50 protein-coding genes, 1 tRNA gene and 1 pseudogene (1 of these 52 only partly in view) are annotated in these 57,054 nt (G+C 61.9%); 16 read left to right on the top strand and 36 right to left on the bottom strand.

From position 1 onward, the window contains the following. Window positions 1–209 precede the first annotated feature (209 nt). Window positions 210–1,190: a GlxA family transcriptional regulator gene (locus AOA61_RS20370; RefSeq protein WP_099602554.1), complete on the top strand. Its 981-nt coding sequence runs from the start codon at window positions 210–212 to the stop codon at window positions 1,188–1,190. Window positions 1,191–1,340: 150 nt separating this feature from the next. Continuing rightward, window positions 1,341–3,404, top strand: a complete 2,064-nt coding sequence (gene treS / locus AOA61_RS20365) for a maltose alpha-D-glucosyltransferase (protein WP_099602553.1) — start codon at window positions 1,341–1,343, stop codon at window positions 3,402–3,404. A 192-nt stretch (window positions 3,405–3,596) separates the two neighbouring features. Here treS and AOA61_RS20360 read toward each other — a convergent pair whose 3' ends face one another. Further along, complete coding sequence (locus AOA61_RS20360) at window positions 3,597–4,292, bottom strand: response regulator (RefSeq protein ID WP_099602552.1); 696 nt, start codon at window positions 4,290–4,292, stop codon at window positions 3,597–3,599. Window positions 4,293–4,295: 3 nt separating this feature from the next. Continuing rightward, window positions 4,296–5,681, bottom strand: coding sequence for a sensor histidine kinase efflux regulator BaeS (gene baeS, locus AOA61_RS20355; RefSeq protein WP_099602551.1), 1,386 nt, complete (start codon window positions 5,679–5,681; stop codon window positions 4,296–4,298). A 147-nt stretch (window positions 5,682–5,828) separates the two neighbouring features. On the opposite strand from baeS, the gene AOA61_RS20350 reads away from it, so the two are divergent. From AOA61_RS20350 to AOA61_RS20340, 3 genes are read left to right on the top strand one after another with little or no spacing between them, the layout of a single operon-like run. Next, complete coding sequence (locus tag AOA61_RS20350; protein WP_099602550.1) at window positions 5,829–6,998, top strand: efflux RND transporter periplasmic adaptor subunit; 1,170 nt, start codon at window positions 5,829–5,831, stop codon at window positions 6,996–6,998. Between the two features lie 2 nt (window positions 6,999–7,000). Continuing rightward, window positions 7,001–10,114 (top strand): efflux RND transporter permease subunit, encoded by a 3,114-nt coding sequence (locus AOA61_RS20345; RefSeq protein WP_099602549.1) that lies wholly within the window; start codon window positions 7,001–7,003, stop codon window positions 10,112–10,114. Then, complete coding sequence (locus AOA61_RS20340; protein ID WP_099602548.1) at window positions 10,111–11,496, top strand: efflux transporter outer membrane subunit; 1,386 nt, start codon at window positions 10,111–10,113, stop codon at window positions 11,494–11,496. Before AOA61_RS20345 ends, AOA61_RS20340 begins: the two co-directional genes overlap by 4 nt. Window positions 11,497–11,503: 7 nt before the next feature. On the opposite strand, the gene AOA61_RS20335 is transcribed toward AOA61_RS20340, so the two are convergent. The 9 genes from AOA61_RS20335 to AOA61_RS20295 form a co-directional block, all read right to left on the bottom strand. Further along, window positions 11,504–12,697, bottom strand: coding sequence for a dipeptidase (locus AOA61_RS20335; protein WP_099602547.1), 1,194 nt, complete (start codon window positions 12,695–12,697; stop codon window positions 11,504–11,506). Between the two features lie 2 nt (window positions 12,698–12,699). Next, entirely contained in the window at window positions 12,700–14,988 is a 2,289-nt protein-coding gene (locus AOA61_RS20330; RefSeq protein WP_099602546.1) for a TonB-dependent receptor, read from the bottom strand. A gap of 21 nt (window positions 14,989–15,009) precedes the next feature. Then, window positions 15,010–16,044 (bottom strand): ABC transporter substrate-binding protein, encoded by a 1,035-nt coding sequence (locus AOA61_RS20325; RefSeq protein WP_099602545.1) that lies wholly within the window; start codon window positions 16,042–16,044, stop codon window positions 15,010–15,012. Then, on the bottom strand, window positions 16,041–17,255 hold the full coding sequence (gene metC / locus AOA61_RS20320) for a cystathionine beta-lyase (RefSeq protein WP_241150159.1): 1,215 nt from the start codon (window positions 17,253–17,255) through the stop codon (window positions 16,041–16,043). The genes AOA61_RS20325 and metC overlap by 4 nt, the downstream gene beginning before the upstream one ends. Beyond that, window positions 17,252–17,929, bottom strand: a complete 678-nt coding sequence (locus AOA61_RS20315; protein WP_099602544.1) for an amino acid ABC transporter permease — start codon at window positions 17,927–17,929, stop codon at window positions 17,252–17,254. Before AOA61_RS20315 ends, metC begins: the two co-directional genes overlap by 4 nt. Then, window positions 17,919–18,656, bottom strand: a complete 738-nt coding sequence (locus AOA61_RS20310) for an amino acid ABC transporter permease (RefSeq protein WP_206193890.1) — start codon at window positions 18,654–18,656, stop codon at window positions 17,919–17,921. The genes AOA61_RS20315 and AOA61_RS20310 overlap by 11 nt, the downstream gene beginning before the upstream one ends. Beyond that, window positions 18,649–19,440: a transporter substrate-binding domain-containing protein gene (locus AOA61_RS20305; RefSeq protein ID WP_143521224.1), complete on the bottom strand. Its 792-nt coding sequence runs from the start codon at window positions 19,438–19,440 to the stop codon at window positions 18,649–18,651. Before AOA61_RS20305 ends, AOA61_RS20310 begins: the two co-directional genes overlap by 8 nt. 326 nt (window positions 19,441–19,766) lie before the next feature. Next, window positions 19,767–20,426 carry a class II aldolase/adducin family protein gene (locus AOA61_RS20300; RefSeq protein ID WP_099602542.1) on the bottom strand — a complete coding sequence of 220 codons (660 nt, stop codon included), beginning with the start codon at window positions 20,424–20,426 and terminating at the stop codon, window positions 19,767–19,769. A gap of 19 nt (window positions 20,427–20,445) precedes the next feature. Then, window positions 20,446–23,139 (bottom strand): TonB-dependent receptor, encoded by a 2,694-nt coding sequence (locus AOA61_RS20295; protein WP_099602541.1) that lies wholly within the window; start codon window positions 23,137–23,139, stop codon window positions 20,446–20,448. 277 nt (window positions 23,140–23,416) lie between these two features. On the opposite strand from AOA61_RS20295, the gene AOA61_RS20290 reads away from it, so the two are divergent. The 6 genes from AOA61_RS20290 to AOA61_RS20265 all read left to right on the top strand — a co-directional run bounded on the left by AOA61_RS20290 (window position 23,417) and on the right by AOA61_RS20265 (window position 29,577). Beyond that, window positions 23,417–24,454 (top strand): ScbA/BarX family gamma-butyrolactone biosynthesis protein, encoded by a 1,038-nt coding sequence (locus AOA61_RS20290; RefSeq protein ID WP_158234812.1) that lies wholly within the window; start codon window positions 23,417–23,419, stop codon window positions 24,452–24,454. Then, a complete protein-coding gene (locus tag AOA61_RS20285; protein WP_032885206.1) occupies window positions 24,451–25,128 on the top strand; it encodes an HAD family phosphatase in 678 nt (225 codons plus the stop codon). Before AOA61_RS20290 ends, AOA61_RS20285 begins: the two co-directional genes overlap by 4 nt. Then, window positions 25,128–26,345 carry a cytochrome P450 gene (locus AOA61_RS20280; protein ID WP_095184694.1) on the top strand — a complete coding sequence of 406 codons (1,218 nt, stop codon included), beginning with the start codon at window positions 25,128–25,130 and terminating at the stop codon, window positions 26,343–26,345. Before AOA61_RS20285 ends, AOA61_RS20280 begins: the two co-directional genes overlap by 1 nt. 14 nt (window positions 26,346–26,359) lie before the next feature. Beyond that, window positions 26,360–27,907: an MFS transporter gene (locus tag AOA61_RS20275; protein WP_099602539.1), complete on the top strand. Its 1,548-nt coding sequence runs from the start codon at window positions 26,360–26,362 to the stop codon at window positions 27,905–27,907. Window positions 27,908–28,135: 228 nt separating this feature from the next. Then, entirely contained in the window at window positions 28,136–28,645 is a 510-nt protein-coding gene (locus tag AOA61_RS20270) for a sigma-70 family RNA polymerase sigma factor (RefSeq protein ID WP_032885202.1), read from the top strand. Continuing rightward, complete coding sequence (locus AOA61_RS20265; protein ID WP_099602538.1) at window positions 28,642–29,577, top strand: FecR domain-containing protein; 936 nt, start codon at window positions 28,642–28,644, stop codon at window positions 29,575–29,577. The genes AOA61_RS20270 and AOA61_RS20265 overlap by 4 nt, the downstream gene beginning before the upstream one ends. 111 nt (window positions 29,578–29,688) lie before the next feature. On the opposite strand, the gene AOA61_RS31235 is transcribed toward AOA61_RS20265, so the two are convergent. The 14 genes from AOA61_RS31235 to AOA61_RS20190 form a co-directional block, all read right to left on the bottom strand. Next, window positions 29,689–29,841: a hypothetical protein gene (locus AOA61_RS31235; protein WP_155989950.1), complete on the bottom strand. Its 153-nt coding sequence runs from the start codon at window positions 29,839–29,841 to the stop codon at window positions 29,689–29,691. Further along, window positions 29,838–30,989, bottom strand: coding sequence for an iron-containing alcohol dehydrogenase (locus AOA61_RS20260; protein WP_099602537.1), 1,152 nt, complete (start codon window positions 30,987–30,989; stop codon window positions 29,838–29,840). Before AOA61_RS20260 ends, AOA61_RS31235 begins: the two co-directional genes overlap by 4 nt. A 13-nt stretch (window positions 30,990–31,002) precedes the next feature. Next, on the bottom strand, window positions 31,003–31,605 hold the full coding sequence (locus AOA61_RS20255) for an ANTAR domain-containing response regulator (RefSeq protein ID WP_095184698.1): 603 nt from the start codon (window positions 31,603–31,605) through the stop codon (window positions 31,003–31,005). A 16-nt stretch (window positions 31,606–31,621) separates the two neighbouring features. Beyond that, the gene (locus AOA61_RS20250) at window positions 31,622–32,746 is read right to left on the bottom strand and encodes a transporter substrate-binding domain-containing protein (RefSeq protein ID WP_099602536.1); all 1,125 of its coding nucleotides are present in this window, start codon (window positions 32,744–32,746) and stop codon (window positions 31,622–31,624) included. Continuing rightward, the gene (locus tag AOA61_RS20245; RefSeq protein WP_099602535.1) at window positions 32,743–34,257 is read right to left on the bottom strand and encodes an amidase; all 1,515 of its coding nucleotides are present in this window, start codon (window positions 34,255–34,257) and stop codon (window positions 32,743–32,745) included. Before AOA61_RS20245 ends, AOA61_RS20250 begins: the two co-directional genes overlap by 4 nt. Window positions 34,258–34,267: 10 nt before the next feature. After that, on the bottom strand, window positions 34,268–34,972 hold the full coding sequence (locus AOA61_RS20240; RefSeq protein ID WP_099602534.1) for an ABC transporter ATP-binding protein: 705 nt from the start codon (window positions 34,970–34,972) through the stop codon (window positions 34,268–34,270). Further along, complete coding sequence (locus AOA61_RS20235; protein ID WP_099602533.1) at window positions 34,965–35,687, bottom strand: ATP-binding cassette domain-containing protein; 723 nt, start codon at window positions 35,685–35,687, stop codon at window positions 34,965–34,967. Before AOA61_RS20235 ends, AOA61_RS20240 begins: the two co-directional genes overlap by 8 nt. Further along, complete coding sequence (locus tag AOA61_RS20230; RefSeq protein ID WP_095184703.1) at window positions 35,684–36,709, bottom strand: branched-chain amino acid ABC transporter permease; 1,026 nt, start codon at window positions 36,707–36,709, stop codon at window positions 35,684–35,686. The genes AOA61_RS20235 and AOA61_RS20230 overlap by 4 nt, the downstream gene beginning before the upstream one ends. Further along, window positions 36,709–37,578: a branched-chain amino acid ABC transporter permease gene (locus AOA61_RS20225; protein WP_032885732.1), complete on the bottom strand. Its 870-nt coding sequence runs from the start codon at window positions 37,576–37,578 to the stop codon at window positions 36,709–36,711. Before AOA61_RS20225 ends, AOA61_RS20230 begins: the two co-directional genes overlap by 1 nt. A 10-nt stretch (window positions 37,579–37,588) precedes the next feature. Next, window positions 37,589–38,827, bottom strand: coding sequence for an ABC transporter substrate-binding protein (locus AOA61_RS20220; RefSeq protein WP_099602532.1), 1,239 nt, complete (start codon window positions 38,825–38,827; stop codon window positions 37,589–37,591). 525 nt (window positions 38,828–39,352) lie between these two features. After that, a complete protein-coding gene (locus AOA61_RS20215) occupies window positions 39,353–40,525 on the bottom strand; it encodes an acyltransferase (RefSeq protein WP_158234811.1) in 1,173 nt (390 codons plus the stop codon). 1,214 nt (window positions 40,526–41,739) lie between these two features. Then, a tRNA-Leu gene (locus AOA61_RS20200) sits at window positions 41,740–41,826 on the bottom strand. 254 nt (window positions 41,827–42,080) lie between these two features. Further along, complete coding sequence (locus tag AOA61_RS20195; RefSeq protein WP_099602529.1) at window positions 42,081–42,362, bottom strand: hypothetical protein; 282 nt, start codon at window positions 42,360–42,362, stop codon at window positions 42,081–42,083. Window positions 42,363–42,516: 154 nt separating this feature from the next. Beyond that, window positions 42,517–43,044: a DinB family protein gene (locus AOA61_RS20190; protein ID WP_099602528.1), complete on the bottom strand. Its 528-nt coding sequence runs from the start codon at window positions 43,042–43,044 to the stop codon at window positions 42,517–42,519. A 103-nt stretch (window positions 43,045–43,147) separates the two neighbouring features. Here AOA61_RS20190 and AOA61_RS20185 point away from each other — a divergent pair, with 103 nt between their 5' ends. Beyond that, on the top strand, window positions 43,148–43,846 hold the full coding sequence (locus AOA61_RS20185; protein ID WP_099602634.1) for a tellurite resistance TerB family protein: 699 nt from the start codon (window positions 43,148–43,150) through the stop codon (window positions 43,844–43,846). Here AOA61_RS20185 and AOA61_RS20180 read toward each other — a convergent pair. The 7 genes and pseudogenes from AOA61_RS20180 to AOA61_RS20150 all read right to left on the bottom strand — a co-directional run. Next, window positions 43,843–44,049: pseudogene (locus AOA61_RS20180) on the bottom strand (hypothetical protein); the annotation flags it as partial. The gene AOA61_RS20185 and the pseudogene AOA61_RS20180 sit on opposite strands and share 4 nt — an antisense overlap. Before the next feature lie 18 nt (window positions 44,050–44,067). After that, window positions 44,068–44,415, bottom strand: a complete 348-nt coding sequence (locus AOA61_RS20175) for a DUF2493 domain-containing protein (RefSeq protein ID WP_095184707.1) — start codon at window positions 44,413–44,415, stop codon at window positions 44,068–44,070. A gap of 65 nt (window positions 44,416–44,480) precedes the next feature. Beyond that, window positions 44,481–47,195: a magnesium-translocating P-type ATPase gene (gene mgtA / locus AOA61_RS20170; RefSeq protein ID WP_099602527.1), complete on the bottom strand. Its 2,715-nt coding sequence runs from the start codon at window positions 47,193–47,195 to the stop codon at window positions 44,481–44,483. 235 nt (window positions 47,196–47,430) lie between these two features. Then, a complete protein-coding gene (locus AOA61_RS20165) occupies window positions 47,431–47,724 on the bottom strand; it encodes a hypothetical protein (RefSeq protein ID WP_081797647.1) in 294 nt (97 codons plus the stop codon). Window positions 47,725–48,041: 317 nt separating this feature from the next. Continuing rightward, complete coding sequence (locus AOA61_RS20160) at window positions 48,042–48,653, bottom strand: LysE family transporter (protein WP_099602526.1); 612 nt, start codon at window positions 48,651–48,653, stop codon at window positions 48,042–48,044. 73 nt (window positions 48,654–48,726) lie between these two features. After that, on the bottom strand, window positions 48,727–49,518 hold the full coding sequence (locus AOA61_RS20155) for an AraC family transcriptional regulator (RefSeq protein ID WP_099602525.1): 792 nt from the start codon (window positions 49,516–49,518) through the stop codon (window positions 48,727–48,729). A 12-nt stretch (window positions 49,519–49,530) separates the two neighbouring features. Further along, window positions 49,531–50,814, bottom strand: coding sequence for an arsenic transporter (locus AOA61_RS20150; protein WP_099602524.1), 1,284 nt, complete (start codon window positions 50,812–50,814; stop codon window positions 49,531–49,533). 230 nt (window positions 50,815–51,044) lie between these two features. Here AOA61_RS20150 and AOA61_RS20145 point away from each other — a divergent pair, with 230 nt between their 5' ends. From AOA61_RS20145 to AOA61_RS20130, 4 genes are all read left to right on the top strand, one after another. Further along, window positions 51,045–51,260: a hypothetical protein gene (locus AOA61_RS20145; protein ID WP_003191339.1), complete on the top strand. Its 216-nt coding sequence runs from the start codon at window positions 51,045–51,047 to the stop codon at window positions 51,258–51,260. Window positions 51,261–51,331: 71 nt separating this feature from the next. Further along, window positions 51,332–52,027 (top strand): AzlC family ABC transporter permease, encoded by a 696-nt coding sequence (locus tag AOA61_RS20140; RefSeq protein ID WP_032885718.1) that lies wholly within the window; start codon window positions 51,332–51,334, stop codon window positions 52,025–52,027. Next, window positions 52,024–52,335: an AzlD domain-containing protein gene (locus tag AOA61_RS20135; RefSeq protein ID WP_032885717.1), complete on the top strand. Its 312-nt coding sequence runs from the start codon at window positions 52,024–52,026 to the stop codon at window positions 52,333–52,335. Before AOA61_RS20140 ends, AOA61_RS20135 begins: the two co-directional genes overlap by 4 nt. Window positions 52,336–52,507: 172 nt before the next feature. After that, entirely contained in the window at window positions 52,508–52,861 is a 354-nt protein-coding gene (locus tag AOA61_RS20130) for a hypothetical protein (protein ID WP_095184714.1), read from the top strand. A gap of 144 nt (window positions 52,862–53,005) precedes the next feature. On the opposite strand, the gene AOA61_RS20125 is transcribed toward AOA61_RS20130, so the two are convergent. From AOA61_RS20125 to modC, 4 genes are all read right to left on the bottom strand, one after another. After that, complete coding sequence (locus AOA61_RS20125; RefSeq protein ID WP_032885715.1) at window positions 53,006–53,710, bottom strand: YoaK family protein; 705 nt, start codon at window positions 53,708–53,710, stop codon at window positions 53,006–53,008. Window positions 53,711–53,779: 69 nt separating this feature from the next. Further along, window positions 53,780–55,402 (bottom strand): ABC-F family ATP-binding cassette domain-containing protein, encoded by a 1,623-nt coding sequence (locus AOA61_RS20120; RefSeq protein ID WP_099602633.1) that lies wholly within the window; start codon window positions 55,400–55,402, stop codon window positions 53,780–53,782. Window positions 55,403–55,526: 124 nt separating this feature from the next. After that, window positions 55,527–56,555 carry a DNA topoisomerase IB gene (locus tag AOA61_RS20115; protein WP_032885714.1) on the bottom strand — a complete coding sequence of 343 codons (1,029 nt, stop codon included), beginning with the start codon at window positions 56,553–56,555 and terminating at the stop codon, window positions 55,527–55,529. 72 nt (window positions 56,556–56,627) lie between these two features. Then, on the bottom strand, window positions 56,628–57,054 hold the 3' end of the coding sequence (gene modC / locus AOA61_RS20110; RefSeq protein ID WP_032885752.1) for a molybdenum ABC transporter ATP-binding protein. The gene runs 653 nt beyond the window's last position; the window shows 427 of its 1,080 coding nt (coding positions 654–1,080); its start codon lies beyond the right edge, outside the window — the gene reads right to left on this strand; its stop codon occupies window positions 56,628–56,630.

The raw sequence follows: 57,054 nt of genomic DNA, 5'->3' as shown, positions 1-57,054 counted from the left end.
TTGAGCGCATTTCAATACAGGCGCAGATAACAAAGAAAAAACCGTATCAGATGGGCCTTGTACTGTTCTGCCACGGGCTTCCGGGGGCTGTGCTTTTTACAAGATCAGCGCCTGAGACAGCCAACGCATTTCCCCCTAAGATGGCGCCCACGGCATCAACAATAACAGTGGGCCAACCCTCGATGGAAAGACGTCAATTCAGCGGTGGCATGAAAGGCAAGAACCTGCGCTACCTCAATGAAACCCCGCAACCGGCATCGGTCACCCGTGTCGGCTTCCTGTTGCTCGAACACTTCTCCCTGCCGGCATTCACTCAGACCCTCGACACCTTCGTCACCGCTAACCTGCTGCGTCCCGATCTGTTCGCTTCGCGCACGTTTGGTTGGGGCGACGGCGAAGTGATCAGCGACCTGGGTCTGGTCATCCGCCCCGATGAGTGCCTTGATGCTGCTGCGCTGCATGATTTGGACTTGCTGGTGATCTGCGGCGGTTTTCGCACCGAACTCAAGGCCGGCGAGGATTTCATCCAACTGCTGCGCAGCGCTGGCGAGCGCGGCGTGCACCTCGCGGGGTTGTGGAACGGCGCTTGGTTTCTTGGCCGCGCAGGGCTGTTGCAGGGCTACCGTTGCGCCATCCACCCCGAACACCGCCCGGCGCTGGCGGAAGTGTCCAAAGCCACCGACGTCACCAGTGAACCCTACGTGATCGACCGCGACCGCCTGACCGCCTCCAGCCCTTCAGGCGCGTTCCATATGGCCCTGGACTGGATCAAGAGCCTGCATGGCAAAGCACTGGTCGAAGGTATCGAGGACATCCTGGCGTTTGAGGAGTCCCGCTACCGGCGTATCAAACCCACTGAAAACGTCAGCGTCAGCGCGCCGTTGCGTGAAGTGGTGAAGCTGATGGACGCCAACCTCGAAGAGCCTTTGGAACTGGACCAGCTCGCCGTCTACGCGGGTCGTTCCCGCCGCCAGCTTGAGCGGTTGTTCAAGGAACAGCTGGGCACCACGCCGCAGCGCTACTACATGGAATTGCGAGTGACGGAAGCGCGTCGGTTGTTGCAGCACACCGAGTTGTCACAAGTGGAAGTGCTGGTGGCGTGCGGATTTGTGTCGCCGAGCCATTTCAGCAAGTGCTACAGCTCGTATTTCGGCTATCGCCCCTCGAAGGAGAAGCGGTTGGTCAAATAGCCGACGCCGATCCGTTGTGGGAGCGGCCGCTCTGTTCAGAATCGATCCTGTCGATCCACGGCGTAATGACGGCCATTGCAATGCAACGAATGGGCTCCGTACCCCTCATATGTCTACGAGTAACGTTTCACGACGACAGGTACCGAGCTTATGACCGCTGCTGAAAACAACCATGTGAACTGGCTGGTAGAACAATCGATGCTGCATGCGGCCCGCCAGCGCGCCAAGCTCTATTCGGGGCAGGGCCGGTTGTGGCAGCAGCCCTTTGCACAGACACGGCCGCGGGACGCCACGGCGCTCTCGTCAGTGTGGTTCACCGCCTATCCGGCCTCGATCGTGACCCGTGAGGGCGGTACGGTGCTGGAGGCGCTGGGGGATGAAACCCTATGGCATACCTTGTCGAAGATCGGCATCCAAGGCATTCATAACGGCCCGCTGAAAAAGTCCGGTGGCCTGAGCGGCACACGGCACACGCCGACCATCGACGGCAACTTCGACCGCATCAGCTTCGAGATCGACCCGCAGTTGGGCACTGAGGCGCAGTTGCAAGCGTTGACGCGCATGGCGGCGGCGCACAACGCGGTGATCATTGACGATGTGATCCCGTCCCACACCGGCAAGGGCGCGGATTTCCGCCTGGCCGAAATGGCGTACGAGGATTACCCCGGCCTCTACCACATGGTGGAAATTCGTGAGGAAGACTGGCCGTTGCTGCCCGACGTGGCCGAGGGCCGCGATGCGCAGAACCTCAGCCCGCTGCAAGTGGACGCCCTGCGCGACAAGCACTACATCGTCGGCCAGTTGCAGCGGGTGATCTTCTTTGAGCCTGGCGTGAAGGAAACCGACTGGAGCACCACGCCCGTGGTCATCGGCGTGGATGGCAAGCCGCGTCGCTGGGTGTACCTGCATTACTTCAAGGAAGGTCAGCCGTCACTCAACTGGCTGGACCCGACCTTCGCCGCGCAGCAGATGATCATCGGCGACGCCCTGCACGCCATCGACGTGATGGGTGCCAAGATCCTGCGCCTGGACGCTAACGGCTTCCTTGGTGTGGAACGAAAGCTCGATGGCACGGCCTGGTCGGAAAGCCATCCCCTGTCGATCACCGGCAACCAACTGCTCGGCGGGGCGATTCGCAAGGCGGGAGGGTTCAGTTTTCAGGAACTGAACCTCACCGTCGACGATATCGCCTCCATGTCCCACGGCGGCGCCGACCTGTCCTATGACTTCATCACCCGTCCCGCGTACCAGCATGCACTGCTGATGGGCGATGCCGAGTTCCTGCGCCTGATGCTGCGTGAAATGCACCGTCAGGGCATCGACCCTGGCTCGCTGATCCATGCCTTGCAGAATCACGACGAGTTGACCCTTGAACTGGTGCACTTCTGGACCCTGCACGCCAACGACAGCTTCCTCTACCAGGGCCAGACCTTCCCCGGCAATATCCTGCGCGAGCACATTCGCGAACAGATGTACGAACGCCTGACGGGCGAGCATGCGCCGTACAACCTTAAGTTCGTCACCAATGGCGTGTCCTGCACCACGGCGAGCATCATCACGGCGGCGCTGGGCATTCGTGACCTGGACGCGATTACGCCTGCGGATATCGAACAGATCCGCCAGATCCATTTACTGCTGGTGATGTACAACGCCATGCAGCCAGGGGTGTTTGCCTTGTCTGGCTGGGATTTGGTCGGGGCGCTGCCGTTGGCGGCCGACGACGTTGAGCACTTGATGCAGGACGGCGACACCCGCTGGATTCATCGCGGCGCCTACGACCTAGTAGACCTGAACCCGGACGCCGAACTGTCTGCCGGCCAGATGCCGCGCTCGAAAAGCCTGTACGGCAGCCTGAACAGCCAGTTGCTGGACCCCGAATCATTTGCCTCGCAGCTGCAAAAAATCTTAGCCGTACGCCGCGCCTACGACATCGCCGCCAGCCGTCAGATCCTGGTGCCAGACGTGGAAAACCCGGCGCTGCTGATCATGGTTCACGACTTGCCGGCCGGGAAGGGCACGCAAATCACCGCGCTGAACTTCGGCGCGACGCCGATCACCGAAACCCTCAACCTGCCGGGTATCGCGGCGGGGATGGTGGTGGACATCATCAACGAACGGGTTGAAGGGGATCTGACGGCGGACGGTGAGTTCACCATTACCCTGGATGCGTACGAGGGCCTGGCGTTGCGGGTTATCAGCAGCACGCCGATGTAACCCCAATCCTCCAAGCACCGAAGCACCGAAGCACCGAAGCACCAAAGCACCAAAGCACCGTAGCGCCAAATGTGGGAGGGGGCTTGCCCCCGATAGCAGTGGGTCAGTTAATAAATCAGTGACTGACACACCGCTATCTGGGGCAAGTCGAATCGTCGCACCGCCCCTCCCACATTTGAACCCACAGTGTTTTCAGGCATGTGGCCGCTTTTCAGCCAACTGAAACCGATACCCCACCCCATACAACGACTCGATCGGCGTTTCCCCTGGGCACACCTGTTCCAGCTTTCGCCGCAGGTTGCGGATATGGCTGTCCACCGTGCGGTCGGTCACCACGCGGTGGTCGGAATAGATGTGATCCAACAATTGGTCGCGGGAAAACACGCGGCCGGCGGCGCGGGCGAAGGTGTTGAGCAGGCGCAATTCAAGGGGCGTGAGGTCCAGCGTGATGCCGTCCAGTGAGGCCTGGTAGCGAGCCTCGTCGATCAGCAGGCGTGGCGCGCTGGTGTCCAGCAACTGCGGGCTGCGGCGCAGGATGGCCTTGACCCGCGCCACCACTTCACGGGGGCTGAAGGGCTTGCAGATGTAATCGTCGGCGCCCAGTTCCAGGCCGAGCAGGCGGTCCACTTCTTCGACGCGGGCGGTGATCATGATGATCGGCACCGCGCTGAAACCACGCAGGTCCTGGCACAGCTGCATGCCGTCACGGCCGGGCAGCATCAGGTCGAGCAGGACTAATTTAGGTTCGTGGGCGCGCACGGCGGGCACCACGTGCAGGCCATTGTCCAGGCACAGGGTGGTGTAGCCGGCTGCCTCGAGGTAGTCCCGCATCAGGGCGGCGAGCTTGGGTTCGTCTTCGACGATCAGGATCGGCTGTTCATCGCTCATGGTTCACAGGCTCCGGGGCAGGCGCAGGATCAGCCACAGGCCGCCATAGGGCGAGTGGTCGGCAACCAGGCTGCCGTCGTGGGCGTTGGCGATGCTGCGGCAGATTGCCAGGCCCAGGCCAGCGCCGCCATGCTCGCGGTTGCGCGATGACTCGCCGCGGTAGAACCGCTCGAACAAGCGCGGCAACTGGTCTGCGGACACGCCCGGCCCGGAGTCGAGAAAGTCGATACGCACCGTGTCGCGGTCGACATCGACACTGATGCGCAACGTGCCGTTGACGTCGGTGTAGCGCACGGCATTTTCCAGCAGGTTGGAAAACAATTGCTGCAAGCGACTGGCATCCGCCAGCAACTCCACGGGTTGGCGCGGCAACTCCAGGTCGATCTGCAACTGGCGGGCGGTGAAGCGGTCCCGGTACATCGCCAGGCTGTTTTCGAGCAGGTCGTTCAGCAGGCATGGGGCCTTGCGGTAGGTCAGGGCGCCTACGTCCGCCAGCGACAGTTCATACAGGTCATCCACCAGCTTGCTGAGCATGCTGACTTCGCCTTGCAGCGACTTCATTGAGCTTTGGTCAAGGCTGCGCACACCGTCCTCGATCGCCTCCAGTTCGCCACGCAGTACCGACAGCGGGGTGCGCAGTTCATGGGAGACATCGGCCATAAATTCTCGGCGCATTTTCTCGTTGCGCTCCAAGGTGTAGGCCAATTGGTTGAAGTCGCGGGACAGTTGGCCGACTTCGTCGTCGGAGGCCACGGCCACGCGACTGCCGTAGTCGCCGCTGGCCAGACGGTGGGTGGCGGCGGCCACGCGCTTGACCGGCTCCAGCAGCGTACGGGCGATCCACCAGGCTATCAGCATCGCCAGCAGCAACGAGAACACGCCCATCACCAGGCTGGTGCGCAGTTGGTACTGCTGGAAGCGTTCGCCGCCGGCTTCGGTCACGCTCTGGAATGGCGTGACGGCCAGCCAGCCGACGGTTTCACTGTTCACCACCACGGGCTGTACCAGCGCATCGTCGCCAATGGCCGGGTAACCGGTGACGCGTTTCTTGTCTTTATCGAGGAGGGCGATGCGAAACAGTGCACCGGTCAAGTCCGAGGCCAGCGGGGGGCGCAAATCATCCGACGCACGCGCGGCATCCGGGTCGGGCCGCATGACGTCAAACCAGCGATCCGGCCGATTGCGCAGAAAGTCCCAATTGCCCTCACGTTGGTAAGCCGTGGCCAGGCGCGGCACCACCTGGGCCATGCGCTCCATTGCCTGCTCATTGATAAAGCCCAGGAACCCCCGACCAAAACTCCAACTGGTGGCCAGGCCCATGCTCAGGATGACCAGCAACACACCGGCCAGCACCGCGACAAACAACTTGGTGGAGATACTCAACTTCATGAATGGGGGCCGTAACAAAAGGGACGCGTCCATTTAGGCCCCCACGGACGAAAGATTCAACCCAGGTCGGCAATCTTCAATTTTCCTGCACATTTGCCTTGCAGCATGAGGGTAAGGCTTGCACCACCCCGTCTTGCAGAGGCAACTATGTCGACCAAATTCTTCGCCAAATACCTGGTAACCGCCGCGGTTCTCCTGTCCCTCATCATTCTGGTGCTGCTCGGCGGCTGCTCGGCTGGCGACCCCGCGCCCGAAGTCGCTGCCCCCAAAGTCTCGGTGATCACCGTGGAACCCAAGAGCCAGGTGCGGACCACTGAACTGGCCGGGCGTACCCAGGCCTTTATGGTCGCCGAGATTCGCCCGCAGGTCGGCGGGATCGTGCAACAGCGCCTGTTTGTCGAAGGCGCCGAGGTGAGAGCCGGGCAGGCGCTGTACCAACTGGATGCGGCACCGTACAAGGCGGCGCTGGCTGAGGCCCAGGCGAGCCTGGCCAAGGCGCGCGCCACGTTGAAGTCGGCACAGACCACCGCCGCGCGTAACGCCCAGTTGGTGAAGATCGACGCCATCAGCCAGCAAACCAACGAGGACTCACAGGCCACCCTGCTGACCGCCGCCGCTGACGTGCAGGTGGCCCAGGCCGACCTCGACACCGCCCGCATCAACCTGGCGTATACCCGCATCACGTCGCCGGTCGCGGGGCGCATCGAAACGTCTACCGTGACACCCGGTGCGCTGGTGGTGGCCAACCAGGACACCGCACTCACGACCGTGCAGCAACTCGACCCGATCTATGTGGATGTGACCCAGTCCACCACCGAATTGCTGGCCCTCAAGCGCGACCTGGCTAGTGGCGTGTTGCAGGCCAACGGTGACGGCGAGGCCCGCATCAGCCTCAAGCTGGATGACGGCAGCGCCTACAACCACGACGGCCGCCTCAAGTTCAGCGGGGTCAGCGTCAACCAGGGCACCGGCACCGTGACCTTGCGCGCGGTATTCGACAACCCGGAGCATTTGCTGATGCCCGGCATGTACGTGCGCGGCGTGTTGGAGCAGGCCCGCGATGACCAGGCGATCCTGATCCCGCAAAAAGCCGTGAGCCGCAGCGCCAGCGGCGTGACCTCGGTGTTGCTGGTGGTTGACGGCAAGGTCGAGCAACGCGTGCTCACCGTTGACCGCGCCGTGGGCAACCAGTGGTGGGTGACCGCCGGTTTGAAGGCCGGTGACCAGGTGATCGTCGAGGGTGGGCAAAAAGTCCGCATCGGCGCCGTGGTCCAGACCCAGGCCGCAGATGCCGGCGCCCTGGCGCAGGAGGGTTGAACATGGCGCGTTTCTTTATTGATCGACCGATTTTCGCCTGGGTCATCGCCATCGTCATCATGCTCGGCGGTGCGTTATCCATCAGCCAGTTGCCGCTGGAGCAGTACCCGGACATCGCGCCGCCCACCGTGCGTATTTCCGCCACCTACACCGGCGCGTCGGCCAAGACCGTCGAAGACTCGGTGACCCAGGTCATCGAGCAGCAAATGAAAGGCCTGGACAATCTGACCTACATGTCCGCCTCCAGCAGTTCGGCGGGCAGCGCCAGTATCAGCCTGACCTTTGGCGCCGGCACCGACCCGGATGTGGCGCAGATGCAGGTGCAGAACAAGCTGCAACAGGCCGAGTCGCGCTTGCCGCAATCGGTGCAGAGCGAAGGCTTGACCGTGACCAAGGGCGGTTCGGACTTTTTGATGATTGCCGCCCTGGCCTCGGATAATCCCAGCGTCACCGGCACCCAGATTGGTGACTACATCTCCAGCACCTTGCTCGATTCCATCAGCCGTATCGACGGCGTGGGCGACGTACAGACCCTCGGTTCTGGCTACGCCATGCGCATCTGGCTGGACCCGGCGCTACTGGAAAAATACGCGCTGATGCCGTCGGATGTGAGCTCCGCGCTGGAGGCACAAAACACCGAAGTGTCAGCCGGCCAACTCGGCGCATTGCCGGCGGTGAAGGGGCAGCAACTCAATGCCACCATCAGCGCGCGCAGCAAACTGCAAACGGCCGAAGCGTTCCGCAACGTGGTGATCAAGTCCAGCAGCGACGGCGCGGTAGTGCTGCTCGGCGACGTGGCGACCGTGGAGTTGGGCAGCGAGAGTTATGACATCAACTCGGCCCTCAACGGCAAGCCGGCCGCCGCCATGGGCGTGCAACTGGCGGCGGGCGCCAATGCGCTGGACGTGGGCGAGGCAGTCAAGGCCAAGCTCAAGGAGCTGGCGCCGTTCTACCCCACTGAAATGCAATTGAAGAACGTGATCGCCTACGACACCACGCCCTTTGTGAGCCTGTCCATCGAGGAGGTGGTCAAGTCCCTGGGCGAGGCCATCGTGCTGGTGGTGCTGATCATGTTCCTGTTCCTGCAAAACCTGCGGGCCACGCTGATCCCGGCGATCACGGTGCCGGTGGTTCTGTTGGGCACGTTTGGCGTGTTGGCGTTGTTCGGGTACTCGATCAATACCCTGACCATGTTTGCCATGGTCCTGGCCATTGGGTTGCTGGTCGACGATGCGATTGTGGTGGTGGAAAACGTCGAACGGGTGATGGCCGAGCAGGGCTTGTCGGCCCTGGCGGCCACGCGGCAATCGATGGATGAAATCACCAGCGCACTGGTCGGCATCGCCCTGGTGTTGAGTGCGGTGTTTATTCCCATGGCGTTTTTTGGGGGCTCCACCGGGATTATCTATCGGCAGTTTTCGGTGACCATCGTCTCGGCCATGGTGCTTTCGGTGGTGGTTGCGATGACCCTCACGCCAGCACTGTGCGCCACGCTGCTCAAACCAGGGCACGCCGTTCAACGGGGCTTTTTCGGCTGGTTCAATCGTTCCTTTGATCGTTGCTCCCGCGCGTATGAAGCGTTGGTTGGCGGTGTCCTGCAACGCTCACGGCGCAGCCTGGTGGTGTACGCGCTGATCGCCGCAGCCATGGCGGCGGGTTACGCCAGCTTGCCCACCTCGTTCCTGCCGGATGAGGATCAGGGCATTCTCATGGCGCAAATCCAGCTGCCGGTGGGGGCCACCGACAGCCGTACCCAGGCGGTGTTGCACCAGTTCGAGCAGTACATGCTCAAGCAGCCGGAAGTCGAGGCGATGATCAGCATCAGCGGCCTGGGCATGGGCGGCAACAGCCAGAACACCGCGCGCGCGTTTATTCGCTTGAAGGACTGGAGTGAGCGCTCAGACGATGCCGCCACGATTGCCCAACGCGCCACGTTGGCACTGGCAAGCATTGGCGATGCCGATGTGTTCGTGATGCAACCGCCCGCCGTGCGCGGCCTGGGCCAGAGTTCAGGGTTTGATTTGCAGCTCAAGGACCTCGCCGGTCTTGGCCACGATGCGCTGGTGGCGGCGCGCGAGCAGTTTATCGCGCTGGCCAGGCAAGACCCGCGCCTGCTGGGCGTACGCAGCAATGGCCTGGACGACGCACCGCAACTCAAAATCAGCATCGATGACCGCAAGGCGGGGGCCTTGAGCCTGAGCACCAGCGACATCAACAGCACCTTGTCCACGGCGTTGGGCGGCACGTATGTGAACGACTTCCTCAACCAGGGCCGCGTGAAGAAGGTCTACGTGCAGGGCGACGCCAGCACCCGCATGCAAGCGGCCGATCTGGATCACTGGTTCGTGCGCAACAGCAACGGTGAAATGGTGCCGTTTTCGTCATTTGCCAGCAGTGCCTGGAGCTATGGCTCGCCTTTGCTGGAGCGCTACAACGGCACATCCTCCCTGGAAGTGGTCGGCGACCCGGCGCCCGGCGTGAGCTCCGGCGCTGCGATGGACGCGGTGGAAGCGATTGCCCGGCAACTGCCCGATGGCATCGGCTACGAGTGGACCGGCCAGTCCTACCAACTGCGTCTTTCCGGCTCCCAGGCCCCGTTGCTGTATGCGGTGTCCATCCTGTTTGTGTTCCTGTGCCTGGCCGCGCTGTACGAGAGCTGGTCGGTGCCGTTCTCGGTGATTCTGGTGGTGCCGCTGGGCATCGTTGGCGCGGTGTTGGCCACGCGATTGACCGGGTTGAGCAATGACGTGTACTTCCAGGTCGGCCTGCTCACTACCGTTGGGCTGGCGGCGAAAAACGCGATCCTGATCGTCGAATTTGCCAAGCACCTGCAAGAGCAGGGCAACAGCCTGCGCGAGGCGACGCTGATTGCCGTGCGCCAGCGCTTGCGGCCGATCCTGATGACCTCGCTGGCCTTCATGTTCGGCGTGCTGCCCCTGGCTGTGAGCAGTGGCGCAGGTTCCGCCGGGCGTCGCGCCATCGGTACCGGTGTGCTGGGCGGCATGTTCAGCGCCACGGTGCTGGGGATCTTCTTTGTACCGCTGTTTTTTGTGTTGATCCGCCGCCGCTTTGGCCGTGTCAGCACGACGCCCACTGTCGAAAAAGGTGACGCATGATCCGCTTTCTCTGTCCGTTAGTGGCCGCCTTGGTCCTGAGCGGCTGCATCAACCTGGCGCCGCACTATCAACAGCCTGAAGCCCCGGTGCCTGGCGAATGGCAAGCGGGCGTGCAGGGTGAGGTGCCGGCCGACATCCAGTGGCAGCAGTTCTTTACCGACCGCCGCTTGGCACACCTGCAAACCCTGGCACTGGCCAATAACCGCGACCTGCGCCTGGCCAGCCTGAATATCGAGAAGGCCCAGGCGCAATACCGCATCCAGCGCGCCGCGGCGTTCCCGACCATCGACGCCAGCGTCAGCGGTACTCACAGCCGCACGCCGGGTTCGCTGTCCAGCAGCGGCACGGCCGTCACCAGCCACGACTACAGTGCCCAACTGGGGCTGAGCAGCTATGAAGTCGACGTGTTCGGCCGCGTGCAGAACCTGCAGGACGAAGCGCTGGAAGACTACCTGGCGCTGACCGAAACCCGGCGCAGCACGCAAATCAGCCTGGTGGCCGAAGTGGCCACCGCCTGGCTGACCCTGGCCGCCGACAACGAGCACCTGCAACTGGCCGAGGAGACCCTGGCCAGCCAGCAGTCCACCTACGAACTGACCCAGCGCAGCCACGCCCTGGGTGGTTCCACGGCGTTGGCTGTGGCCCAGGCGCAAACCACCGTCGAGTCAGCGCGGGTCGATGTGGCCGAGTATCAGAGCCAGATTCTCCAGGACCGCAACGCCTTGCGCCTGCTGGTTGGCAGCGACATTCCCGACGCCCTGCTGCCCGACACCCATCTGCAATCGGCGGCGGCGTTGGTGCAGGTGCCGGCCGAGCTGCCGTCGAGCCTGTTGCAGCGACGCCCCGATGTACTCGCGGCGGAGCACAGCCTCAAGTCCGCGAATATCGACATTGGCGCGGCCCGTGCGGCGTTTTTCCCCAGCATCAGCCTCACCGCGAATGCGGGCTCCGCCAGTTCGTCACTGTCCAGCCTGTTCAAGGCCGGCAGCGGCGCCTGGACCTTCGCCCCGAGCATCAGCGTGCCGATCTTCGATGCCGGCAGTAACCGCGCGACCCTGGATGCGGCCAAGGTCGAGAAAGAGATCCAAGTGCAGACCTACCAGCAAACTCTGCAAACCGCATTCAAGGAAGTCGCCGATGCCCTGGCCGTGCGCAGCACCCTGGACCAACGCCTCACCGCCCAGCAAGCGCTGACCGAGGCGAGCCAGAAGAGCTACGACCTGTCCGACGCGCTCTACCGCGCCGGGTCGCAAAGCTACCTCGAAGCCCTGGACTCCCAGCGATCGCTGTACAGCGCCCAGCAGGACCTGATCACCCTGCGCCTGGCGGAGCAGAGTAATCGGGTGAGTTTATATAAGGTGATGGGGGGAGGGTGGCAGTAGGTTAAGGCTACAGGGCGGCGGATTGCGCCGCCTGCAACACCCGCAACAAATTCCCACTCCAGATATTCGCGATCTGCGCCTCGCTATACCCGGCATCCAACAACCGCTGGGTAATCACCGGCAACTGGCTGACATCTTCCAGCCCGGTCACGCCACCGCCGCCATCCCAGTCGGCGCCTATGCCGACGTGATCGGGGCCCGCCACTTCGAGCAAATGCAGCAGGTGCTTCATGAACACATCGAGGCTCGCCTTGGGTTGGGCGAAGCGTTGGTTGAGGGTGTCGCGTTCTTGGTAGAGCGTCTTGATCTGTTCTGGACTCAGGGCGGCAAGGTTGTGAAAGCGTGCACCGAGGGCGGCCATGGCTTTGTTGCGTTCCGGGTTGGGCGTGAGGGGGATCAGGTAGTCGCTGTAGGCGTTGACCTGGATGACACCGCCCTTGGCCGCCAGTTGGCGCACGCGGTTGTCGTCGAGGTTGCGCGGGTGCGGGTTGACCGCGCGGCTGCTGGAGTGGGAGGCGATCAGTGGGGCGCTGGACAACGCCAGCATCTGGTCGAACACCGCGTCGCTGGCGTGGGACACGTCCAGCAGGATGCCCAGGCGGTTGGCTCGCTGCACCAGGTCGCGGCCCTTGGGGCTCAGGCCTTTCCATTCCGGCAGGGCGGTGGCCGAGTCGGCCAGGTCGTTGTTCATGAAATGCACCAGGCCGAGCATGCGCAGGCCTTGGCGGTAGTAGGTGTTGAGCAAATCGGGATCGGAGCTCAGCGGGTCGGCATTTTCCATGCTGATAAACACTACGCGCTTGCCTTGGGCGGCGATGCGCCGGGCGTCGTCGGCGGTGAGGGCCAGGGCAAAGCTGTCGGGGTTGCGGTCGATGACGTCGCGGATGCGCGTGAGGGTGGCCAGGCCATACGCGCTGGCGTAGGCACGGCCTTCCTCGGTGCGTGGGCCCTGAGGGGTGTAGACCGCAAAAAAACCACCATCCAGGCCGCCTTCGCGCATGCGCGGCAGGTCGACCTGGCTGCCGTCCTGTTCGTAGTCGTGGCGCTCCAGGATGTTCCAACCGGGGCGGGTCAGGGTCAGCGGCGTGTCGAGGTGGCTGTCCAGCACCAGCAGGCGCTGGTGCAGGGCGAGGGTCGAGGGACTCACTTGCGCGTGGGCCAGAAACGGCAACAAGGCGAGGATCAGCAGGCGCTTGGTCATGTTCAAAACTCCATGCTCAAGGTGCTTTGGAAGGTGCGCGGCGAGCCGGGTCGGAACACGGCGGGGCCGCTGGTGCTGGTGAGGATGTAGCCCAGGTAGTCCTTGTCGAACAGGTTGTCGACGTTAAAGCGCAACTTGACGTTTTTCAGCGGGCCGTAATGCACGCGCTCGCCGCCCAAGTCTAGGTAGGCGTTGTAGAGGGTGTAACCGGGCACCGATTCACTGTTGGTGAAGTTGCTGTAGCGCTCGCCGATGTAGCGCGCCGAAAAGTTAAGCAACGCCCACGGTGCCAGCTCGTAAGTAACCCCGGCCTGTGCCAGCCAGCGGGGGCTGTCGGGCACGTCATTGTCACGGATCGACAGGCCGGCGGCATCGTTCTGGAAGGTGGATTTGTTGTAGGTCAGGTTGCCGTTGAGCACTACCTTGTCGGCCAGGATCGGTGGTTTCCATTGACCGCTCAGCTCCGTGCCATAGGCCTGAACCTTGCCGACGTTCTGGTAGTAGGTTTCCACCTGGCTGCTGCCGGGCACCGCTGAGGCAAAGGCTTGCAGGCGGTTGTCGAAGTCGGTGCGGTACAGCGCCCAGGCGGCGTTGAAGGTCGGACGGTTGATGCGATAACCCACCTCGTAGTTCTTAGCCCTTTCGGCATCCGGCGGCGGTGCGCTGGGGCTGGCAGCGCGGAAAATGTCGTCGGCGCCACGGGGCAGGGCCATGTTTTCCGAGTAAGAGGCGAACACTTGGGTGTCGTCGGTGAGGTTGTAGACCAGCCCGGCCTGGGGCAGGAAGGCGTCGTTCCATTGGGTACTGAGGCGCGGTTGGCGATTGTTGATGTAGTCACCGGCGTTGCGATAGCCCTCGATGCGGTACTTAAGGTTCAAGCTCTTGAAGCCGAATTGCAGGCGCAGGCGATCATCGAGCAGGGTCCAGGTGTCCTTGAGGTGGTACTGCAACGAATTGCGCGTGGAGCTGAAATCCCCTTGCAGGTGCACCGGTTCATTGAACAGCGGCTCGCCAGCCGGGCTGCCATCGGTGAGGTTGTAGCGGCCTTGCTGGCGGTTGAACACATCGGTCTCGGCCCACAGCCCGGTGTCGATCTGGTGTTGACCCACTTCCCATTGCAGCCCGGTACGCCCCCCGAACCGGTGCCCGCTCAGGGACGACAGCCCGTATTGCACGCCTTTGGGGACGAACAGACCGTCCACATTGCTTTCGGCATTGTGCAGCGCCAGGGAGGTGGCGTAGGCCTCGGGCGACACGCCAAAGCCCTTCTTGGCTTCGTAGTACAGGGTGGTGTAGTTGAGCAGGTCCGGGCGGATCTCGAACTGGCCGCCGAGGCTGTACAAGGTGTCGCGCCGCTGGTTCACCGCCTGTTTATAGAACTGGTTGTAGCCGGTGTTGCTGTAGCGCACACCCGGCACGCTTTCGGGTAGATCGGGAAGGCTGTCCAGGTAGGCGAAGTAACGGCCCGAACGCCCGAAGAGGTCGTTGGCGCTGCCGTCGTACTGGGCGATGCTGACGTAGGGCGAGTCATAGTCGTAGAACGAGTTGTGCACCGCGCGCAGCCACACTTCATCGCGATCACCGAAGCGATAACGCACTTTGGCCTCCAAGTGTTCGCGATCGATGGTGCCGGGGCCGCGCCACAAGTCACCGTCGATTTTTGAACGGCTGAAATACGCTGACAGGCCTTGGTATTCGCCGCTTTGCAACTTGACGAAACTGCGCCGCAGACTGTCGCTGCCCAAGGTATAGGACAGGCTCGCGCCAGGCTCCACCGTGGGGTTGCTGGTCTGGTAATCCACATACGGACCCAGTGACGCATAGCCCGATTGCGACACATCCCCGGCCCCGGTAGAGGCCGTGACCCGTTCGGTGTTTTCGTTGTCGACGTAGCGATAGATCGGGCTGCCGCCAAACTGGTCGGTACGGCCCAACGGCACGCCGTCGATGGAAAAACCGATCTGCTGCAAATTGAACGCCCGCACGAACACCGAGTTGCCGAACTCATACAAGCCCAGCGCATCGTTGACCTGCACGTTGAAGCCCGGGAGCGCTTCGAGCATTTTCAGCCCCGAGGTGCCCGCCGGCGCCGACAGCAGCGCCTGGTGCGAGATGCTCAGGGTGTTGCTGATCTTGTCTTCGCCGATGGCGGCGCTGGCTTCGGTGACGCGTGCGCCGACCACCTCGACCTTGCTCAGTTGCGGTTCGGTGGAGCTGGCGGTTTGCGCGGCCCACGTGGAGTCGGCCAGCAGCAGGCTGGCGAGCAGGGTTTTACGGTACTGAGCAATCATTGTTCGTCCTTGGTTGGAATGTTAGAGCCCGGCGTGGGCCTGGGCGAGGAAGTCGGGCCGGGCCCACTCATGCACGCTGAAGTCGTTCTGCAAGAAACCGCGCTGCACCAGGAAATCCTTTTTCAGCTCCAGCGCGGCGAGGTTCTGCGGGCCCAGTTGCGGTACAAAATCCAGCTCGGCGATGGCCTGGCGGATAAACCCGGCATCCGGCAGGAACGTCACGCGGGTGAACAACTCAGCGGCGGCCTCGCGGTGCTGGTTGATCCAGCGTCCCGCGCGGATCGCCGCACGCAGGAACGCCACGACTACCTGGGGGTGTTGCTCGGCAAAGGCACGGTTGACGGTGGTGGCGTAGGGGCCGTTGTGGTTTTTCAGTGTCCAGTCGGGGTAGCGCTCCAGGTCTTCGATCACCGTGAATTCACCGCTGGCGAGCAACGCCGGCACGTGCCCGGCGGCGATATGCACCGCCTCCACACGGCCTTCAGCCAATGCACGGACTTCCTGGCCCGGCTTGCCGTGCAGGCCGTGCAATTGCGCCCAGAACGCCGATGGCCGCGCGGCCGGCTGCAAAGTGTGGGGATCGCCTTCATCCTCCAGCTCGATCAGCCGCACCTGGGACGGTTCCAGTCCGGCCAGTTGCAGCGCATTGAACAGGCCATGCTCGGCCAGCGCCTTGAGCACATCCACCCGCGCCTTGTTACGGCTGACCGGGACGCCAATGCGTTTGCCAAATAGGTCCGCGACCTGGCGGATACGCCCGTCGGCGCGTACCAGAATCTGCCCGGCGCGTTGGCTCGCGGTGGTGGCCACCAGCAGCGTGTCGGCCTGGTCCGCACGGGCCCAGAGGGCGGGCACGGCGCCGCCGTCACGAATCAACCGCGACTCGCCATGGGTGAAGTGCGGCAGCCAGCCCTGGTTATCGGGCAGCGAGCGCAGGTAGACCGCTTCGGCACCGACGCGCTGGTATTCCTCATCCAGCCAGCCGAGCTCCACGGCGATGTTGGACGCGACCAGCAGCGGGCAAATGCTGTAGTGGGTGGGCAGTGTTTGGCTCATGGCAGACTCCTTGGGGCAGGTGGGGTGACAGTCAGGCGTTCAAGGCCTTGTTGCAGGTCGGCGATCAGGTCTTCGACGGCTTCAAGGCCCACGTGCAGGCGCAGCAAGACGCCGGGTTCAACCTGGGCCGAAGGGTGGCGTTGCTGCTGGCGGATCAGGCTTTCGAAACCGCCCCAACTGGCGCCCATGGCGAACAGCCGAAGGCTTTCCAGAAAGCTTTTGGTTTGCGGTTCTGAGACGGGTTTGAGCACCACGCCGAACAGGCCGGTGGAGCCGAGAAAGTCGCGTTTGAACACGTCGTGTCCCGTCGCGCCCGGTAATGCCGGATGCAGCACTTGGGCGACTTGCGGACGCTGTAGCAACCACTGCGCAACGGTCAGTGCCGAGCGCTCGTGCTGGCGCAGGCGCACGCCGAGGGTGCGCAGGCCCCGCAGGCCCAGGTAGGCGTCGTCGGCACTGGCGATATAGCCCAGCTGACGCACGGTTTCGCGCACGCCGGGGTAAAGCGCTTGCGTGGTGACGATCACGCCGAGCATCGCGTCGCTGTGGCCCACCAGGTACTTGGTGGCGGCATGGATCGAGATATCCACGCCGTGTTCAAACGCCTTGAAAAACAGCGGCGTGGCCCAGGTGTTATCGAGCATCAGCAGCGCGCCATGGGCGTGGGCCGCGTGGGCGAGGGCGGGAATATCCTGCACTTCGAACGTGCTTGAACCGGGCGCTTCGGCATACACCAGGCGTGTATTCGGGCGCAGCAAGCTGGCGATATCCGCGCCGAGCATCGGCGCGAAATAGCTGGCCTGGATGCCATAGCGCGGCAGGATTTGGTCGAACACCTGGCGCGCATGCCAGTAGCAGTTGTCGGTGACCAGAATATGGTCGCCGGCCCGCGCCACGGCCAACACCGCACCGACAATCGCCGCCAGGCCGCTGGGCATGATCAGCCCCCGAAAACCACCCTCCAATTCGGCCACGGCGTCTTCGAACGCGGCGGTGGTGGGGTTGCCGTTGCGTCCGTAGATATGCCCGCGGTAGTGCGGGTCGTCGGCCTGCTGGAGGTGGTTTGTCAGGGTGCTGGTGTCGGGCCAGATAAAGGTCGAGCTGCGATACACCGGGGTGTTGACGGTACCGGCATGGTTGGCCGGATCACGGCCGAGGTGGGTCAACAGGGTGTCGTCGCGCATGGTCGTGGTACTCGTCGAAAGGCTCATCGGCGTTCCAGCCGTTTGGCCCAGCGTGAAAGGGGATAGATGTAGAGAAAGAACGCGATAAACACCACGCCATAGGCGGGCAGCAGCAGGTCGCTGCGCAATTGGCTGGAGAGGTGCGATTGCAGGGTGGTCATCAGCTCTTCCACCCCCAGCAGATTGGCCAGGGAAGTGGACATGGTCACCGCGCAGTACAGGTTCATCCACGGCGCTACCAGGCTTGGCAGGGTCTGCGGAATGATCACGTAGCGCAGGGCCTGGCCGTGGCGCAGCCCCAAGGCCTGGGCGGCCTCCCACTGGCCCGACGGCACCGCGTACACGCCTCCGCGCACAATCTCCGAGACGTAGCCGATGGCGGGCAACGCCAGGCCCAGCGCGACTTTCAGCCAGTCCGGCAACTGCCACCAACGCCCGGCCCACTGCACTTCGTAAGGCAGCAAGTAGGCCACGTAAAACATCACCACCAGCCAGGGCAGGTTGCGCAGCAAACGGCTCAGATGTCCGGCACCACGGCGCAGAGCCGGGCGAGCACTGACTTGCAGGCTGCCAAGCAGGACGCCGAAGACCGTCGCCACCAACATGGCGGTGACGCCCATCAGGATATTCAGGCCAAAGCCTTGCAGCAGCGCCGGGGCCCACTGCCACAGCAGCATCAGTGGCGAAGCTTCAGGCAGCATTCGGCAACTCCTGGCCCGGCAGGCGCAGGTGATACTCCAGGCGGCGCAACAGCCAACTGCTGAGGCCGATCAACAACAGCCAGACCAGCAACAGCACTTGCATCATCTCGGCGACGTTGAAGTTATCCGACCAGATTCGGTTGCTCGCATAGAGCAACTCCGGCACCGCGATCGCATAGGCGATGGAGGTGGACTTGATGGTCTGCACCACCGTATTGCCCATCGCCGGCAGGCTATTGCGCAGCGCCAGCGGCAGCACGATATGGCGCAGCACGGTGCGCTCCTGCATACCCAGGGCGGCGGCCGCCTGGAGCGTGGCGCGTGGCACCCCATCAATCCCGGCGCGCAGGTTCACTGCCTGGAACGCGCCGCTGTGCAGGGCGATCACAATGATCGCCCACTGCGTGCCGTTGAGCAGGCGCACCCCGTCCACCAACGGCAGTAACGCACCGACGCCGAAGTAGAAAAAGAACAACTGCACTAACAGCGGCGTGTTGCGAAACAACGCCACGTACGCGTCGCTGATCCCGCGCCACAGACCTTGGCGCGAACCCAGGCCGGCGGCGCCGACGACACCGATCAACAGCGACAGCGCGATACTTGCCAGTGACAACAGCAAGGTCAGGCCCAGGCCCAGCAGAAAACGCTGACGGTCCATCGGGTCCCAGACGATGCTCAGCGACAGGCCATGCTGTTCCAGCCACAGGCGCAGGTTGACCTCACTCATGGCGTGCCTGCGCATGCTGCTGCGCGACCCAGGCATTCGGCGCCAGACCGTAACGCTGCTCCAAGGCGATGATCAGACCCTTGGCATGCCAGCCTTCGACAATGTTCGACACCGCCGCCAACAACTCCGGCTGGCCCTTGCGCAGGGCAATCCCCCACGGCGCCGGTGCCTGCCCCGGCAGCTTGACCTCGTAGTCGGCCCACTCAGGTTGACGGGCGAGGGCGCTGTACAACGCATCATCCCCCATCGCCCCCAGGCAACGACTGTCAGCCACCGCCTTGCGCACCTCGGCGGTGCCGTTAAACGACGCGAACTGCACGCCGTAGCGGCTTTCGAATGGCCGCACCCACACACTTGTGGCCGGTGCGCAGAGCGTCTTGCCGCGCAGACTTTCCCAATCGGGCACCGCCGTACTTTTCGGCGCAAACACCGTGGCCGCCGAGCTATAAAACCCCGGACTGGCAAAATCCACTTCCCGACGCCGGGCTGGCGTGTCCAACAGGGACGTCACCAACACCTCGCAACGTCCCTGATCGAGAAACAACAAACGATTGAGCGGATTGACCTGCACCAACGACAACTTCAACGGTTGACCGACCCGAGCAGACAACTGCTGCTGCAGATCAACAATCAAATCCATGATCAACCCACTGGGCTTGCCCTGGGCATCCAGCATCTTGAACGGAGGAAACTCATCACTGGTGCAGACATTGAGCGTGCCACGGGATTGAGCCCGTTCGAGCAAAACCTCGGCGTGAGCCGAAAGCACACTGAAAGCAAGCACCGCCACCACCAACCCACCCGGCCGGAAGCCCGCAAAGCGATGCTTTTGATCCGGCTTTTGACCTGGCTTTTGATCTACAGCGCCCCGTCGACCACGCTGGCCGGAGTGAGGGCATGCCGAGCCTAGGCGAGGCACCGAGTGGTGGGGCGAGAGCCTTTTGCTTACTTTTGGGCTCTTCCAAAAGTGAGCCGCTGTAAGAGCGGAACCCAAAGCCGCCGTTACCGCAGCAACGGAAATGCACACCGATAACCCACGACCGAAAGCCAGTCGAATCGTCGCACCACCCCTCCCAAACCCAGACCGTGCCGTGTCAGTCGCAACACCGCTCATGTCGCACTCCACCCCAACCGCGACCGCTGCGCCGCGCCACTGGGAAACGGCTGCGGAGTACCGAGCTGCTGCGCCAAAAACGTCAAATACGCCGCCTCCTCCAAATTGATCAACAACCGCGTAACCGCCAACACCCCCCGCTCGGACCAGGAAAAGGGACCATGATTAGCCAGCAACGCCGCTGGCGCCCGCGGATGCTCGCGCAACGCCGCCACCACCGGCTCCGGCGCATACCGCGGCCCCCACGCCGTCAGTGGCACCTCCTGATCCTCATCCAGAATCCCCAACAACTGAGAGGCATGGGCCCGCAACGGCCGGCCCGCAATCGCAAACGCCGTCAGATACGGCGAGTGCGTATGAATCACCGCATTCACCTGGCCCCGCTCGCGATAAATCGCCACATGCAGTGCCGCCACCTCTTTGAGGTTGTCAGTCAGGCTGCCCTGGCTGCGCTGCAACTCGAAATCCACAATCGCCGCCACACCGCTGTCAGCCCCGCTCAACGAGGCAATCACCAGCCGCTCTTCGCCGGGAACACGCAGGCTGATATTTCCCGCCTCATTGCCCGACAGCACCTGATGCTTGATCAGCAACTGCTTGGCCAGTGCAAAGTCATGCTCGAACTCTTGGGTAAAACGCACAGGATCAAAGCTCATGGGAACTCCTTAATGAGGGTCAGAAGCGGTAGTCGGCTTTCACGTAGTAGAAGGCGCCTTCGGCACCGGCCGGGGAGATGCTCTGGTAGGCCACGCGCCCACCGACAAAGCGGTTGGCCACGTCGATCTTGTCGGGGTAGCTGTCAAAAATATTGTTGCCGCCCAGGGTCAGGGTGAGGGCCTGGCTGATGTCGTAGGACAGGCTGGCATTGCTTACCCACTGCGCGGAAAACGTCTGGTCGCGGGCTTCGCCGAGGTTGGAATCGAGGGTGTAAGTGCCATAGCGGATCGTGTTGAAACTCGCCTGCCACGCGCCTTTACGCCAGTCGGCCCCCAGGATCAGCTTGGTATTGGGCGAGGCACTTTCCACGTAGCTGAGGGCTTCGCGGTTGATCAACGTGATGCCGGTGCCGGCGAGGGGGCCGGGGTTGTCCTTGATATCGGTGACCTGGGTCTTGCTGTAGTTGAACGCGCCGTTGAGGGTCAGTTGGCTGGCGTCGTCCAGGTCCAGACGATAGTGGGCGGCCACATCGACGCCGCTGGTCTTGGTGTCCAGGGCGTTGGTGAAAAAGCTCACGCCGGAGTAGTTGCCATAGCCTTGGCTGGCGAGGATCTGGCTGACCTGGGTGCCACTGAGGGTTTCCGACAGGGCGATACGGTCCTGAATGCGTATGTGATACGCGTCGACGCTGACGCTCGCGCGCTCCAGCGGCTGCCACACCACACCGAGGGACAGGCTGGTGGATTTTTCCGGCTTCAGGTCACTGGCGCCCAACGCCCGGGCTACCGGCGTGTTCACGCTGACGGTGCCGACCTGATAGGCCGTGGGGTCGCCGGCCTTGAATTCGGTCTGGGTCGCCGAGGTGCCGATCTGACCCAACGTCGGCGCGCGGTAACCGCTGCTTACCGTCGAGCGCAGGCCCCACTGCGGGGTGAGGTCGTAGCGTACGGAAAACTTGCCGGTGGTCGTGGTGCCAAAATCATCGTAGTGCTCGCTGCGCCCGGCCAGGCCCAGTTGCAGTTTGTCGGTGACCTGCTGCTCCAGGCCCAGGTAGCCGCCGAACACATGGCGTGCATAGCGGCCTTCGTCACTGTCCTGGGTGCCGGGAAAACCCTGGGCGCCGCCGGCACGGGTGGGCAGGGCCGTGCCATGGGTCCAGGAAGCAAGGTCGCCGGCGATCACTTCATAGGCTTCGTTACGCCACGCCAGGCCACTGGAAAACACCAGCGGGCCCGCGCCCCAGCCCACCTTGAATTCCTTCACATGGTCCAGGCCGACGTTGGTTTGCTCGTTGATCAGCGCGCCGGCGTTGAAGCTGGTGGGGCTGGCAGGTCCGAGGCTGGCGTTAAGCGAATCACTGAGGTGGTAGTCGATGCGATTGCGGCCGTAGTTGGCGCTGAGATCGAAGCTGCCCAGGCTGTCATCGCGCAATTTCACCCCGCCAGTGACCGACGCATCCCGCGAACGTACATCGAGCAGGGGCAGGAATCCGTTGGTGTACACGGCCACCAGGTTGTTGGCGTCGATAGGCCGGCGAAAGGTGGCCTGGGATTCACCGGTGCGGTCCTGGTAAGTGGCGAAACCATAGAGGTCGACCGCATCGTTGAGCGACAGGCCGGTGTTGAGCGCCAGGTTCCAATCCTCAAGCCCCGGAGAACCGTAGCGCCAATGACGGTCGGCATCCGCTTCGCGGGCATCTGCAGTGGGGTAGAACTGCCGGCCATCGGTGCCGCCGGTGGAAGTGCGCTCGCTGCGCAGGCCCTCGCCGCTGAGGGTGAGGAAGCCGTCGCCGGGCAAGGTGAAACCGCTCCAGCCACCGACCGAGCGGCGAAAGCCATCGCCCTTGGTGTATTGGCCAAAGGTGCTTTGCACCGCGCCGCCGTGATCCTGCTCCTTGAGCACGATATTGATCACCCCGGCAATTGCGTCGGAGCCGTATTGGGCCGAGGCGCCATCGCGCAGCACTTCGATATGGTCGACGGCGCTGACCGGAATCGTCGACAAGTCCACCGCCTGGGAACCCCGGCCCAAGGTGGCCTTGGTGTTGACGAATGCCGAGGCGTGTCGACGCTTGCCATTGACCAGCACCAGCACTTGGTCCGACGCCAAGCCGCGCAGCGACACCGGCCGCTGCGACGACACGCCATCGGTGCCGTTGACTTGCGGGTAGTTCACTGACGGCACCAGGGTTTCCAGGGCCTTGGCCAGGTTATCGGTGCCGCTGCGCTCCAGTTGTTCGTTGCTGATCACATCCACCGGTGCCGCACTTTGCAGGGCGGTAACATCGCTACGGCGGGTGCCGATCACTTCAACCGACTTAAGGCGTGGCGCGGCCGGTTCGCTGCTGATCGCGGCTGCGGGTGTGCTGGTGTCCGTCAGGCGATGGATCAACACGGCGCCGCTGGCGGTCTGGCTGAAGCCCAGTTGTGAACCACTCAAGGCGATCCCCAGCGCCTGCTCCTGGCTCAAGCGGCCCTGGATCGAACGACTTGCGCGGCCTTCAACCAGCGGCGGATCAAAAGCGATGGAATGGCCGCTTTGCTGGGAAATGCTCAGCAGCACTTCATCCAGGGGCCCGGCGGGAATATTGAACTCAATGACCTTGTGTACGGCGGCCGCATCGTTTTGCGCCAGCACCAGGCTTGGCAGCGCCAGGCCGCTCAGGGCCAATGCGCACGCCAGGGGCGCCAGGGTGAATCCTGTTTTCAACATGCCAATCTGCTCCGGGTCGTGATGTTCTTTACGACCTTGAGCAACTTCATGGGCTTTTTTTCACTGCTAAGTTAGAACACTTAGTTCGGTCTCTAGATCATTTAGTTGCGCTTATAAGCTTCGATCAAACTGATCTAAGTGTGCAGTGAAAATATAAGGGAGTATCTGCACAAGGGTACTGACAGCCAGATCGGGTTGTCCGCGCAAAGCTCACAAGTCATGGACTTGTACAGCGGTCTGCACGCTTACGGAAAAGCTCATCAGGAGACAGATGCCCATGTCTGAATTGTCCGTTTTAAATCCAGCCAGCCCAGCGCCGGCGATCCATTGCGAAAACACTGTGCCGCGTAGCATGGTGCACCGCGCTGCTGTCAGCGAAGTCTTCCTGACGGGCGCGGAGTTGGTAAAAGAGGGGCACTTCCGCTGCAGCGCCCAACTACCGCGTACCCACAGTTACTTCAGTGAACATACGCATCGCTCGGCACACTACGACATGTTGTTATTGCTGGAAGTGTTCCGCCAGGCGTCGATCTATATCTCTCATGCGTTCTTGGATGTGAGTGCTCAGGACAAGTTTATTTACCTGGACAGTGTCACTCGCGTCACCGAGCGCAGTTTGCTGGTGGTGGGAGATCGCCCGGCGTCGGCACAGATCGATGTGTTTGTGGTGGACGAATACCTGCGCCATGGCGAGCGCAGTGGCGTGACCCTGAACATGTCCCTGAGCATCAATGGCGAAGTCGCCGCACGGCACGAACGCATGAGCATCCGTTGGATGAGCGGCGCCGCGTGGAACAAGATGCGCGCCCGTGGCCTGGCGGCGATTCCCGTCGACGCGGACCCGTTGGCGCAACTGCCGCCACCGTTGAGCCCGTCGGCGGTAGGGCGCCATTGGCTGAACAACGTGGTGCTGGGCAAGGACGTGGAGCAGGGCGCCGACCGCCTGGTGGCGCCGCTGATTGTGGACCTTAACAACCCGGCGATCTTCGACCATCCCCTCGACCATATCCCCGGCATGCTGCTGCTCGAAGGTTTCCGGCAAGCGGCCTTGGTGGTGGCGGATCGGCAATTGCAGGCCGCCCCTGATCAGTGGCTGTTGTCCAGTTGCCATGTGGTGTTCACCCGCTTCGGCGAGTTCGGTTTGCCGACACGGGTGCGTGCCGATCTCACTGCCCTGGCAATCGATGAACACGGGCGCATCACTCTGGCCCTGGACGTGGAGCAGGGCGGCGTGGTGATTGCCACAGCCGAGCTTGAGTTGTTGCCCGTGGCGGCCAGCCAGCCGTTGGCCTTGGTTGCGGGGGGTGTGCGATGAGCGATTTGAAGTTTATCTGGTTCGATTTCGGGGGCGTGCTGTCGCCGCCGATCCCCGCGTTGTTCGAGCAGTATCAGGTCAAGACCGGCTTGGCCCCGCGCGTGCTGCAACAGGCCATGAGTGATGTGGCCGAGGAACTGGGCGTGCCGATGCTGGCGCCGGTGGAGAGCGCTTTGCTCACCGAAAAGGAGTGGGGCCAACGCCTGGAATTGGCATTGCGGCGCCGCGACCCGCAGATTGATTTGTCCCGTGCGCGCCTGCAAACCTTTGGCGAGCATTGGTTCGCCGGAGTGCCGGCCAATGCGCCGTTGGTGGCCGCGGTGCGTGCGCTCAAGCGTGCTGGCTTGCGTGTGGGCATCCTCACCAACAACGTGGTGGAGTGGGAGCAGCACTGGCGGGCGATGGTGGGTTTGGACGAGGTGGTCGACCTGATCGTCGATTCCAGCCGGGAAGGCACCCGCAAGCCGGAAGCGGCGTTCTTCGAGGTCGCCACCGCACGCTCAGGCGTCAGCGCGGCTGACAGTTTGTTGATCGATGACGTGGCCGAAAACATCGACGCCGCCGCCGCGCTGGGCTGGCAAGTGCTGCACTTTATCGACAACCACCAGGCCCTTACCCAGTTGCAGCGCCTGACTGGTGTGAACCTGGTGCAACCTGTCGGGGAGCCTGCCTGATGAATATCGCCGTCGTCACCACCCCGCCAGTCACCGTGGCGCGCATCCCCAACCTGGATGCGCCGCCAGCCTATCAACCCGCCAGCCCCGCCAATGGCTTGCCCAGGATCCTCTTGCCCAGCGGCCACTTGGCGTATCACCTGACCCGCTATGAACACGTGCAGGCGTTGCTGCTGGACAACCGCGCCATTCGCGCTCCGTGCAACGAAGAAGACGGTGCGAGTTTTCTGCCCACCATCACGCCGCCAGAGTTACTGCTTAACAACGACATTCCCGATCACGGCCGCTTGCGTAAAGTGGTCGCGCGGGATTTCAGCCCCAGTGGGGTGGCGTTACTGGCGGAAAAAGTGCAGCAGGCGACCCATGAGCGCCTGGATGTATTACAGCGCCAGGCCCCCGGTGCAGACCTGTTTGCCCAGGTGCTTGATCACATTCCTGCGACGGTGGACTGCCAACTCCTCGGCATTCCCCTGAGTGACCGTGAATACTATCGGCCGCTCAGCCATACGGTGCAGGTCGCGTCGGACGCGGATGTGCCGGAGCTGCTGAACCAATTCTGGGGCGTCTACAACTACCTCACCGACCTGGTGACGGGCGCGCGCCCTACCTATCCCGATGGGCTGATCCAGCGTTTCGTCGCCACCCGCAACGACAGTGAACCGCCACTCAACGACAAGGAGTTGGTGGGCATCCTGCTCGGCGTGCTGATCGGCGGCGACCAGAACATTCTTACCGTGCTCACCAAGGCGGTGTACACCCTGTTGGCCGCGCCCGAGCTGTGGCAGCAGTTGGTGGACGACCCTGCGCTGATCCCGAATGCTGTCGAAGAGCTGCTGCGCGTGATCCCCCTGGGCACCATCTCGACCTTCCCGCGCCTGGCCAGTGTCGACCTTGACGGGCCGTGGGGGTTGATCCCCGAGGGCAGCATCATCTACGCCGATGCATTTGCAGCCAACCGTGACCCAGCGGTGTTTCCTGAACCCTTGGCGATTCGCTTGGACCGTAACGACGCGCGGCATTTGCAGTTCGGCTACGGCATGCACAACTGCATGGGCGCGGCCCTCGCGCGCCTGGAAATCACCACGGTGTTGCAGATTCTGGTGCAGCGCTTTCCCAACTTGCGCCTGGCGGTGCCGGCGGACCAGGTGCCCTGGGTCGACGGCATCATCCTGCGCCGACCGGTGCGTTTGCCGGTGCACGGTTTCACTTCAACCTGACCCTGGAAGGACCCATGAAAAACTCGTTTGCCGACACGGCTCTACTCTCGATCATCCTGCTGGCGATCTTCGTTGTGCCCAGCTCCATCTCCGGCACGGCCCTCGCACTGCCGGCCATCGGCGCCGATATCCAGGCGCCGCTGACCAGCCTGCAATGGGTGGTCAACGCCTTCAACCTGGCGTTTGCCTGCTTCACCCTGGCCTGGGGCGCGCTGGCTGATCGGCTCGGGCGCAAGCGCTGTTTTGTCGCCGGTGCGTCGCTGTATGTGGTGGCCTCGGTGCTGTCTGCGGTGGCCGACAGCGCGTGGTTGCTGGACGCGGCACGGGGGCTGGCGGGGATTGGCGCGGCGGCGATTTTCTCGTGCGGCATTGCCATCCTCTCCACCCACTTCAGTGGGCCGGCACGGTTACGTGCATTTGCCTTGTTCGGCACCGTTGCGGGGCTGGGTGTGAGCCTGGGGCCGACCTTGTCCGGCTTACTGCTGGACAGCGTCGGCTGGCGCGCGATTTTCTGGGCGCACGCAGTCACCTTGGTCATTGTGCTGTTGGGCACCCCGTTGATCACGCGGGACGGCGAATTGGCAGAACGCACTGCACGCTTTGATGTGCCGGGCGCGACGTTATTTGTGTTGGCCTTGTTGGCGCTGATGGTTGCCATTGTGCAGGGCTCGCAGTGGGGCTGGATCAGCCCCGACGTGCTGGGCCTGGTCGCGGTCGCGGCGGTGTTGCTGGCGGTATTTACCTGGCAGGAACGCCGCCATCGCCAGCCGATGCTGGACCTGTCGCTGCTGGCAAGCGGGCCTTTTGTCGGCCTGGCGTTGGTCACCGTGGCGGCATCCTTTGGCTTTGTGACGCTGCTGACGTACTTGCCGAGCTACCTGTTCGGCGTACTGCAATTGAGCGCGACCCACGCAGGACTGGCGATGTTGCTGCTGACGGTGCCAATGCTGTTCTGCCCGATTCTGGCCGGCAAGTGGGCGGCGCGTGGGGTGTCGGCGATCGGCATTCTCAAGGTCAGCCTAATTGCGTTGCTGGTGGGCGTCGTGTCGTTGGCGCTGGTCAGCCAGGTTGGCGTGGCGTTGTGGCAACTGGCAGTGCCGTTGCTGCTGGTGGGCATTGGCATGGGATTGTCGGCCGGGCTGGTGGATGGTCTGGCGCTCAAGACCGTGCCCGAGCAGAAAGCCGGGATGGCTGCCGGTTTGCTTAACACCTTCCGCCTGGGCAGCGAGGCGATTGCTGTGGCGTTGTATGGTTCGTTGCTGGCCACCTTGCTGGACAGCCAATTGCGCACAACCTTGAGCCGCCTGGCGCCCGATCCCTCGACCCTGCAACGCTGGATCGATGATGTGGCCGCCGGCAATCTCACCGGGTCGTTGCAAGCCCTGAGTACGGAACAGGCCGGCACGGTGCACAGCCTGTTTATCGGCGGCTATGACAGTGCGTTCCACGGCGTGCTCTGGGCGTTGGCCGCGATCCTGCTGGTGCTGACCGCAGTGGTCGCCTGGCTGGTGCGCCCGCTGCGTGAACAGGAGCGTACGGAGGCGCAATTAGCCGCTAACTGAGTGACTCACCACACCGCCTGCGGTGCTCGCAGGCGGTGCTTTTGCGTGCCTGCAGGGATGCCAATGGTTATGCAGAAAGTGCAGCTTATTGGATGTTTTTATTCTTTTATCCGGTGATGCCCGCTGGGGCAAACTGGACTCACCTGCCTGGATGCAGGTCTACCTCAAACCGACAGGCCCACCACCACTTGTCCGCTGGCGTGTGCAGTCCATGAAGACTATGGACCTATGGACCCGAATGCCTTGCTCAAGAGCCGCCTCATCGGCCAGATTTTCCAACAGCACTACAGCTGGTTGTGCGCACGCTTGTCGTACCGCACCGGTTGCAGCCACAGCGCCGAGGACATCGCCGCCGAGACCTTTCTCAAGGTGTGGATGCTGCCCGATCCCACGGCCATTCGCGAACCGCGCGCGCTGCTCACCACCATCGCCCAGCGCCTGATGTATGAGGGCTGGCGCCGTCGCGATCTGGAAAAAGCCTACCTGCAAATCCTCGCCGAAGTGCCTGAACACGTGCACCCGTCGCCCCAGGAACAGTTGATCCTGATCGAAAGCCTGCTGGCCATCGACCGGCTGCTGGATGGCCTTTCAGGGCAAGCCAAGGCGGTGTTCGTGCACAGCCAGTTGGACGGCATGACCTACGCGCAGATCAGTGAACGGCTCGGCCTGTCGCTGGGGCGCATCCACCAATTGATGACCCAGGCCCTGCGCGCCTGTTACCTAGGGTTGAACGAGTGAGCAAACGAGCGTTGAACGACCCGGTGGCCGAGGAGGCCATTGGTTGGCTGGTGCAGATCCAGTCCGGAGATTTCAGTGTCGAACAGCAAGCGGCGCTGGAGGTGTGGCGTGGCACTTCGGCCCATCATCGTCAGGTCTACGCGCAACTGATCGCAGGGCTGGATCAACTCAAGGCTTCGCCGTGGCGCGGACGCTCCAGCTCGCAACTGTTGCGCAGCCTGGAACAGCCCAACAGTCGCCGCGCGTTCCTGCGCACCAGCTTGTGTGCGCTGGGGCTGGCGGCGGGTGTGGGTTGGGTCACGCGCTTTGAACCGGGCGGGCAGTCATACGCCACCGGCACGGGCGAGCGACGTACCTGGCAGTTGCCCGACGGCTCGACGCTCAAACTCAATGCCCGCAGCCAGGTGATCGCGACGCTCGCCGACGGGCAGCCCAGCCTGGAGCTGCGTGCAGGCGAAATGTTGGTGAATGCCTCGCGACCGTTGCAGGTCAGTAGCCGTGCGGGACGTATCACTGGCGCCAGCGGTCGCTTGATGCTGAGCGAGCAGGGTGCGGCGTTGCGTCTGGTCACCCTCGACAGCGATGTGGTGTTGCATCTCGAAGGCGGTACGCAGCAGCGCGTGGCGATGCATCAGAGCACGGTGTTTGATCATCAGCGGATTCTCACTCAGGTGCCGATGGCGACCAGTGAGACCGCTTGGTTGGAGGGTTGGTTGGTGGTGCGTAATCAGACATTGGCGAGCGTGGTGGATGCGATTCGGCCCTATCGCAATGGCATCGTACGGCTGGACTCGGCAGTGGCCGGGTTGCGGGTGACAGGGCGGTTTCCGTTGGATGATGCGCAGCAGACGCTGGAGGCGCTGGAACAGAGTTTGCCGATCAGGGTCAGGCAGTGGGGGGGAATGGTTGTGTTGATTGGGGGGAGGGTGTAGGCGGGTTGGGTACATATCCGTTGCTGCGGTAACGGCTGCCTAGGGCTCCGCCCTTACAGTGGGTCAGTCACTGTTGCATTGACTGACCCACTGCTATCACCAGTAAGCGCGTCAGAACTTGCCATCCACGCCGATGCGGAAGGTGTCGTTTCGTTCGTCGCTACCCAGGGCGGTCTTGTAGGAGACGCCCATTTGCCACGATCGGCCCAAGTTGAAGTCCAGCCCGAGGTCCAGATTGGCGAAGTTGCCACGCCAGATTTTCAATAGGCTGCGGTATAAATCGCCAACGCGTCCTCCTCAAGCACGGGCCGTGGATTGTTCACCAGCAGTCGCTGTTGTTGCATCGCACTGCGGGCCAGCTCCGGCAGGCTTTCCAGGGTGACTCCGGCGTCTCTCAAGCGCAAAGGCAGCCCGACCGCTTCGTGAATCCTGCGCAATTCTTCAATCAGTTGTGCGGCGCCATCTCCTGGCAGCAGACGCTCACCCAGCACGCACGACGCCAGTTCGGCATAGAGCGCATGGGCGTGGGACAGATTGAAGGTCAGCACCGGGTTGAGAACCAGTGCGTTGGACAGCCCGTGGGGCAGGTGGAATGTGATGCCCAGCGGGTAAGCCAATGCATGCACCGCCGCGACCGGCGCGTTGGCGAAAGCCTGGCCGGCCAGGCAAGCGCCCAGCAGCATGGCCTGGCGCGCTTCAAGGTCCTGCGGCGCGCGCACGGCTTGCTCAAGGTTGGCGCTGAGCAGGCGCAGGGCTTCGCGGGCCAGCAGGTCCGAGATCGGGTTTTTACGCAATTTGCTGGTGTAGGCCTCGATGGCGTGCACCATCGCGTCGATGCCGGTGGCAGCGGTGACCGGGCCGGGCAGGCCGACGGTCAGTTGTGCGTCAAGGATCGCCAGGTCCGGCAGCAGTTGCTGGGACACCACGCCGGATTTACCAGTGGCGGTAGTGACGATGGAAATCGGCGTGACTTCAGAACCGGTCCCGGCCGTGGTCGGCACCTGGATCAACGGCAGACGCGCGCCGTTGGCCTGATTGACCCCGTAGATGTCGCTCAAGCCCTGGCGTTGCTCGGGGTGTGCCAGGTAGGCGACCAGCTTGGCGGTGTCCATGGAGCTGCCGCCGCCGAAGCCGACGATCAGATCGGCACCGATTGCACGTGCTTGTTCAGTGGCCGCCAGCACCAGCTCTTCGGCCGGGTCGGCGAGGACGTCGCTGTACACCTGCAGGTTGATCCCCGCAGCGGTGAAACCGGGCAAGACTGAATCCAGCAGGTTGTGGCGCAGGATGCCTGCGTCGGTGACCAGTAATACGTTGCGTGCACCACGGGCGGCGCACTGTTCGGCCAATTGGGCGGCGGCGCCGCTGGCGCAGATCAGGTGCGCGGTGGTGCTGAAGTTGAATGCTTGCATGAATAACCTCTGCTTATTCTGATTGAGGGGGCAGGCCGGCATCGATGATCGTCTGGGCCACCGCTTCCATGCTGGTGCGGCTGGCCATGGCATCGCGTTGCAGGCGCCGGTGAGCGTCGTTTTCGCCGATGCGATGGCGGGCCATGAGCAGGGCCTTGGCCATGGAGATCTTCGACACCGCCGGTTGACGGGTCTGTAATTTGCGCAGTTGCGCCAGCATGTCGATGCGAGCACGCCAGGCAGCGCGGGCCATCAGTAACTGGGTCAACAAGCCAAAGGGTCGCAGTGGGCGCTCGATCACGGCAGCCGGCTGGGTTTCCAGCACCAGTTGCAGCATCGACGGGTTTTCATAGCCCACCACGGCAATGATCGGCGGCGCCTGTTCGCTCAAGCCTTCCACCAGCGCCTGGGTATTCAGGCGCTGGCTGAGTTCCACGGCGAGCAGGACCACATCGGTGTGCTCCGGCAAATGCGCAGGCACCGGCCAGCATTGCTCAACGATGCAACCGATGCGCTGCAACTGGTCCAGCACCACGCGGGCCTCGGCATCTACCGGGTGAATCACCAGCACGCGCAGGCCCTTGAGTTCGCGCAACAGCGAAGGTGCCTGGGTCATCTTGCACTCCCACTGTTCATGGCTGCACATCCAGCTGGTAATCGACCATGTAAGGGCTGGGCTTCACCGGCTGCTCGCTCTGCACCACCAGCTCGAAACGGCGTTGGTGGTCGAGACGCGCAATGCGAGGCCACAGCCAAGTGTGCTGGGTGTCCGGGTCGATCTGCACGCGGCCCTGGGGCGCGTCGAACTGCGCACCGGCCAAGGCCTTGCGCAACGCTTCAATGGACGAACCCTCGGCACGCCGCGCTGCCTCGGCGAACAGATGCACCTGGAAATAGGCCGCCTCACCGCCCGCCGTCAGCGGCGCCGTGTCACCGAAGCGCGCTCGGTAACGTGCGACGAACGCCTGGCTGGCAGGCGTCGCCAGGCTGGAGAACCACGGCGCCGCCGACACATGCCCCTCGGCCTCTTCATCGCTCATGTGCAACACGTCGACCTCGTTGGTCGCGAGGCTGACGATGGGCATGCGCGCCGGGTCGAAACCGGCCTGTCGGTACGCGCGGTGCAGGGCCGGAATATCGCTGCCGACGATGGTCGAGTAGATCGCATCCGGTGCCGTGGCACGCGCCCGTTGCATCACCCGTTCGAAGTCCTCGGCGGTGGCGTGGAACGGCAAGTAGATCTCGTCCACCACTTCGCCACCGGCCTGTTCGAACAGTTCGCGCATGATGCGGTTGGACTCGAACGGGTACACGTAGGAGCCACCGACAAACAGCACGCGGTTGCCGAAATGCGCCAGTACGTACTGCGCCAGTTGGACTGAGTTCTGGTTCGGTGCGGAGCCGGTGTAGTAACACCAGGGCGAGTATTCAAACCCTTCGTAGAGGGTCGGGTAGAACAGCAGTCGGCGGCGGCTCTCGACCACCGGCAACACCACTTTGCGGGTGCTCGACATGTGGGTGCCGAACAACACCTGCACCTGGTGTTCGTCACACAGGCGCAGGGCGCTGTCGCGGTAGTCCGACGGTTCCGCGCCGGGATGGCCGTCCACTGGCACCAGTGGCCGTCCGTGGATGCCGCCAGCGTCGTTGACCTCGGCGATCGCCAGGTGGGTGGCATTGGCCTGGGTGGTTTCCGAGGCAGCGGTAAGGCTGCTCTCGGAAAACAGCAGGCCGACTTTGTAGTCAGAGGCGCTCATGAAATCAGGCTTTCCCAGTCGATATGTTGTTCAAAGGCGTGCGCGACTTGGTACAGCGTGGCTTCGTCGTAGTCCCGCGCCACCAGCATCATGCCCACTGGCAGGCCACTGGCAAGCCCACACGGGAGTGACAGGGCAGGGTGGCCGGTGACGTCGAAGGGCGCGGTGTTCGCGTTCATTTCCAGGGCCCGTTGCACCCACTCGCTGGGTGTGGCGTCTGCTGTCGGCAAGGTTGGCGCCTTGAGCGGTACGGTGGGCATCAGCAGCACATCGAAGTCCTGCAATTGCTGGTCGTAGGCCGCACGTAATTGCCGTGCAGCATTCTGAGCCTTGGCGTAGTACTGGCCGCCAAAACGCGTGTACGCGTATTCACCGGCCAGCAGGCAGGTTTTCAGGTCGTGCGGGAATTGCCCAGCCTGGGTCTGCCAGTCTTGCTGTGCGTTCATAAGGCTCTCTACGTACAGGCCTTTCCAATTCGAGCCGTAATTGTAGCCGCGCAGCAATTGGGTGGTGCCTTCCACCGCGATGGGTGTCCAGATGGCGTGGCCCAGGGCGTGCAGCGGTATCGAGATGTCCTCCACCCGTGCCCCGAGGTCTACGAACAACGCAGCGGCACGGCGTACCGCCGCGTCCACATCGGCCTCGGAGTTGGCATGCCCGAAGCCCTCGCGCACCACACCGATCCGCAGACCCTTGCAGCCTTTGCCGAGGGCCTGGGTATAAGCTTCGGTCGGCACGACGCGGTCCTGCCTGGGGTCGAGGCCATCGGCGCCGGCCAGCACTTCCAAGAGCAGCGCGTTGTCGGCGAGGTTGGCACTCATGATGCCGGCGTGGTCTAGGGTCATCTCGATGGGCATGATCCCGGTGTAGGGGATCAACCCATGGGTCGGCTTCATGCCGTAGATACCGGAGTAGGCCGCCGGAATGCGGACCGAACCGCCCTGGTCAGTGCCGATGCCCAGATCCACTTCGCCGGCCGCGATCAGCGCCGCGCAGCCCGACGACGAACCGCCGGTGGAATGCCCCGGATTACGCGGGTTGTGCACTGCGCCGGTGGCGTTGGTATGGCTGCTGCCCGACACACAAAAGAACTCGCAATGGGCCTTGCCCAAAATCTGTCCGGCAGCGTCCAACACACGTGTCGCGACAGTGGCGTCAATGTCCGGCACGTAGCCCTGCAGGGTCGATGCACCGTTCATCATCGGCACGCCGGCCAGGCAGATATTGTCCTTGAGTGCCACGCGCTTGCCGGCCAACTTGCCCGTTGGCGCCCCCTGAATCTCGGTGCGTACGTACCAGGCGTTGTAAGGGTTGTGCTGCGGCACCTGGCCGGGGCCGCGAGGGTAACGGGGGGGCAATGGCGGGTTGGCGATGCCATCCAGGCGGTCGTAGTCCTGCCACACGGCTTCGAGAATGTTCGCGTATTCGTGCAGCAGCGGCTCGGCCATTTGCAGGCCAAGGCTGTGGCCGACTTCGGTGAGGTCGGCCAGGGTAGGGCGTTGAATAGACATGGCAGGTTCCTTATGCATGAAAGCCCATGAAGCGCTCAGCGATGGCTTCGGCGCTGGTGTGAGCCGGGTCGACCTCGTCCACCAGTTGGCCGTTCTCGATGATCAGAATGCGGTCGGACAGGGCACTGAGAAATTCGATGTCCTGTTCCACCAGGATCACCGCCAGGTTCTGTTCCACACGCAGGCGCTGCAGGGTTTCAATGATTTCGTCGCAGATCGATGGCTGGATGCCCTCGGTGGGCTCGTCCAGCAGGATGATTTTCGGGGTGCCGCACAGGCAGCGGGCGAGGGCCAGCAGTTGTTGCTCTCCGCCGGACAGCGCGCCACCGGGCTGGTCGAGCAAGCGGTGCAGGCGCGGGAAGTACGCGAGGATGCGCTCGATGGTGGCGTCAGTTGCGGCGAAGTCCTTCACGCAGCCCATGCGCAGGTTTTCCCGCACGCTCAGGTAAGGGAATATCTGCCGGCCCTGGGGCACATAGCCGATGCCGGCGCGGGCGCGTTGGTGGGCGGCGGCTTTGCTTAAGTCTTCGCCGGCAAAATGCAGGCTGCCGGCCATGGCGGGGATTTCGCCCATTAAGGCGCGCAACAGGGTGGTCTTGCCCATGCCATTGCGACCCAGTACACCGACGCAGGTGTTGGCGGCACAGCTCAAGCGGATGTCACGCAACACGGGAATACGCCCATAACCGGCGGATAGACCGATGACTTCAAGCATGTTTGATCTCCTGCTTGCCCAAGTACGCTTCGCGCACGGCCGGGTCCTGGGTCACTTCGGCAAAGCTGCCTTGGGCGAGGATTGCGCCTTGGTTGAACACAGTGACGGTGCCTGCGATCAGGCGGATGAACTCCATGTCGTGCTCGACCACCACCACGGTGCTGTGGGCGTTGATTTCTTTGATCAGCGCGGCGGTCTTGCGCACTTCCTGGTACGTCATGCCGGCGGCGGGTTCGTCCAGTAATACCAACTCCGGGCGCGAGGCGAGGATCATGCCCAGCTCCACCCATTGGCGTTGGCCGTGGGCCAGGTCGCCCACCAGGCGTGCGCGCAAGTCGACTAGGCCGATGCGTTCCAGGGTCTGCTCGGCAGTGGCGCGGGCTTCGTTTGGCGCTTGTCGGCGACTGGCGGCCAAGCGCAGGTTTTCCAGCACATCCAGGCCGTCGAAGACGCTGGGGGCCTGGGTTTTGATGCCGATGCCGAGCCGGGCGACATGGTGCGGCGCCAGCCCTGAAATGCGCTGGCCCTTGAAGTGGCATACGCCGCGGGTGGGTTTGAGTTGGCCGCTGAGCATCTTGAAGAAGGTGCTTTTGCCGGCGCCATTGGGGCCGATCAGGCAACGCAGTTCGCCGCTGTCGAGGGTGAAATCCACGGCTTTGACCGCGTGAACGCCGCCGAAGCTGACGCCCAGGCCTTGGGTTTGCAACAGGCTCATAGTGCGCGCTCCTGTGCAGGTGTCGGTTGCGGGCGACGTTGGAAAACACGCGCTGCCCAACCGGTCAAGGTCGGCAGCAAGCCACGGGGCAGCAACATGACGAAGACCAGCAGAATCAGGCCGAGCACAAAGCCGCTGTCCACATGCTGCTGTTCACCGAGGCGCGCCATCAGCGCCTGGATGCCGATGCACGCCAGGATCGGCCCGAACAAGGTGCCACGGCCACCGACGATGACCCAGATGATGATCTGCGCCGATTGCGCCAATCCGAACACGCCTGGGCTGACAAACGCGCCCCAGTTGGCGAACAGGCAACCCGCGAGCCCGGCGATGCCGCCACCCAGGCTGAACACGATCAACTTGTGCAGGCGCGTGTCATAGCCCAGCAAACCGGCGCGCTGTTCGTTCTCACGAATGGCCACCACCACTTTGCCGAAGCGGCTGGCGAGCAGGCCGCGCAGCCCCAGGTAACAGAGGATCAGCGCGGCGCCGATTACCTGGAACAGGGTTTCCGGTTCGAGCACACGTTCAGGGTTGAACGGCATGTTGAGGGTGGGAATCGCTGGAATGCCGTTGAAACCGCCGAGCAGTGCGCTGCCGATGTGGTATTCGGAGCCCGAGGTGGAGTTCATCACGTTGAACAGAATCAGCGTGACCGCCAGCGTAATCACCCCCAGGTACACGTCGCTAATGCCGCCGTAGAACATGAAGTAACCCATGGCGGCGGCGACCAGGGCGGGCACTGCGATGGCCAGCAGCACCGGCCAGGTGCTGTCGCCGATGTTCAGCACACCGATGGCATAGGCATAGGCGCCCAGGCCAAAAAACGCCGCCTGGCCAAAGCACAGGATGCCGCCGAAGCCCCAGATAAACGCAAGGCTCAGGGCCAGCAGCGCCATCACCAAGTAGATGGTCAAGGACAGCAGGGTAAACAGATCCAGCCACTGTGGCAGGACCGCCACCAGCAGCGCAGCCACGACGCAGCCGAGCACCGGTAATAGGGTGCGGGTATCAACAGGCATCAGAACGCCCTCCGAAAGAATCGACCGGTAATGCCCTGGGGCAGTACGCGAATCAGCACAATGGCCGCCAGCAGCAACGCCACTTCACCAAACACCGGAGTGCTGAAGAACGTCACCACCTGGCTGATCACGCCGAAGCCACCGGCGGCGGTGAGGGTGCCGGTGATCACTGCGCTGCCGCCGCCGATCACGGTGATGAAGGCCTTGGCGATGTAGCTGGCGCCGAGGGTTGGAATCACCCCGGTAAGCGGCGCCAGCACGGCACCGCCCAAACCCGCGAGCGCCGCGCCCAGGCCAAAGGTCAGGCTGTAGATCCGTCCCGGATTGGCCCCGAGTGCAGCGGCCATCTTGGCGTTTTGCATGGTGGCGCGGGCGCACAGGCCGAAGTGGGTAAACCGCAGCAGCGCCCACATGCCCAGCAGCACGGCGACCGCCACGGCGATCACAAACAGGCCGTAGCCGCTGGTTTGATAAGCGCCCACGGTGATGCCCGGCAAGGGCGAGCTGATGCCCACCGTCGTGTTGCCGAACAGCATGGTGGCGGCGCCGGTCAGTGCCAGGCTCAGGCCCCAAGTGGCGAGCATGGTGTCGATCATGCGGCCATACAGGTGTCGCACCAGCAGGCGTTCCACCAGCATGCCGAACAGGCCCACGCTCAAGGGCGCCAGCACCAGGATCGAAATCCAGATCGGTACGTGCAGGTTGTGGGTGGCGAGCACGGCGACGTAACCGCCGAGCATCATGAATTCACCGTGGGCGAGGTTGATGATTTTCATCATTCCGAACACCACCGCCAGGCCAATGCTCAGCAGCACCAGCGTGGCGATGGCGCCCACGATTTGCAGGGAAAAAATGGCAGCCCAATCCATGTCGGCCTCCTTACAGCGCGATGCTGTATTGTTTGGCGTCGCGCGGGTTCTTCACCAGGTCGCACACGGCGGCGGTGTCGGACGGCGCTTGCTGGGCAAAGCTTTCGACCACCTCCAGGCGGCGGTCGCGGACTTCGGCGATGTGCACGTCGAGCACACAGTGGTGGGTCGCCGGGTCGATGCTGACCTTGCCGCTGGGCAGGTCCAGGCTGATGCCTTTTTCCAGGGCCTGGGTCACGGCCATGCGCTCCACCGTACCTGCCTGGCGCACGCCTTCGGCCCACAGCATCATGCCCTGGTAAGCGCCCATGGCCAGTTCGGTGATGTACGGATAGTCCGCGCCGAAGCGCTTATGGAAGCGCTCGACGAACGCCTGGTTCTGCGACGTGGCCAGTTCCTGCACATAGTTCTGGCAGATCAGGATGCCGTTGCATTCTTCCGGCGACAGCACGATGTGCTCGTTACCGCCGGCGAAGGTGGTGGAGGCAATCGGCAGCTTGCCGGTCATGCCTGCGGCTTTCCACTGGCGATAGAACGACATGTGCGCGCCGCCCACCAGCGCCGACCAGACGAAGTCCGGCTTGGCTTCCTGGATCTTCGAGATCGTCGCGCCGAAGTTGGTCACGTCCAGTGGGAAGAACTCGATGCCGACGCTTTCGCCGCCCGCTTGCTCGACGTACTTCTTGACCCAGGCGGTGACGATCTGCCCGTAGTTGTAGTCCGCCGCGACGATGTAGACCTTCTTGCCCCACTTCTTGGTGACATGGGACACCAGCTTCTCCACGGTCTGGCCGGGTGTGACACCGGTGCCGAAGAAGTTGCGGTCACACACGCCGCCTTCGTATTGGTTGTTGTAGAAATACAAGGTCTTGTAGCGGTCCAGCACCGGACGCACCACTTCCCGCGACGCCGACGTGATACCGGCGTGCACCACCGCCGCGCGATCCTTGAGCGCGGCCTGTTGGGCGTATTGCGCGTAAAGCTGCATGTTCGACTGGGTGTCGTACTTGATCAGGTTGAGCGGGCGGCCGAGCAAGCCGCCGGCGCTGTTGAGTTCTTCGACAGCGAAGGTCAGCGCATCGACGATGGGTTTGCCGTAGATGTCGAGGCCGCCGGAGTTGTCATACAGCGAGGCGATATTGATCGCGTCGTCGGCAGCAAACGCCGAGAAACTCTTGAGGCTCAACGTGGACACTGCAGCCGCGGAAATCGCAGATGCACGCAGGAAAGCACGACGATTCATAGCCATTCGGAAGACTCCTGAAACCCGGACTCCCTATCCACTGCAGCCCGAAGCACGCCAGGAAAAGCGCCGGGCATGACGGTTTGCAATGAAGGAAAGAAGGTCTGGGAAGAAATGCAGGCGGGGAAGGAGGGCCTGATTTCACATACCGACGGCGCTGTCGGCTGGATATGTGATTCGCTTCACTTGGAGACACCAGCCGCATCGTTGAGGCTGGGTCGCCCACCCTGAGAGGATGGGGGAAACGAGTGCCGCATGGCGCGGCGATAGCTTAAAAGCAAGCTTCAGGCCATAAACGCTATGTTTATGATTTTAAAGGAAACCAGGGTGTATGGCGACGCTGGCCACGCTCCGAAAAATGTCACCTGGGTAGAAACGACGCACCGTGTGCGTGCGTTTGGAACAGGTGCGCGGTTGCTTTACGCCGTGTAAACGGCGCCTCAAGAGCCAAGCCCACGCTTGCATGATGCAAATACGGTCAGTGTTCAATCTGTCGTCGCGTGAGCACGGGAGAACGGCGAGGCGATATTCTCAGGCTACGGCTTCAGTTTTAACGGGTGAACGCTTCATGCGTTTTGCATAAAAAACTTTGATCGTTTTTGAAAGGGTTTTTTCAATCAGGAAGTATGAAGCGATGGACAGCGAAATTAAAAAGATGACAAAGACTGAAAAATTAATCGTGCTGGATTCAAAAAGAAACTGAGTCGGCAGCATTTGGAAAGCAAGGTGAGCCGGCGCTTGCAGTATGTAAAGCGAATAGCTGGATTCTCCGAGTATGACAAGCACGGGTATGAAGGGGGCTTTTTTTAGTAAGTTGTTTGCTATGGCGCAAAAGTAAATCGCTGGGGCAAACAGGATGGCTGTGAAACTACTTCCGTACGCTAAGTGCGCGCCGATGGCATCATCTATTCTTGGGCCGTAATCAATTATCTTGCCGATAATGGCGAACAACACGATGCTGAGAACGAGCGCAGTTTTCTCCCCGACGACGTTGTGCAATACGCCTGCTTTGAACATGAGCCCGGCAGTGAACCCAAGGACAAAGCTGCACAGGTGTGAAGGTGGAAAATAATTGATCAGCGAGTGCAGGCGCGGACTGGTATTGCCATAGGGGTCTGTACGGCTGTAGTAGCTGAGCACGACTTGGCTGAAAACCCAAAGGAGTAGCGAGGACGCCAGCCACACCTTGAGGCGTACGTCTTTTTTTGTATTGCTGACAAAAATCAGCAATGGGCAAATCAAATAGAAAAACATCTCAACTGAAACAGACCAGCCAGGGTAATTTAAAGTCGTTGCGTATTTTGGGAGCCACGCTTGAATAAGGGCGGCGGATATAAAAAATTTGCCGTTTAGTGAGCTGCTTGTTATTGCCATGTAAGCCAGTAGCGCTATTAGATAAATGGGCAATATCCTGGCGGCTCTGTTTACATAGAATTGTGAGGTCGGAATGTTCTTTTTTGTATTCGATAGGGCGAGCACAAAGCCTGACAGTACGAAAAAGAAAGTGACCATGATCGGCCCGCAATTCAGTATCGTTGGCAAGCTTGCGTAAATTTGCGTTTCTTTTCCGTAATGGAAAAGAACCACTACGATGGCTGCAACAAAGCGCAGAAATGTTAAAGACTCTAGCCGCTCTACGGGCAATTTTGCATTTCCCAAGGACTCATCAATTGTGTTGCGGGCATTGATTTTTTGTTCGGGCACGATTCCTTTGCCTCTTGAGATGTCGCGTGAATAGTTGGCTTTTGTCTAGCTGGCACGAGAAAACCGGTACCACGCCGACTATTAGCCGGTGATGGCTGCTGGGTTCTCCCTGATAGGTGGGCGCGCAGACGGGTGACCAAAGCCACATTTCGACAATTCGCTTTGTAGGAAGGTTCGTTGCGGGTAGTCAGATTGTTGTGCGCGTACGGCAGTCGCGGTTTGGAGGCCGAGCTTGAGCCCGAAGAGGATCTGGCGCCTTTCTAACGGGCAAAAAAAAGCCCGCTTGTGGGCGGGCCTAAAGGGAATTCTTCAAAGGAGTAGGGTGATTTAGCACCCTGTCCTGTAAATGCCAGGTGAAAAGGATGTCGCAAAAGCAGAAAGCCACGCACGTAGCGAGCTCTATGTAATACCTGGGGAAGTTGTAATCGTCAGGATTCCCGACTCAATAGATGGCGCTCCGAAGGGCAGATACAAGGAGCTCAGCGCGAAGATCGCCCATCAAACGCCAACGATCAGTGCGAACGGACCCACTACTTTCCCGTGACTGAGCCAAAACCTCGCGATTAATGGCTTATGGCCGCCATTGGTCGGCAATAACGAGATCACGCCGAACGCGCCCGGCAACCTAATACATACTGACTCATCTCACCATTAGGGGCCCTCGATGAGAGAGGCACAGCGAAGACTAGCCATGACAGCCTGGCGCGACCTGTTTACACAGGCCGTAAGTCAAACGGACGCAGAGGTTAAGTATTTTGGATTGCTGCGGCGGGCTGACGCCATGGAGCTTGCCGAACTCATCACCAGCGATGAGTGGAGAAAGCTGGTGCAGCAGGCGGGAGCAATGCTTTCCAGCACCGCAGAGTGTATGGGCGGACCTGGCTAGGGTAGAGACTTGGTTGCTTCGGTTTCTTCGTCTATCGCCATGCTGGTGGTGGCTGGATCCCCTCGCAGGTACGGAGTCGCCACAGAAGCTTTAAGGGTTAAGTAGCACGGCACATATTTTTTACTGAGTTTCCCTATCTGAGCCCAGCGCGATTGCTGGGCTTTTTTGCTATGCAGTCATGAGAACAGCGAAGTAGTCGGTGAAGTATGCCGATTTGATTTGCGTCGGCGGAACGCCAGGGAAGGGAGTTGCGAAGCAGTGTCAAAAATTGCTTAGCGCAAAAGATAAGGGCCTGCATGACGTTAATCATGCAAGCCCTTGATATCTATGGTGCCCGAACCCGGAATCGAACCGGGACGCCCTTACGAGCGGGGGATTTTAAGTCCCATGCGTCTACCAGTTTCGCCATTCGGGCGGTAGCGCGGTGTAGCAGGGTTGGGAATATATAGATCAAGGCGCGTATGCGCAAGGCCGTAACGCACCTTTGTTGGGCATCGAGCAAGATGAAAAAGCTCGAAAGATCAGTGGGCTACAGGGGTTTTAAAAGAGAGTCCAGTAGGTTTCTGCTGCCCGAACACAAGAATCACAGATGGGCGTCATGAATCTTCAGCAGAAAGGCAGAGCGATCGCAAACAAGCCCCGGTTTAGCCGGGGCTTGCGTGTGCAGGCCTATACGAAAGGCTGGCCGCTGAACCCTCTGGGCAAACGCTGCAACCCTGGCAGGTCGGTGAGACGTTGGGTCCAGGCGCTGCGCCAGTCAGTGGCGGTGGGGGGCTTGGCTTTGCGCGAAGCACGCCGAGCGGCATTGCGTTGGGTGCGGCGGGCTTCCTTGTAGGCCTCAGTGTTGCGGCAGGTACGGCACTTGACCCGGTTCAGCTCAGCGCTGGAGGGGAGGTTGGTACCGTGGTGGCCGCAAGCCAGATGCCCGGCGACCTTGAAGTGAATGACCATGTAAGCGTCTCCTTCTTATGGGGTGCACCCATCGGTAAACCCACGACGGGTGCGAAGAGGGCGGGCGCAGAAAGATCCCGGCACCTGTCATTACGACCTCACAGTTGCCTAGGCGTTCGTTTATGGCTCTAGCCTGCTCAGCAGCGCGCTGCCGTCAGTCGATCAGTGCCAGCAGGTCCGTGTCGCCGACATCCACTCCGGCCTGGGTCAGCAAGGTGGTCGCCTGACCCCGGTGGTGGGTCTGATGATTGAAAAAGTGCAATAGCAGGCTGGAAAAGGGCTTGTCGGCGGCGGCGCCACGCATGTTGTGGTAATGCAAGCGCAGGTCGAGATCAGGCTCGCGCAGGGTCTTGGTCCAATCGATGATCAGTTGGTCCAGCCAGGTACGACGGGCAGCCAGCGCGCTAAGGTCGGCAAAGGCCAGATGCTTGAGGTCGACGGGCATGGCAATGGCTTCCAGTGGGGCTAGCGCTGTAAAGCCTGCCGGGTGCTGGGCGAAGCGTTTGAGCCAGACCGTGTCTCCCTGCGCCAGGTGGTTGAGTGTGCCGAGGATAGAGCCGAAAAAAGCCTGACGGTCCGTGCGTAATTGCGCATCCGAAAGCCTGGCGGCGGCGTCATAGACTTTGCGATTCATCCACTGGTTGTAGGTCGCCATCAGCGCAATCTGCTCGATTCGGTTCACGGGTTTCCCTGCTTGAATACGCGCCCGCTCGGCGGTCATGGAGTTTCGGCAGCGGCGGACTATGGTTGTTGAACGCCAATTCTACGCGCGCAAGGGTGACACCATGAACACAAGCGACCTACTCGAACAACTGCTGCGCGCCGGGCAGTCCGGCGGTGGCGCTGCGGGCGGCGGCCTGGGCGGGCTGCTCGGCGGTTTGCTCAAGGGCACCAGCACCGGCAATGCTTCGGCCGGTGGCGGTCTGGGTGGATTGTTAGGCGGCCTCGGCGGCATGCTCGGTGGCGGGGCGGCGACACGTTCTGCACAGGGGCGCTCCGGCGGGATGAATTACGCGGCGTTGGCGTCGTTGGGGATGATGGCGTTCAAGGCGTATCAGGCATGGCAGAGTCAGCAGGCCTCCAAACCGCAGTCGTCCTTTCAGACAGTCGACCAGCTGGGTGGCCCTGAAGCCGAGGCCCACAGCCATGCGGTGTTGCGTGCCTTGATTGCCGCGGCGAAGGCCGACGGTCGGATCGATGACGCAGAGCAGCAAATGATCTCCACTGAACTGGGCAAGCACACCGACGACCCGCAACTGCAGCAGTGGCTCGACGCCGAAGTCGCCAAGCCCTTGGATGCTGCGGATTTTGCCGAATTCGCACATGACCCGGCGATAGCGGCCGAGGTGTACCTGGCCAGTGTGATGCTGGTGGATGATCAGCAGGACGCAGAGCGCAATTATCTGGATGAGCTGGCGGCTACGCTGAGCATTGATCCTCAAATGCAGCTGCAACTTGAGCAGCAGCTTAAAACCCCAGCGTAGGCAGCGCCTGCCGCATTCGCCTTCGACACGACGGCGATAAGCAAAACAACGCTCAGGGCCAGGCCGATAAAGATCAGATTGCGCCGCAGCGCACGGCGTTTGGCCGGCGGCAACAGCAGCAGGCTGTGGCGCACATCGCGGCGGTGACGCGCGCGGTATTTGGCAAACCCGTCAGGGCGCTTTGGGGTGTGTAGGTTGTGCATGATGCACCTCGCTTGGGTTCAGTTTTCTACGGTAAGTACCGAAATGCCGCTGGCTCGGGCCTGGCAGACCAGCTCCGATGTGTCCTCACCGCCCGGCAAGGCGATGACCACGTCGGGGTGGCTGTCGGTCAGCATGAAGTGGTTGCGTTGGCGTTCTGCCTGCTTGCCGTGGCGTTGCCAATTGGGTGGGTAACGCACCACGTCGATACCGATTTCACGGGCCCATTCTTCGATATCGCTGCCGAGAAACTGGTTGCCGCCGTGGATCAGTACCTGCACCGGGCGCAGGCGATGGTAGGCGTCCAGCACCTGGCGAGACTTTTTGGTGTCGGCGTAATGACGACCTGCACAGATCAAGATGCGCATAGTCCGATTCCTTGTAAGACACGGTGGCGGCCCAGCGACCGCCACCGTTTAAACGGCAGGGGTGATCAGTACCACTGCTTGAAGCGGCGGATGTAGATCGTTTTCATCAGTTGGGCCACGCAGCAGTAGCTGAGCAAGGTGCCCACCAGCCATGGGAAGTAAGCCAGCGGCAGTGGCTGCAAGCCCACCAGGGTGCCCAGGGGCGAGAACGGCACGTAGATCCCCAGTACGATCACCAAGCAGGTCATCATCAGCACCGGCCATGCGGCCGTGCTCTGGAAGAACGGGATCTTGCGGGTGCGCAGCATATGCACCACCAGGGTTTGCGACAGCAGTCCTTCGATAAACCAGCCGGACTGGAACAGCGTCTGCATCTCGACGCTGTTGGCGGCAAACACGTACCACATCAGCGCAAAGGTAGTGATGTCGAAAATCGACGAGGTCGGCCCGATCCACAGCATGAAACGGCCGATGTTTTTCGCGTCCCACTTGCGTGGCTTGGCCAGGTATTCCTTGTCCATCTTGTCCCACGGCAACGCCAGCTGGGAGATGTCATACATCAGGTTTTGCAGCAGCAAGTGGATCGCCAGCATCGGCATGAACGGGATAAACGCACTGGCCACCAAGACTGAGAACACGTTGCCGAAATTGGAGCTGGCGGTCATGTTCAGGTACTTCATGATATTGCCGAAGGTTTCGCGGCCCTTGAGCACGCCTTCCTCCAGCACCATCAGGCTTTTTTCCAGCAGGATGATGTCGGCCGACTCCTTGGCGATGTCGGTGCCACTGTCCACCGAGATGCCTACGTCGGCATCGCGCAGCGCCGGGGCATCGTTGATGCCGTCCCCGAGGAAGCCCACCGTATGGCCGTTGGCTTGCAGGGCCTTGAGCACACGGGATTTCTGCAACGGCGTGAGTTTGGCGAATACCGTGCGTTCCTCCACTCGGCGCGCCAGGGTGATGTCGTCCATCAATTCGATTTCAACGCCCAGCAGCGGTTGGCCGGGCTCAAGGCCGACCTGACGGCAGATCTTGCTGGTGACGACCGCGTTGTCGCCAGTCAGCACTTTGACCGCCACGCCGATCTGTTGCAGTGCGGCAATCGCAGGGCCGGCGGTTTCCTTCGGTGGATCGAGGAAGGTTAGAAAACCGTGGATCACCAGGTTGCGCTCATCGACGGTGGTGTACTGCTTGCGTGCCAACGCCTTGGGGATCGTGCGAGTCGCCACCACCAGCACGCGAAAGCCGTCTTCGTTGTAATCGTTGGCAATTGACAGCAGTTGCTCGCGACGGCGCTCATCCAACGGCACCGCGGCGCCAGCGTCCATTACATGGGTGGAAATACCCAGCATCTCTTCCACGGCGCCTTTGCACACCAGCAGATGGTCGTCGGCCGCGTCCCTGACCACGATGGACAGGCGGCGGCGTACAAAGTCGAAGGGCAACTCATCGACCTTGCTGTAGGCAAACGGCACTTGGAATGTCGGGTTCTGTTGCGAAAACTGCACCACCGCCTGGTCCATCAGGTTCTTCATGCCGCTCTGGTGGTAGCTGTTGAGCCAAGCCAGGGACAGCACGGCATCATCACGTTGGCCAAAGGCGTTGACGTGATGTTCGAGGATGATTCTGTCCTGGGTCAGGGTGCCGGTCTTGTCGGTGCACAACACGTCCATGGAGCCGAAGTTCTGGATCGCGTTGAGGCGCTTGACCACCACTTTGCGCTTGGCCATGGCCGTGGCGCCCTTGGCCAGGTTGGCGCTGACGATCATCGGCAGCATTTCCGGGGTAAGGCCCACGGCAACCGCCAGCGCAAACAGGAAGGCATCGCCCCAGTCACCCTTGGAGAAACCGTTGAGGAAGAACACGATGGGCACCATCACCAGCATGAAGCGGATCAGTAGCCAACTGACACTGTTGACCCCACGGTCGAACGCGGTCTGCACTCGCGAGCCGACAATCGCCTTGGCCAGGGAGCCAAAGTAGGTACGCGGTCCGGTGGCCACCACCACGGCCGTGGCCCGGCCGCTGACCACGTTGGTGCCCATAAAGCAGATATTGGGCAGGTCCAGCAGGTTGCCTTGGTCGGCGATCACCGGTCCGGCGGTTTTTTGCGTAACGTCGCCCAGGGTGTCGTACTTCTCCACCGGCAAGGCTTCGCCGGTGAGCACGGCCTGGCTGATAAACAGGTCTCGGGATTCGATCAGGCGGATGTCGGCGGGGATCATGTCCCCGGCCGACAGTTGCACGATATCGCCCGCCACCAGCTCGCGCATCGGTACTTCGCGCAGGGTCGGTTGGCTGCCCACTTGCTCACGGCGCAGTACGGTGGCGGTGGTGCGCACCATGGCCTTCAAGGCCTCGGCGGATTTTGCCGAGCGGTGCTCCTGCCAGAAGCGCAACAGGCTGCTGAGCAGGACCATGGTCATGATGATGATGACTTTGGTCGGGTCAGCGTCTTCGCCTTCCTGCATCGGCAGCCAGCAATCGGTAAAGAAGCTGATGGCGCCCAGGGTCAGCAGCACGTAGATGAACGGGTTGTTCAGTGCGTGCAGGAACTGGATGAGGGCGTGCGGCGGCTTGTCATGGGCGACTTCGTTAGCGCCTTCCCGTTGCAGACGTGCAGAGGCGTCCAATTCGGTCAGGCCATCCTGGGTGGCGCGTACGTTGGCCAGGGTGGCTTGCAGGCCGTTTTGGGCTTCGCGGGCGGCACGCATCGACAGTTTGGTGCCTTCGCAGGTGCTCTTTTTCTTGCTCAGTGGCGTGTTTTTTACGGCGCTCATTGTTTGTACTCCTGTCGCCAATTCTCGACAAAACATACCCGGTACTTACCTGAATACAGGCGAGCAAAAGCATGCCGAGCCGCGGACTTCGCGATCGGTTTTATTAAAGTGTTCACATAACTTCTATAACGCCCGCCAACAGCGCGTTAGTTAACTAACGTGCAGCGGGCTACGACTGGATGCGTTCATAAAGAACTCCAGGGAATTAATAAGAAAGTTGCTGTTTTCAGCCAGGTCAGGCGGCGCGAGCGCTCACATACAGACCGAGCATCAAGCCAGCGTGAGCCAGGCTGGAAACCTTCGGTCTCTGCGGGTCTTGAGGGTCGGCATGTTCCCAGTGCTGCATCAATTGGCCGCTTTGCGGGCAGATACGCCAGTGCGCCAGCGGTCGGGCTGGATGCACTTGAGGGGAGGGTGCAACAAAGGTCGACCGGGCAGGGCAAAAGCCTGCGGGTGCTCGGCCTGGCTTGGCGCGCAGGGCTGCGGCCAGCGTGCGTACATCGGGTAAAACAAGGAGTTGGAAGGTCATAACACACCTCGGGACCGGACGGGCATCCGGTGAGGCAGTTACGGTGGAGCATCAAGCTCTAGCGCAGCTTACCGGACCGGGGAGACGAGTCCTGTCATATTCTGGGTTTGGCGCCCGACGCCCGCAAATGCGGTGCTCGGACAGCGACTAGATACTGTGTCCATTGGCTTCTTTTGTGAGGTTTAAAAAAGGCCCCAGTTGCGGGCAGGGGCAATCTACTCAGACAGTTACAAAATGTCAACGCATGATTAATTAAACTGACCAGTGTTCAGACTTCATTCAGACAAAACGCGTTGGAAGTTGTTGGCTATATAACTTCATATACCGTGCGCGGCGAGAATCGCCAGATATATCAATACCAGCCCGCAGGCGCCATAACTGATGCGTTGCCACAGGGGCGAAGCGTTTTTGCGTAGCAGGTTAACCAGCGCCGCGATCAGAAAGCAGGACAACACCGATGCCAGCATGAAGCCTGCAAAAAACATCAAGGTTTGCCCGTGGCTGGGCGTGGCGCCGACAATGCCAGACAAGGCACTGCCCAATGCCCCCCAGTAAACAATGTTCTTCGGATTGGCCAACGAGATCGCCGCGCCCACCGCCAAGGCATTCTGCCCGGAGCTGGCCGGTGCGCTGCCGGCTTCAGGCAACTGCCAGGCGTCGATCAGGCTACGCACGCCGAGCCACGCCAGGTACAGCGCGCAGACAATGGTCATCGGCACACGCACGGCGTCGTGCTGGATCAGCAGGGCAATGCCGGTCAGGCCGATCACGGCCCAGACGGCGTCACCGACCAGTGAGCCGATCTGCACCATCAGCGCGGGAGTAAAGCCATGGAGCAAGCCGCGCCGTAAGGTCTCCGCCAGCACGGCGCCAGGGGAGAGGCAAAACACAAAACCGAATACCAGCGCGTAGAAAAAGATCGTCAACATGCCCGCGTTCCTTCAATTGATGGGGGCAGTGTGAGGCGCAGGTTGGAGAGTGTCTTGAACCAGATTGCGCAGTTCAACGTTTTACGACGTTCTGGTAACGACCCGGGGTCATGCCGTAAGCCGCGCGAAAATGCCGATTGAGGTGGCTCTGGTCGGCAAACCCGAGGTCATGGGCGACGTCCGAGGCTGGCGCGCCCATGCGCAACAAACCCTTGGCGCGACGGGTGCGCAGTTGCATGGCCCACTGCCGAGGACTGAGCCCGGTGGCTTTCTGAAAGGCGCGCAGCAGGTGGAACTTGGACAGCCCCAACTCATCGCCGAGGTGGTCCAACGGCAGCGATTGATGCAGGTGCGCCGCCAGCAACTCCTGGGCGCGGCTGACCATGGGGTTAGCCGTGGCAGGGGGGCGGGGCAGACGCACGCCGCTGATCGCGACCACCTCTCCCAGCAGCGACACCAAGGAGTCTTCGTTCAGCTCGCGAACCAAGGTGTCGGCGCTCAATGCGCCTTTCACCGCCGCCGCCAGGCGTTGCGCGAGCAGCGGTTGAAAACATAACGGGCGATCAAACTCCAGGTGCGCCAAGCCCAAGTCCGCGGCCAATTGATCCGCCGTGACGTAGAGGCTGACGAACTGCCAAGGCGCGCCATCCGCCGCACCGCCGCCTTGAATCTGCCCTGGGTTGTACAGCGTAATGCTGCCCGGCCCGGCGTCGAATTCCCTGCGGTCCAGCCAGACTTTCTCCTCGCCCACCAGGTTCACGCCGATCACACACTCGTCGTGACTATGGCGAGCGAACGTCAGGCCGGTGCAAACCGTGCTGCTGACTTCATAGTTGCCAAGCCAGGCGTGTTGCAGGGCTTTCATCGGCATTCTCCGTCAGATACTCAGACGCAGGGCGAGGGCGGCGAGGGTGACCAGCAGCACCGGCAAGGTCAGCACAATCCCGACCTTGAAGTAGTAACCCCAAGTGATGGTGATGCCTTTGCGCGCCAGGATATGCAACCACAGCAAAGTGGCGAGGCTGCCGATGGGGGTGATTTTCGGGCCCAGGTCGCTGCCGATGACGTTGGCGTAGATCATCGCATCCTTAACCACGCCCACGGCATGGCTGTGCTCAATGGACAACGCGCCGATCAGCACTGTGGGCAGGTTGTTCATGACTGACGACAGCAAGGCCGTCAGCACACCGGTGCCCATGGCCGCGCCCCACACGCCGTACTCGGCGAAGGTGTCGAGCCAGGTGGCGAGGTAATCCGTGAGGCCAGCATTACGCAGGCCGTAGACCACCAGGTACATGCCCAAGGAAAAGATCACGATCTGCCACGGCGCTTCCTTCAGCACTTTGCGCGTGGAGATCTTATGGCCCTTGGCGGCGATGACCAGTAAGAGCACGGCACATACGGCGGAAATCGCACTGATGGGAATGCCCAGTGGCTCAAGCGCGAAACAGCCGATCAGCAGGATGCCCAGCACCCACCAGCCAGCGCGGAAGGTGGCACGGTCGTGGACGGCACTGGCGGGGTCGGCCAGGTCGGCGGGGTCGTAGGTTTGCGGGATGTCGCGGCGGAAGAACCACAGCAACACCGCCAACGTGGCCGCGACGCTGACAAAGTTGACCGGAACCATCACCGCCGCATATTCGTTGAAGCCGATCTTGAAGTAGTCCGCCGAGACGATGTTCACCAAGTTCGATACCACGAGTGGCAGGCTTGCAGTGTCGGCGATAAAGCCTGCACCCATCACGAACGCCAGGGTCGCCGCCGGCGAGAAACGCAGGGCCAGCAGCATCGACATGACAATCGGAGTAAGGATCAGTGCCGCGCCGTCATTGGCGAACAGCGCCGACACCAGCGCACCGAGCAGCACCATATAGGCAAACAAGCGACGGCCGCGTCCACGGCCCCAACGCGCCACATGCAGCGCGGTCCAGGCGAAGAAACCGGCTTCATCGAGCAGCAGGCTGATGATGATCAGCGCGACAAACGTGCCGGTGGCGTTCCAGATGATGTGCCATACCACGGGGATGTCCGAAAGGCTGACCGCGCCGCAGGCGAGGGCCAGGATCGCGCCCAAGGTGGCGCTCCAGCCGACGCCAAGCCCCTTGGGCTGCCAGATAACCAGGACGATGGTGGCGATAAAAATAGCAACGGCGACAAGCATGAATTAACGCTCCGGTGGCTCAGCGGCAGGTGCTGGCCCGTTGTGGTCTGCAACCATGGCGGGTTGTATGAAGGGGGTTAGGGAATATACGTATTTCCCGATATTTCAGCCAAACCTTGTTTCAATTGACGTGGATCAAACACCGACAAATCAACCACAAGTGATTGAAATTAAAATGAAACACGAATGTCCTAAAGTGCCCGCCCATTGCTGAAGAAGGAAGACCCCGCGTGACCCGTGCCACTCGTAACCTGCGCAAGACCCTGGATTCCGTCGCGGAAAATAACGAAACCGCGGCGTTTGACCTGATGCGCGCCGTCGAAAAGCTCGGCGATGAAGTGCTGCGTCAACGCTTGCTCAATACGATTCATCGTCTGAACCAGGACGCCTACGAATTGCGTGAAGCTCGCGACTCGGTGGAGCAGGTCTCTGTAAAGCTCGCTTGAGCAAGATCGTTCAAGACAACTCCCTGATTACGCTGGCATGCTTGTCGACTGTCTGTCGATGAGCCGTCTCCATGCCTACTGCCTTACCTCATTACGCCTTCGCTCGCGGCGCCATCGCCGTTATTCCCTTGTCCCTGGCCTGTGCCCCTTGGGGGCTGCTGGCCGGCTCCATGGCCATCGATGCGCAATTCACCCCGCTGCAGGCCCAAGGCCTTTCCGCCATTGTGTTCGCCGGTGCTGCGCAACTGGTTGCCATCGGGATGGTCAAGAGTGGCGCCAGCCTGATTTCCATCGTGCTGACCACCTTGCTGCTGACGTCCCAGCATTTGCTGTACGGCATGCATATGCGCCCCACGTTGTCGGCACTTAATAGCCGTTGGCGCATGAGCCTGGGGTTTCTACTGACCGATGAGTTCTTCGCACTGGTCAGCCACTATGATCGCCAGACCTTCAATCGCTGGTATGCCTTGGGCGTCGGCCTGACGTTTTATATCGCCTGGAACCTGTTCACCCTGGCCGGCATCGTGTTGGGCAAAAGCATTCCCGGTCTTGATCAACTGGGCCTGGAATTTTCCATTGCCGCGACGTTTATCGCTCTGATCACCCCCGTTGTGCGGGATGTGCCGACCGTGGTCTGCGTGGCGGTGTCGCTGCTGTGTTCGGTGTGGCTGAGTTTCCTGCACTGGGAGTCAGCAGTGGTGGTGTCCGGCGTGCTGGGCATGAGTGCAGGGTTTGTCTGCAAGCGATTGGGAGTAGGGCAGCGATGATTTACCTGATGATTGTGGCCATGGGCCTGGTGGTATTTCTCAACCGCTACCTGTTTATCGAACCGCGCCTGCCGGTGCGCCTCAACCGTGGGGCGCGGGAGTTTCTCGGGTTTGCCGTGCCGGGGATGCTGACAGCGATTTGCGGGCCGATTATTTTTCTTGCTGACCATCAGCTCAACCTGAGCCCCGCCAACCCCTATTTGCTGGCGGGTATCAGTGCGGTCGCGTTGATGTTCTGGACGCGCAATGTGCTGCTTACGGTGCTGCTGAGCATGGCGTTGTTCTATCTGTTCCGCTGGTGGCTCTGAAGCGCAGGCAAAAAAAAGCCCGCGGGAGGGCGGGCAGAAGGGAGACTTCTAAAAATGAGCCAAGCCACTATAGATGGCACGCTCCTGCGTCACAGTGAAACAAAGTTCATCCAGGCGTCAGTCAGCTGCGCGGCAATGCTACAGTCGCGTTTTTTTTCATGGAGGCGATGGCATGCACAAGGTGGTAATGGGCGCATTGGTATTGGCAGCACTGACCGGCTGCGCAGGTTCGAAGATGAACGAAGCCCGTTCGGGAGCCCCCTACAAGACTCTGGCATCGGACAAGGCCACCCTGGTGGTTGCCGAGTGCATCCAGTTTGGCTGGCAGGATGAAAGCGTGTTTGGCGTCGATGCCGGCGGCTTCAAAGAGCCGAACGGGGCGGGTGGTTTCACCGTCTACACCACCGGTGGCGATTACTTCGTCGACGTGCAAAGTGCGGGTGCCGGATCGTCCGTCAAATACTACGCCGCCGAGGATGAGATGCCTGCCAAGCGTCGTTTGGCCGCGCTGGCGACTTGTCTGTAGTCCCTTGCCTTAGTCTGTTTAGGAAACGCCCGGCGGGACAGCCGCCGGACATTCGCTTATCATTCTCACTGCTCGCCCGGCTTGATGGCTCTTTACCAGTACAAGGACGTCGAGGCCAAATTGTCGGGCGAGCATCTTTTCCCCTTATCGCGGCATGAAACCCAAGTGCCAGCGACGAGGGATCTTCAGTGACACCACCCCCAACACCCCAGCCAACACAGCGCTGACCAGCAACGCCTTCAGGCCCATCTGCTGCTCCAGCAACGCGCCGATCACGGCCCCCACAAACATCCCGCCCCACGGGATCAACTGCACCCGCCAGCCATTGCGACGCTCGCCCAGCATCCAACGCCCCAGGCCACGGCCAAAACGAGACAACGCACCCGTGACGTAGGTAAGGCCTACGGGCAAACCGTTGACCTCTTCGACGGCCGCATTAAGCATGCCCATTGCAATGATGGCTGCCAGCAACGCGGGCAAGGTATCGTCTGACGGCCACAGCGCGCCTGCGCACAACAACGCAGCAATACACAGCAGTAAAGGTAGTGCATGCCGCTTGCCAAAACGACTCACTACTACGCCCAATGCGTTGCCGACCACGAAGGTGGCGACCAGCAATAACAATCGCGCCGTCAGCCCCAAGTCCCCGGCACTGATTGCCACCGCAAGGCGCGTGGTGTTGCCGCTCATGAACGAAACGAAGTCGCCGCTGGCCATAAAACCGATGGCGTCGGTCATGCCCGCCAGCACCGAAAGACTGGCCACCAGCATCATGCCGACCCGGCCGCGCCAGCGCTGTCGATGGGCAAGTGCAGCATTGACGTAAGGCTTTCGGGACGAAGGCAGCATAGGACCGGGCTCCACGGTGAGATTATCCGGCCACTACGGTAGGGCGCTTTGACCACGCATGCAATGACCTCAGACAGCTTCCAGGCGCCAGCCCTCCTGCGTCCAGTTCAAGCGGTGCGTCGGCCCGATCGCCTGCACAAACGCCTCATCATGAGACACCACCACCATCGCTCCGCTAAACCCTTGCAGCGCCTGCTCAAAAGCCCTCACCGATTCCAGGTCCAAGTGATTGGTAGGCTCGTCGAGCAGCAACAGTTGCGCGGGCACGTGGCGCCACAGGGCAATCGCCATGGCGGCTTTCAAACGTTCGCCGCCGCTGAGTTGCATCGCGGGTTGTGTCACGCGCAGGGCGTCCAGTTGCAGCAAGGCCAGGCGCGCACGCAACTCGGCTTCGGTCAGCGGCGTACCGAGCAGGTTGAGCTGTTCGATGATCGAGCGCTGGTTGTCCAGCAGGGTGAGATGCTGATCAATGTAGGCACTGGGCACGTGCACGCTGCATTGCCCCGTGACCGTTTGCCATTGGCCAGCCAACAGCTTGAGCAGCGTGGACTTGCCGCAACCGTTCGGCCCATGCACCGCGACACGTACCGGGCCTGTGAGGTGCATGTTGACGCACCTCGCGGGCAGCCACGGCAGTTGGGCATCGATTAAGGTCGCGACTGTGCGCCCGCTGGGCACCGTCGACGCCGGTAATGCGAGCAACGTTGTCGACTCATCCTGTACCCGCTCGTAAGCCTGGCGCACCTGGCTGTCCAGATCTTCTTTGCGGTGCCGATGGGCGCTGCGTACGGTGCTGACGATTTGTGTAGCCGCGCCTTTCCAGCGTGCCTTGGTGAAACGGTCAACGTTGGCGACTTGCGCCTGCTTGCGGGAGTGTGCGGCGTTGCGTTGGAGGCTGTCGTGGTCCTTTTGCAGGCGCTTGCGTTCGCGGCTGCGCTCCAGGCGTGCGTGCTCCAATGCGGCGACAGCGGCCTGCTGTTGGTTGTCTCGTTGCACGCGATAGGCATCGTAATTACCGCCATACACCCGCACGCCGAGGGGCGACAGCTCGATGATGCGCCCCAGGCTATTGAGCAACTGCCGATCATGGCTGACCACCACCAGGCCGCCACGCCAATCAGCCAGAACCCGCAGCAGCCACGTGCGGCCTGCGCTGTCGAGGTGGTTGGTGGGCTCATCAAGCACCAGCAACTGCGGCGCAGACAACAGCGCACCGATCACCACAACCCGCGCCAGTTGGCCACCGCTGAGTTGCTCGGCAGGCGTGCTGGCACTCAGCTGTGACAACCCCGCTGTATCCAAAGCGCTGCGTAAGCGGTCGGCGAGGTCCCAGCGTTCATTGATCAATGCCAGATCTTCCACGCTGGCGGTGCCTTGGGCCATGCGCTCCAACGCCGCCAAGGCGTCTGCGACCCCTGTGAGTTGGGCGACGGTATCCCCCGGTTCGACGATAACCGCCTGTGGCACATATGCCACGTTTGGCGGGCGATCCAGCGCGCCGGAGGAGGGTGAAAGCAACCCGGCGATCAGCTTGGCGAGAACACTTTTGCCCCGGCCATTGCGCCCGACAATCCCGGTGGGCGTAAGGTCGATGGACAGCGTGAGGTCTTGCAGCAGGGTTTCGCCTTTGGCGAATTGGAAAGACAGGTGTTGCAGGGAAACCAACGCGGGCAGCCGGTTGACGTGAGTCATCAGCACCTCCAAAGCAATGTCGAACAGGCCAACAAGCACGCCAGGCGGCTCGTTGCAGGTACATTTTGGAAGGCTTAGTGGTTCACGTCGGCGGTCATCCCATGGGGCAGAAAGGAGGCAGAGCCTAACTCGCCTTGGCGAGCTGTTCAAGGAACATGGCCAGTGCGACTTCCTCAGCCTTGAGCCCTTTGCGCACCCGAGGCTTGGGTAAGGTGTGCAGTTCGCCCAGGCTGAAATGCTCCAGCACTGCCGGATGGATATAGCACTTGCGGCACACTGCCGGTGTATTCCCCAACTGCCGGGCCACGTCCTTGACCATGGCCACCACATGCCGTTTGGCGTCGGATTCCGGCTGCCACTCCAACTCACGCAACACGGCGAGCGCCATGGCGGTGCCGGCCCAGGTGCGATAGTCCTTGGCGGTGAAATCGGCGCCGGTGAGGCTGTGCAAGTACGCATTTACATCATGGGAACTGACGGTGCGCCGCTCACCGTCTTCGTCCAGATACTGAAACAGATCCTGCCCAGGCAATTCCATGCAGCGCTTGACCACGTTCGCCAAGCGTCGATCCTTGACGCTGACCTGATGCTCCACGCCGCTTTTGCCGCGAAACTGGAACTGAATCTCGCTGCCCTTGACGTCCACATGGCGGTTACGCAGCGTGGTCAAACCGTAGGATTTGTTGTCGCGTGCGTACTGGGTATTGCCGACTCGGATCAAGGTGGCGTCCAGCAGCATCACCACCGTGGCCAGCACTTTTTCTCGGGTGAAACCGGGTTCGGCCAGTTGCGCTTCCAGCTGCTTGCGCAGCTTGGGCAGTGCGCTACCGAACGCTTGCAGGCGTGAGTATTTGTCGGTGTCGCGCACTTCGCGCCAGCGTGGGTGGTAGCGGTATTGCTTGCGTCCACGGGCGTCGCGTCCGGTGGCTTGCAGATGGCCACGCGGGTCGGCGCAGATCCACACGTCGGTGTAGGCGGGCGGGACGGCGAGGGCGTTCAGACGTTTGATTTCGTCCTTGTCTGTGATGCGCTCAGCCTTGGCATTGAAATACTGGAACTTGCCGCGCACATGTTTGCGGCGAATGCCGGGCTGGGTGTCGTCAACGTAATGCAGGTCGCGGGGCAGGTCGGCGGGGATCGCGGAGTCAGGCATAGCGGGTTCCTTGGCAACAAATCAGGCCGGTATGTCTGATTGACCACAGCGTTTTGCGGTCGTGCCAAATGGTTACGCCAGTACCGCGACTGCCTTGATTTGTGCCCACAGCGTCTGGCCCGGATGCAAGTGCAACTGGTCGCGGGAGAAGCGGGTGATGCGCGCCAGCAGGGGCGTGCCCTCGGCTTCCAGGCGGACAAGTACGTGGGCGCTGTTGTCTGCGGGTATTTCCTGGATGACCGTTACGGGCAAGCGGTTGAGGATGCTGCTCGGTTCCGATCCTTGCAGGCTGAGGCTGACGTCTCGCGCCTGCACCTTGACCCGCAGCGCTTTGCCCACGGCCAGCGGTGCATGGGCCACGCGCATGGACAGGGCGCTGTCGGGCAGATGCAGCGTCAGCAACTGATAGTCCGCGTCATAGGCACTGACGGTGCCGTTGATCACCACGCCGGCATCGTCGCCCCGCGCCAACGGCAGGTCGAGCCGCGCCAGGGTTTCG

Source organism: Pseudomonas sp. 2995-1 (assembly GCF_002742505.1).
Taxonomy (GTDB): Bacteria; Pseudomonadota; Gammaproteobacteria; order Pseudomonadales; family Pseudomonadaceae; genus Aquipseudomonas; species Aquipseudomonas sivasensis.
This window is presented reverse-complemented; position numbering and strand designations above follow the sequence as displayed.

What these genes read in the sequence shown, in the direction of transcription:
- AOA61_RS20370 (WP_099602554.1), top strand. Translation starts at nt 210, where the DNA reads ATGAAAGGCAAGAACCTGCGCTACCTCAATGAAACCCCGCAACCGGCA.
- treS (WP_099602553.1), top strand. Translation starts at nt 1,341, where the DNA reads ATGACCGCTGCTGAAAACAACCATGTGAACTGGCTGGTAGAACAATCG.
- AOA61_RS20360 (WP_099602552.1), bottom strand. Translation starts at nt 4,292, where the DNA reads ATGAGCGATGAACAGCCGATCCTGATCGTCGAAGACGAACCCAAGCTC.
- baeS (WP_099602551.1), bottom strand. Translation starts at nt 5,681, where the DNA reads ATGAAGTTGAGTATCTCCACCAAGTTGTTTGTCGCGGTGCTGGCCGGT.
- AOA61_RS20350 (WP_099602550.1), top strand. Translation starts at nt 5,829, where the DNA reads ATGTCGACCAAATTCTTCGCCAAATACCTGGTAACCGCCGCGGTTCTC.
- AOA61_RS20345 (WP_099602549.1), top strand. Translation starts at nt 7,001, where the DNA reads ATGGCGCGTTTCTTTATTGATCGACCGATTTTCGCCTGGGTCATCGCC.
- AOA61_RS20340 (WP_099602548.1), top strand. Translation starts at nt 10,111, where the DNA reads ATGATCCGCTTTCTCTGTCCGTTAGTGGCCGCCTTGGTCCTGAGCGGC.
- AOA61_RS20335 (WP_099602547.1), bottom strand. Translation starts at nt 12,697, where the DNA reads ATGACCAAGCGCCTGCTGATCCTCGCCTTGTTGCCGTTTCTGGCCCAC.
- AOA61_RS20330 (WP_099602546.1), bottom strand. Translation starts at nt 14,988, where the DNA reads ATGATTGCTCAGTACCGTAAAACCCTGCTCGCCAGCCTGCTGCTGGCC.
- AOA61_RS20325 (WP_099602545.1), bottom strand. Translation starts at nt 16,044, where the DNA reads ATGAGCCAAACACTGCCCACCCACTACAGCATTTGCCCGCTGCTGGTC.
- metC (WP_241150159.1), bottom strand. Translation starts at nt 17,255, where the DNA reads ATGAGCCTTTCGACGAGTACCACGACCATGCGCGACGACACCCTGTTG.
- AOA61_RS20315 (WP_099602544.1), bottom strand. Translation starts at nt 17,929, where the DNA reads ATGCTGCCTGAAGCTTCGCCACTGATGCTGCTGTGGCAGTGGGCCCCG.
- AOA61_RS20310 (WP_206193890.1), bottom strand. Translation starts at nt 18,656, where the DNA reads ATGAGTGAGGTCAACCTGCGCCTGTGGCTGGAACAGCATGGCCTGTCG.
- AOA61_RS20300 (WP_099602542.1), bottom strand. Translation starts at nt 20,426, where the DNA reads ATGAGCTTTGATCCTGTGCGTTTTACCCAAGAGTTCGAGCATGACTTT.
- AOA61_RS20295 (WP_099602541.1), bottom strand. Translation starts at nt 23,139, where the DNA reads ATGTTGAAAACAGGATTCACCCTGGCGCCCCTGGCGTGCGCATTGGCC.
- AOA61_RS20290 (WP_158234812.1), top strand. Translation starts at nt 23,417, where the DNA reads ATGTCTGAATTGTCCGTTTTAAATCCAGCCAGCCCAGCGCCGGCGATC.
- AOA61_RS20285 (WP_032885206.1), top strand. Translation starts at nt 24,451, where the DNA reads ATGAGCGATTTGAAGTTTATCTGGTTCGATTTCGGGGGCGTGCTGTCG.
- AOA61_RS20280 (WP_095184694.1), top strand. Translation starts at nt 25,128, where the DNA reads ATGAATATCGCCGTCGTCACCACCCCGCCAGTCACCGTGGCGCGCATC.
- AOA61_RS20275 (WP_099602539.1), top strand. Translation starts at nt 26,360, where the DNA reads ATGAAAAACTCGTTTGCCGACACGGCTCTACTCTCGATCATCCTGCTG.
- AOA61_RS20270 (WP_032885202.1), top strand. Translation starts at nt 28,136, where the DNA reads ATGGACCCGAATGCCTTGCTCAAGAGCCGCCTCATCGGCCAGATTTTC.
- AOA61_RS20260 (WP_099602537.1), bottom strand. Translation starts at nt 30,989, where the DNA reads ATGCAAGCATTCAACTTCAGCACCACCGCGCACCTGATCTGCGCCAGC.
- AOA61_RS20255 (WP_095184698.1), bottom strand. Translation starts at nt 31,605, where the DNA reads ATGACCCAGGCACCTTCGCTGTTGCGCGAACTCAAGGGCCTGCGCGTG.
- AOA61_RS20250 (WP_099602536.1), bottom strand. Translation starts at nt 32,746, where the DNA reads ATGAGCGCCTCTGACTACAAAGTCGGCCTGCTGTTTTCCGAGAGCAGC.
- AOA61_RS20245 (WP_099602535.1), bottom strand. Translation starts at nt 34,257, where the DNA reads ATGTCTATTCAACGCCCTACCCTGGCCGACCTCACCGAAGTCGGCCAC.
- AOA61_RS20240 (WP_099602534.1), bottom strand. Translation starts at nt 34,972, where the DNA reads ATGCTTGAAGTCATCGGTCTATCCGCCGGTTATGGGCGTATTCCCGTG.
- AOA61_RS20235 (WP_099602533.1), bottom strand. Translation starts at nt 35,687, where the DNA reads ATGAGCCTGTTGCAAACCCAAGGCCTGGGCGTCAGCTTCGGCGGCGTT.
- AOA61_RS20230 (WP_095184703.1), bottom strand. Translation starts at nt 36,709, where the DNA reads ATGCCTGTTGATACCCGCACCCTATTACCGGTGCTCGGCTGCGTCGTG.
- AOA61_RS20225 (WP_032885732.1), bottom strand. Translation starts at nt 37,578, where the DNA reads ATGGATTGGGCTGCCATTTTTTCCCTGCAAATCGTGGGCGCCATCGCC.
- AOA61_RS20220 (WP_099602532.1), bottom strand. Translation starts at nt 38,827, where the DNA reads ATGGCTATGAATCGTCGTGCTTTCCTGCGTGCATCTGCGATTTCCGCG.
- AOA61_RS20195 (WP_099602529.1), bottom strand. Translation starts at nt 42,362, where the DNA reads ATGGTCATTCACTTCAAGGTCGCCGGGCATCTGGCTTGCGGCCACCAC.
- AOA61_RS20185 (WP_099602634.1), top strand. Translation starts at nt 43,148, where the DNA reads ATGAACACAAGCGACCTACTCGAACAACTGCTGCGCGCCGGGCAGTCC.
- AOA61_RS20175 (WP_095184707.1), bottom strand. Translation starts at nt 44,415, where the DNA reads ATGCGCATCTTGATCTGTGCAGGTCGTCATTACGCCGACACCAAAAAG.
- mgtA (WP_099602527.1), bottom strand. Translation starts at nt 47,195, where the DNA reads ATGAGCGCCGTAAAAAACACGCCACTGAGCAAGAAAAAGAGCACCTGC.
- AOA61_RS20165 (WP_081797647.1), bottom strand. Translation starts at nt 47,724, where the DNA reads ATGACCTTCCAACTCCTTGTTTTACCCGATGTACGCACGCTGGCCGCA.
- AOA61_RS20160 (WP_099602526.1), bottom strand. Translation starts at nt 48,653, where the DNA reads ATGTTGACGATCTTTTTCTACGCGCTGGTATTCGGTTTTGTGTTTTGC.
- AOA61_RS20155 (WP_099602525.1), bottom strand. Translation starts at nt 49,518, where the DNA reads ATGAAAGCCCTGCAACACGCCTGGCTTGGCAACTATGAAGTCAGCAGC.
- AOA61_RS20150 (WP_099602524.1), bottom strand. Translation starts at nt 50,814, where the DNA reads ATGCTTGTCGCCGTTGCTATTTTTATCGCCACCATCGTCCTGGTTATC.
- AOA61_RS20140 (WP_032885718.1), top strand. Translation starts at nt 51,332, where the DNA reads ATGCCTACTGCCTTACCTCATTACGCCTTCGCTCGCGGCGCCATCGCC.
- AOA61_RS20135 (WP_032885717.1), top strand. Translation starts at nt 52,024, where the DNA reads ATGATTTACCTGATGATTGTGGCCATGGGCCTGGTGGTATTTCTCAAC.
- AOA61_RS20130 (WP_095184714.1), top strand. Translation starts at nt 52,508, where the DNA reads ATGCACAAGGTGGTAATGGGCGCATTGGTATTGGCAGCACTGACCGGC.
- AOA61_RS20125 (WP_032885715.1), bottom strand. Translation starts at nt 53,710, where the DNA reads ATGCTGCCTTCGTCCCGAAAGCCTTACGTCAATGCTGCACTTGCCCAT.
- AOA61_RS20120 (WP_099602633.1), bottom strand. Translation starts at nt 55,402, where the DNA reads ATGACTCACGTCAACCGGCTGCCCGCGTTGGTTTCCCTGCAACACCTG.
- AOA61_RS20115 (WP_032885714.1), bottom strand. Translation starts at nt 56,555, where the DNA reads ATGCCTGACTCCGCGATCCCCGCCGACCTGCCCCGCGACCTGCATTAC.